The organism is Ruminococcus sp. AM42-11, assembly GCF_003480145.1.
Lineage (GTDB): Bacteria > Bacillota > Clostridia > Lachnospirales > Lachnospiraceae > Blautia_A > Blautia_A faecis.
In genome coordinates this window covers 1-57,671 of the sequence record NZ_QUIO01000023.1, presented here as the reverse complement: position 1 = coordinate 57,671, position 57,671 = coordinate 1, and the positions used below count along the sequence as shown (strand labels likewise).

The 57,671-nt window shown below is 42.9% G+C and carries 57 protein-coding genes, 1 tRNA gene and 3 pseudogenes (1 of these 61 running past the window's edge); 8 read left to right on the top strand and 53 right to left on the bottom strand.

From position 1 onward, the window contains the following. The 21 genes from DW904_RS14040 to DW904_RS22950 form a co-directional block, all read right to left on the bottom strand. Positions 1-1,257: the 5' portion of a terminase gene (locus DW904_RS14040; protein WP_118581665.1), read on the bottom strand. Its footprint begins 111 nt before the window's first position; 1,257 of the gene's 1,368 nt are visible here — the first part of the coding sequence; the start codon lies at positions 1,255-1,257; the stop codon falls past the left edge of the window. Beyond that, a complete protein-coding gene (locus tag DW904_RS14035; RefSeq protein ID WP_118581662.1) occupies positions 1,257-1,763 on the bottom strand; it encodes a terminase small subunit in 507 nt (168 codons plus the stop codon). The genes DW904_RS14040 and DW904_RS14035 overlap by 1 nt, the downstream gene beginning before the upstream one ends. 213 nt (positions 1,764-1,976) lie before the next feature. Next, positions 1,977-2,372, bottom strand: a complete 396-nt coding sequence (locus DW904_RS14030; RefSeq protein ID WP_118581659.1) for a hypothetical protein — start codon at positions 2,370-2,372, stop codon at positions 1,977-1,979. Positions 2,373-2,394: 22 nt separating this feature from the next. Next, on the bottom strand, positions 2,395-2,838 hold the full coding sequence (locus DW904_RS14025) for a DUF1515 family protein (protein WP_118581656.1): 444 nt from the start codon (positions 2,836-2,838) through the stop codon (positions 2,395-2,397). Then, positions 2,828-3,415: a hypothetical protein gene (locus DW904_RS14020; RefSeq protein WP_118581653.1), complete on the bottom strand. Its 588-nt coding sequence runs from the start codon at positions 3,413-3,415 to the stop codon at positions 2,828-2,830. The genes DW904_RS14025 and DW904_RS14020 overlap by 11 nt, the downstream gene beginning before the upstream one ends. A 385-nt stretch (positions 3,416-3,800) precedes the next feature. After that, a complete protein-coding gene (locus DW904_RS14015) occupies positions 3,801-4,274 on the bottom strand; it encodes a hypothetical protein (RefSeq protein WP_118581650.1) in 474 nt (157 codons plus the stop codon). After that, positions 4,213-4,566: a hypothetical protein gene (locus DW904_RS14010; protein ID WP_118581647.1), complete on the bottom strand. Its 354-nt coding sequence runs from the start codon at positions 4,564-4,566 to the stop codon at positions 4,213-4,215. The genes DW904_RS14015 and DW904_RS14010 overlap by 62 nt, the downstream gene beginning before the upstream one ends. Positions 4,567-4,582: 16 nt before the next feature. Next, positions 4,583-4,792, bottom strand: a complete 210-nt coding sequence (locus DW904_RS14005; RefSeq protein ID WP_118581644.1) for a hypothetical protein — start codon at positions 4,790-4,792, stop codon at positions 4,583-4,585. Positions 4,793-5,121: 329 nt separating this feature from the next. After that, positions 5,122-5,667 carry a hypothetical protein gene (locus tag DW904_RS13995; RefSeq protein WP_118581748.1) on the bottom strand — a complete coding sequence of 182 codons (546 nt, stop codon included), beginning with the start codon at positions 5,665-5,667 and terminating at the stop codon, positions 5,122-5,124. 196 nt (positions 5,668-5,863) lie between these two features. Next, the gene (locus DW904_RS13990) at positions 5,864-6,301 is read right to left on the bottom strand and encodes a hypothetical protein (RefSeq protein ID WP_118581638.1); all 438 of its coding nucleotides are present in this window, start codon (positions 6,299-6,301) and stop codon (positions 5,864-5,866) included. A gap of 37 nt (positions 6,302-6,338) precedes the next feature. Then, positions 6,339-6,587 carry a hypothetical protein gene (locus DW904_RS13985; RefSeq protein WP_118581635.1) on the bottom strand — a complete coding sequence of 83 codons (249 nt, stop codon included), beginning with the start codon at positions 6,585-6,587 and terminating at the stop codon, positions 6,339-6,341. Continuing rightward, complete coding sequence (locus tag DW904_RS13980; protein WP_118581632.1) at positions 6,584-6,922, bottom strand: hypothetical protein; 339 nt, start codon at positions 6,920-6,922, stop codon at positions 6,584-6,586. The genes DW904_RS13985 and DW904_RS13980 overlap by 4 nt, the downstream gene beginning before the upstream one ends. A 324-nt stretch (positions 6,923-7,246) precedes the next feature. Continuing rightward, positions 7,247-9,394, bottom strand: a complete 2,148-nt coding sequence (locus DW904_RS13975) for a hypothetical protein (RefSeq protein WP_118581629.1) — start codon at positions 9,392-9,394, stop codon at positions 7,247-7,249. Between the two features lie 5 nt (positions 9,395-9,399). Further along, positions 9,400-9,795 carry an RNase H family protein gene (locus DW904_RS13970; RefSeq protein WP_118581626.1) on the bottom strand — a complete coding sequence of 132 codons (396 nt, stop codon included), beginning with the start codon at positions 9,793-9,795 and terminating at the stop codon, positions 9,400-9,402. A gap of 4 nt (positions 9,796-9,799) precedes the next feature. Then, positions 9,800-10,561 carry a hypothetical protein gene (locus DW904_RS13965; protein WP_118581623.1) on the bottom strand — a complete coding sequence of 254 codons (762 nt, stop codon included), beginning with the start codon at positions 10,559-10,561 and terminating at the stop codon, positions 9,800-9,802. 258 nt (positions 10,562-10,819) lie between these two features. Further along, a complete protein-coding gene (locus tag DW904_RS13960) occupies positions 10,820-11,206 on the bottom strand; it encodes a hypothetical protein (RefSeq protein ID WP_118581620.1) in 387 nt (128 codons plus the stop codon). Then, positions 11,203-11,361 carry a hypothetical protein gene (locus DW904_RS22960; protein ID WP_202187726.1) on the bottom strand — a complete coding sequence of 53 codons (159 nt, stop codon included), beginning with the start codon at positions 11,359-11,361 and terminating at the stop codon, positions 11,203-11,205. The genes DW904_RS13960 and DW904_RS22960 overlap by 4 nt, the downstream gene beginning before the upstream one ends. A 22-nt stretch (positions 11,362-11,383) precedes the next feature. Continuing rightward, positions 11,384-11,554, bottom strand: a complete 171-nt coding sequence (locus tag DW904_RS22955; RefSeq protein ID WP_202187725.1) for a hypothetical protein — start codon at positions 11,552-11,554, stop codon at positions 11,384-11,386. A gap of 44 nt (positions 11,555-11,598) precedes the next feature. Continuing rightward, positions 11,599-11,982, bottom strand: coding sequence for a hypothetical protein (locus tag DW904_RS13955; protein ID WP_147422325.1), 384 nt, complete (start codon positions 11,980-11,982; stop codon positions 11,599-11,601). Further along, entirely contained in the window at positions 11,975-12,160 is a 186-nt protein-coding gene (locus DW904_RS13950) for a hypothetical protein (protein ID WP_118581614.1), read from the bottom strand. The genes DW904_RS13955 and DW904_RS13950 overlap by 8 nt, the downstream gene beginning before the upstream one ends. 156 nt (positions 12,161-12,316) lie before the next feature. Continuing rightward, a complete protein-coding gene (locus tag DW904_RS22950; RefSeq protein ID WP_202187724.1) occupies positions 12,317-12,463 on the bottom strand; it encodes a hypothetical protein in 147 nt (48 codons plus the stop codon). 125 nt (positions 12,464-12,588) lie between these two features. On the opposite strand from DW904_RS22950, the gene DW904_RS13945 reads away from it, so the two are divergent. After that, on the top strand, positions 12,589-13,047 hold the full coding sequence (locus DW904_RS13945) for a hypothetical protein (RefSeq protein WP_118581611.1): 459 nt from the start codon (positions 12,589-12,591) through the stop codon (positions 13,045-13,047). Between the two features lie 238 nt (positions 13,048-13,285). Continuing rightward, entirely contained in the window at positions 13,286-13,687 is a 402-nt protein-coding gene (locus DW904_RS13940) for a helix-turn-helix transcriptional regulator (RefSeq protein WP_118581608.1), read from the top strand. On the opposite strand, the gene DW904_RS22945 is transcribed toward DW904_RS13940, so the two are convergent. Both DW904_RS22945 and DW904_RS13935 read right to left on the bottom strand, forming a co-directional pair. Further along, complete coding sequence (locus DW904_RS22945; RefSeq protein ID WP_202187723.1) at positions 13,684-13,830, bottom strand: hypothetical protein; 147 nt, start codon at positions 13,828-13,830, stop codon at positions 13,684-13,686. The two genes, DW904_RS13940 and DW904_RS22945, sit on opposite strands and share 4 nt — an antisense overlap. 184 nt (positions 13,831-14,014) lie before the next feature. Beyond that, positions 14,015-14,212 (bottom strand): helix-turn-helix transcriptional regulator, encoded by a 198-nt coding sequence (locus DW904_RS13935; protein ID WP_118581605.1) that lies wholly within the window; start codon positions 14,210-14,212, stop codon positions 14,015-14,017. 59 nt (positions 14,213-14,271) lie between these two features. Here DW904_RS13935 and DW904_RS13930 point away from each other — a divergent pair, with 59 nt between their 5' ends. The 3 genes from DW904_RS13930 (at position 14,272) to DW904_RS13920 (ending at position 17,886) form a co-directional block, all read left to right on the top strand. Then, positions 14,272-15,627, top strand: a complete 1,356-nt coding sequence (locus tag DW904_RS13930) for a hypothetical protein (RefSeq protein WP_118581602.1) — start codon at positions 14,272-14,274, stop codon at positions 15,625-15,627. A gap of 180 nt (positions 15,628-15,807) precedes the next feature. Continuing rightward, positions 15,808-17,235, top strand: coding sequence for a recombinase family protein (locus DW904_RS13925; RefSeq protein ID WP_118581600.1), 1,428 nt, complete (start codon positions 15,808-15,810; stop codon positions 17,233-17,235). Positions 17,236-17,307: 72 nt separating this feature from the next. Next, positions 17,308-17,886 carry a manganese catalase family protein gene (locus DW904_RS13920; RefSeq protein WP_226815746.1) on the top strand — a complete coding sequence of 193 codons (579 nt, stop codon included), beginning with the start codon at positions 17,308-17,310 and terminating at the stop codon, positions 17,884-17,886. 222 nt (positions 17,887-18,108) lie between these two features. Here DW904_RS13920 and DW904_RS13915 read toward each other — a convergent pair whose 3' ends face one another. The 9 genes and pseudogenes from DW904_RS13915 to DW904_RS25715 form a co-directional block, all read right to left on the bottom strand. Beyond that, entirely contained in the window at positions 18,109-19,011 is a 903-nt protein-coding gene (locus DW904_RS13915) for a radical SAM protein (protein WP_118581597.1), read from the bottom strand. A 3-nt stretch (positions 19,012-19,014) separates the two neighbouring features. After that, entirely contained in the window at positions 19,015-20,862 is a 1,848-nt protein-coding gene (locus tag DW904_RS13910; protein ID WP_147422324.1) for a sugar ABC transporter substrate-binding protein, read from the bottom strand. Next, complete coding sequence (locus DW904_RS13905) at positions 20,846-22,747, bottom strand: sensor histidine kinase (RefSeq protein WP_226837566.1); 1,902 nt, start codon at positions 22,745-22,747, stop codon at positions 20,846-20,848. Before DW904_RS13905 ends, DW904_RS13910 begins: the two co-directional genes overlap by 17 nt. Beyond that, positions 22,638-24,239: a response regulator gene (locus DW904_RS13900; protein ID WP_226855044.1), complete on the bottom strand. Its 1,602-nt coding sequence runs from the start codon at positions 24,237-24,239 to the stop codon at positions 22,638-22,640. Before DW904_RS13900 ends, DW904_RS13905 begins: the two co-directional genes overlap by 110 nt. 215 nt (positions 24,240-24,454) lie before the next feature. Then, positions 24,455-25,291, bottom strand: a complete 837-nt coding sequence (locus DW904_RS13895) for a carbohydrate ABC transporter permease (RefSeq protein WP_118581591.1) — start codon at positions 25,289-25,291, stop codon at positions 24,455-24,457. After that, positions 25,291-26,145: a sugar ABC transporter permease gene (locus tag DW904_RS13890; protein WP_118581588.1), complete on the bottom strand. Its 855-nt coding sequence runs from the start codon at positions 26,143-26,145 to the stop codon at positions 25,291-25,293. Before DW904_RS13890 ends, DW904_RS13895 begins: the two co-directional genes overlap by 1 nt. 194 nt (positions 26,146-26,339) lie before the next feature. After that, positions 26,340-27,617 (bottom strand): ABC transporter substrate-binding protein, encoded by a 1,278-nt coding sequence (locus DW904_RS13885; RefSeq protein ID WP_118581585.1) that lies wholly within the window; start codon positions 27,615-27,617, stop codon positions 26,340-26,342. A gap of 312 nt (positions 27,618-27,929) precedes the next feature. Next, positions 27,930-28,799 (bottom strand): class II fructose-1,6-bisphosphate aldolase, encoded by an 870-nt coding sequence (fba, locus tag DW904_RS13880; RefSeq protein WP_118581582.1) that lies wholly within the window; start codon positions 28,797-28,799, stop codon positions 27,930-27,932. A gap of 120 nt (positions 28,800-28,919) precedes the next feature. After that, positions 28,920-29,018, bottom strand: a pseudogene (locus DW904_RS25715) (DUF6783 domain-containing protein); the annotation flags it as partial. Between DW904_RS25715 and DW904_RS25710 the strand changes: the two are divergent. Both DW904_RS25710 and DW904_RS13875 read left to right on the top strand, forming a co-directional pair. Beyond that, positions 28,995-29,150 (top strand): annotated as a pseudogene (locus DW904_RS25710) (DUF6783 domain-containing protein); the annotation flags it as partial. The pseudogenes DW904_RS25715 and DW904_RS25710 sit on opposite strands and share 24 nt — an antisense overlap. Positions 29,151-29,163: 13 nt before the next feature. Beyond that, positions 29,164-29,245: transfer RNA gene (locus tag DW904_RS13875), tRNA-Tyr, on the top strand. Between the two features lie 455 nt (positions 29,246-29,700). Here the strand turns inward: DW904_RS13875 and DW904_RS13865 are convergent. The 21 genes and pseudogenes from DW904_RS13865 to DW904_RS13765 form a co-directional block, all read right to left on the bottom strand. After that, entirely contained in the window at positions 29,701-31,833 is a 2,133-nt protein-coding gene (locus tag DW904_RS13865; protein ID WP_118581576.1) for a glycoside hydrolase family 13 protein, read from the bottom strand. Between the two features lie 342 nt (positions 31,834-32,175). Beyond that, positions 32,176-34,026: an ATP-dependent zinc metalloprotease FtsH gene (gene ftsH / locus DW904_RS13860; RefSeq protein ID WP_118581573.1), complete on the bottom strand. Its 1,851-nt coding sequence runs from the start codon at positions 34,024-34,026 to the stop codon at positions 32,176-32,178. Positions 34,027-34,042: 16 nt separating this feature from the next. Beyond that, positions 34,043-34,570, bottom strand: coding sequence for a hypoxanthine phosphoribosyltransferase (gene hpt / locus DW904_RS13855; RefSeq protein WP_118581570.1), 528 nt, complete (start codon positions 34,568-34,570; stop codon positions 34,043-34,045). Continuing rightward, on the bottom strand, positions 34,563-36,098 hold the full coding sequence (gene tilS, locus DW904_RS13850) for a tRNA lysidine(34) synthetase TilS (RefSeq protein ID WP_118581567.1): 1,536 nt from the start codon (positions 36,096-36,098) through the stop codon (positions 34,563-34,565). The genes hpt and tilS overlap by 8 nt, the downstream gene beginning before the upstream one ends. A 120-nt stretch (positions 36,099-36,218) precedes the next feature. Continuing rightward, the gene (locus tag DW904_RS13845) at positions 36,219-37,706 is read right to left on the bottom strand and encodes a SpoIIE family protein phosphatase (protein WP_118581564.1); all 1,488 of its coding nucleotides are present in this window, start codon (positions 37,704-37,706) and stop codon (positions 36,219-36,221) included. A gap of 254 nt (positions 37,707-37,960) precedes the next feature. After that, entirely contained in the window at positions 37,961-38,275 is a 315-nt protein-coding gene (locus DW904_RS13840; protein ID WP_226815895.1) for a septum formation initiator family protein, read from the bottom strand. 460 nt (positions 38,276-38,735) lie between these two features. Then, positions 38,736-39,017 carry a sporulation protein YabP gene (yabP, locus tag DW904_RS13830; RefSeq protein ID WP_118581555.1) on the bottom strand — a complete coding sequence of 94 codons (282 nt, stop codon included), beginning with the start codon at positions 39,015-39,017 and terminating at the stop codon, positions 38,736-38,738. A 101-nt stretch (positions 39,018-39,118) separates the two neighbouring features. Further along, a complete protein-coding gene (locus tag DW904_RS13825; RefSeq protein WP_118581552.1) occupies positions 39,119-39,358 on the bottom strand; it encodes an RNA-binding S4 domain-containing protein in 240 nt (79 codons plus the stop codon). Positions 39,359-39,430: 72 nt separating this feature from the next. After that, positions 39,431-39,705 (bottom strand): annotated as a pseudogene (locus DW904_RS13820) (HU family DNA-binding protein). A gap of 71 nt (positions 39,706-39,776) precedes the next feature. Next, positions 39,777-40,760 (bottom strand): CotS family spore coat protein, encoded by a 984-nt coding sequence (locus tag DW904_RS13815; protein WP_118581549.1) that lies wholly within the window; start codon positions 40,758-40,760, stop codon positions 39,777-39,779. Between the two features lie 78 nt (positions 40,761-40,838). Next, complete coding sequence (locus DW904_RS13810; protein ID WP_118581546.1) at positions 40,839-42,179, bottom strand: CCA tRNA nucleotidyltransferase; 1,341 nt, start codon at positions 42,177-42,179, stop codon at positions 40,839-40,841. Between the two features lie 134 nt (positions 42,180-42,313). Next, a complete protein-coding gene (proS, locus tag DW904_RS13805) occupies positions 42,314-43,753 on the bottom strand; it encodes a proline--tRNA ligase (protein ID WP_118581543.1) in 1,440 nt (479 codons plus the stop codon). A gap of 506 nt (positions 43,754-44,259) precedes the next feature. Next, positions 44,260-46,413: an LTA synthase family protein gene (locus tag DW904_RS13800; protein ID WP_118581540.1), complete on the bottom strand. Its 2,154-nt coding sequence runs from the start codon at positions 46,411-46,413 to the stop codon at positions 44,260-44,262. Positions 46,414-46,429: 16 nt separating this feature from the next. Next, positions 46,430-46,915 carry a dCMP deaminase family protein gene (locus DW904_RS13795; protein WP_118581740.1) on the bottom strand — a complete coding sequence of 162 codons (486 nt, stop codon included), beginning with the start codon at positions 46,913-46,915 and terminating at the stop codon, positions 46,430-46,432. Positions 46,916-46,997: 82 nt separating this feature from the next. Continuing rightward, positions 46,998-47,432 (bottom strand): ribose 5-phosphate isomerase B, encoded by a 435-nt coding sequence (rpiB, locus tag DW904_RS13790; protein WP_118581537.1) that lies wholly within the window; start codon positions 47,430-47,432, stop codon positions 46,998-47,000. Then, complete coding sequence (locus DW904_RS13785) at positions 47,429-48,472, bottom strand: L-threonylcarbamoyladenylate synthase (protein ID WP_347562151.1); 1,044 nt, start codon at positions 48,470-48,472, stop codon at positions 47,429-47,431. Before DW904_RS13785 ends, rpiB begins: the two co-directional genes overlap by 4 nt. An 84-nt stretch (positions 48,473-48,556) precedes the next feature. Further along, positions 48,557-50,830 (bottom strand): DUF2298 domain-containing protein, encoded by a 2,274-nt coding sequence (locus DW904_RS13780; RefSeq protein WP_118581531.1) that lies wholly within the window; start codon positions 50,828-50,830, stop codon positions 48,557-48,559. After that, entirely contained in the window at positions 50,814-51,443 is a 630-nt protein-coding gene (locus DW904_RS24055; RefSeq protein WP_243110424.1) for a hypothetical protein, read from the bottom strand. The genes DW904_RS13780 and DW904_RS24055 overlap by 17 nt, the downstream gene beginning before the upstream one ends. Before the next feature lie 23 nt (positions 51,444-51,466). Beyond that, entirely contained in the window at positions 51,467-52,795 is a 1,329-nt protein-coding gene (locus DW904_RS13775) for a hypothetical protein (RefSeq protein ID WP_243110423.1), read from the bottom strand. Between the two features lie 109 nt (positions 52,796-52,904). Continuing rightward, positions 52,905-53,591, bottom strand: a complete 687-nt coding sequence (locus tag DW904_RS13770; RefSeq protein WP_226815392.1) for an N-acetylmuramoyl-L-alanine amidase — start codon at positions 53,589-53,591, stop codon at positions 52,905-52,907. Between the two features lie 191 nt (positions 53,592-53,782). Continuing rightward, the gene (locus DW904_RS13765; protein ID WP_118581528.1) at positions 53,783-55,441 is read right to left on the bottom strand and encodes a glycosyl hydrolase family 18 protein; all 1,659 of its coding nucleotides are present in this window, start codon (positions 55,439-55,441) and stop codon (positions 53,783-53,785) included. A 1,291-nt stretch (positions 55,442-56,732) separates the two neighbouring features. Between DW904_RS13765 and DW904_RS13755 the strand changes: the two genes are divergently transcribed. Beyond that, positions 56,733-57,512: an adaptor protein MecA gene (locus tag DW904_RS13755; RefSeq protein ID WP_118581522.1), complete on the top strand. Its 780-nt coding sequence runs from the start codon at positions 56,733-56,735 to the stop codon at positions 57,510-57,512. Positions 57,513-57,671: the final 159 nt, after the last annotated feature.

The following is a 57,671-nucleotide window of genomic DNA, read 5'->3' as shown; positions in this document are numbered from 1 at the left end:
ATCCCAGGAATATTTCTCCATCTCTGAAATATGATTTGTACAGGTATCCACTACCAGATAGCAGCCCTGCTGGATCCAGCCAAGTTGAAGCTTGATTCTGTCCAGAATTTCTACTTTTTTGTAGGATTCCACAAAGTTGTACAGGCATCCGTTCAGGCGCTTGTATTTCCGCAGTTCTGTGATCGTAGCCGCATCTGCGCAGTCAATAAAGGTTTCCCTTGCAAAGCCCCAGCCCTTACGGCATTTTTCCAAGAACTCAACAAATTTTACTGCTGTATCGGATGGAGCAAGAGGCTGATCCAGATCTTTGTTACTGTAAACTTTCTCAGCCAGGGTGATCAGCCTTCTATCTGTCGTAATGCCCTGAAATATCATTGCAATTGTATCCGGGGATTTTGAAGAGTACGAAGTATCCAGACCGCAGGTAAATTTTTTGAATTTTATTTTGCCTGCTGCCATCTGGGCTTTTACCCATTTCTCAGATACTACATGTTTCTTTCGGCTGAAGTTCGGGAAGATCAGTCCGGTTGCTTTTCCTCTGAGGCCTAAGATCTTGTTCTTATAGATCTTTGTTCCTTTCGGGGTGTTCCGGATGATCTGGTCTTTCTTTTCTTCCGGAAGCCCTGCATTATCGTCAAAAGAAAAGAACCAGTGAACCCAGCCGGGCTTTGGTTCTTCTTTTAATTCGTCTTTGATCTCCTGTGGCGTGTCCTCTTCCCATTCAGGAAGCGGGCGGCTGCAGTTGATATACTCTTTATACACATCCAGGCTCGGATCATCCGGGTTTAAGGTTGCCATGAGGTAATCACAGCGCATGGAAGCCTCACGGACAAAGTCAATATCTGCTGTGTTGATCTCATCGATATACAGGCATCCATACTGACCGCCAAGGGCTTTCTTCCATTTCTTCTTGTTTCCATATCCCAAAACGTATATGGTTTTGTCCCCGGATGAAGTATGAAAAAGAATATGCGGGATCTTGTCATCCTTGGTGCCGGATCCGTTGTACTCTACCAGGCTTCCGAAATCGTCCAGGATTCCAAGGTCTTTGTTAATAATGTTTTTCTCTGCTGTTCCAGTGTCGTCTGCTGCCAGGATATGAAGTTTTTTCGGGCTCTGGGCTACCTTCAGCATAAACTTAAAAATTCCTACTGTAGTCTTTCCTGCTGCCGTGGTACCTTCCAGGAACTCCACCGGTGTCTGGCATTTCAAAAATGCTTTGTATTTTTCAGACAGCACAAGATCCATGCTGCTCATTATCCGCCTCCGCTGATCTGCTTGATCAAGCTGTCCAGTTTTGATTTTTCTTCTTCCATACCGCTGAGCTGAAGCTTGTCATTCCACATTGCCAGATGGCGTCCAAGCATATCCAGGGCTTTCAGTTTGTCTGCAAGCTTAATTTCTCTTTCCACGCCATCTTCTCCAAATGATTTTACTTTCACGGACTGTATAGCTGCCAGATCGTCCCTGGAGGCATCTTCTTTTAGCGTTGCGTCTTTTGCATTGATCACATCATCTGCATTTACAAATGCAATTCTGGCCAGTTCCAGAAGAACACGGTCAGCATTGATTCCGGTTCTTTTGGATCTTTCTGCGATTGCCTCTGAAATTGCTTCTGAAACTTGGGTTTTCTGGAGTAGCTCATGTCCGATTTCAGAGGCTCTCTGACCATTTTTCGCCTTGTATCCGGCTCTTATGGCGGCCTGAGTAGCATTCAGGTCAATCAGATACTCTTCCACAAATCTCTTCTGTTTTTTTGTCACTCAGGCTCACCTTCTTTCAAAAATATAATAAAATACAGTCCTGCCAGCACCATCCACGACAACCGATTGCCGCCGTCAATCATGAAAGGAGGTGACCGTATGCAAGAAATAACGGCTGGTGCTGTGCACGCTGTACGAAAATTGGCATAGAAAAAGCAGCCCCGGAGAGCTGCCCTGTTGGTAGTGTACAATATTAAATTAATAATTATTTAATTAATTCCATGTACACTTACCTCCCTTATAAACAATGATCTTAGACCCATATATTTCTACGTCATTATCACAATTCATATTTACATTATCGCCTAATTCTATTATAACATCCTCAAATGTAAGTGTTCCTGGAATTATTTCTTTCTCTTTCTCCCAGTATGCTTTAGCCTGCAAAACTTTGTAATTTCCCTGTTTCAAATTTTTAAATTGATCAAGGGACAATTTTATTTTTGTTATCGCAAGTTCTTTTTGACCTTTTAATGGTCCCTTATTCATTATTTCAGCAATACTGTTTAATGTCGCCGCAGTAAACTCTATACTTTTTATTTGTATAATATGCTTTTCTCTCATTAAAATACATTCAGTACACTCATTATTTTCCAAATTAAATCCCATTCTACATATCTCCAAATTTTCTTTAGTGAACAATCGAAGCTATTGTCGATACTGTTGCATAATAAATGCCAACCATAGCCGCTACCGTTGCAATCACTCCCAAAACAATAGCAATATTATTTGTATGTCTATACTTCCTATCTTCTTCAAGCTTAGTTGTTATCTTTTCTGACAAAGCATCAATTCTATTGTTCTGGTCATTAATCATCTGCTCGATACGATCTAGCCGCTTATCCATGCGCTGTTCCGAGTTTTCAACTACTCTGTTTACTCTATCTTCAGAATCTTTTATATCTTTCCTTAAATCAGATTGATCACGATCAACTTTTTCAATATATTTCTGCAACAAATCGTCCATAGAATCATCCTCCGGCTTTTTATATTCTCCGATTTTTCCGGATAAAATTTTGTCAGAACTATTTTCTCTTACACGATCACGAAAATTCGTCACTGTACTATTTCTCATCGCTTTGCTCTCCGTCACTGTAAATTTCAGATAATTGTCTTATCAAAAATTCTAATTCATCTTTACTCAATGACAGATCTAATGATTCATTGTCGTTACGTATCACTCGGATTTTTTTGTATTGATCATTAGTTCTATTATACGCTACAGATTTCAATCCTAGACCGCCATTTTCTGGTGGAAAAACATCCGCCGATAAATGCTGTATAGAAATAGTAAAACTCTTTATTGCATCCCGATATTCCTCAGCAATATTTTTAATTTCATCCTCACTTAATCCCTCTACAAGATTTACATTCTTTTCACTTTCCGGATCAAATACTTTGGTTGGATCATAATCATCCTCGTTTACCGCATTAATGTATACATATCCGCAAAAGAAAAAGGACTGAAAAGGAGCTCCTAAGATTAAGCTTATTGCTTGATCCATTTCATCAAAACAAAACGGATAATCTACTCTAGTCTGAAATATCTGAATAATCTGAAGTGCTTTCGCAAATATCATTTTGTCCTTCCGATATCTCAAAAATATTTCTGGACTGTAATTAAATATATTACTTCCATTCTCATAAGCCATAACACGTCAACCTCCCACATACATTTTCTTTCATCATACTACAAAACGCCCCGTATTTCTACAGGACGTTTGCAAAAAATGTATGTAGTTTGGATAGCTTCTCTCGAAGCCAATCGGAACACCAGGACTCGAACCTGCGACTCGGCTTAACGGCTCATGCTCCCTCCCGATCGGGAGGTGTTCCGGTAGTGAAGAGTGCGCCACCTTTTCACTGCGATATCATTTTAGGCTACTGTGGTGCCAGCAATCCCCTGGCTGATATCTGCCCGAATCAACTGCCAGGCTGTGACACCTGGCAATCACTTAATAAGGAGCTTATTGCAAAATCTTTTCGCCAATCCCAGTTTATATACTACCATAGAAAAAGCGAACATGACCGAACATTTTATAATTTTCCTAAATTATCTTTCAAATATCTGTCATGTCGGATACGGCAGTTATCCTCTGTGTACTTGATTCTCCGGTTTGGGAAGCGGTAGTTCATGTTTATGGCTACTGCTGCCCAGGTCATGTCGTCCAGATAATACAGGCGGAACATTTGCCGCAGGTCACTCTTTGGGATTTGCTCAATGAAATCATCTACAGCACTGACAGCTTCCTGCAGCTCATCTTCCATGATATGTAGCTTTGCCACCCTCTTTTTAATCATATTCTTCACCTGGTAAACTTCCGGGACTGGGTAGCCGGTGATCTTGATCGGGCCTATGGTTCCGTCTTTTCTGGTTCCCCTGACGGTATCTGATACTACTCCCTCATTCTCGATCTTGATCAATCTGCGCTTGTCCCGGTCTATCCGGTCATGTAAGTCCTTGATCTCTTCTCTCAGCTCCAGGTACTGTTCCAGCACATTCTTTTCCATCGGTACCACCTCCTGCTTTCAGTCGTTCCAGTTCCCAGTATGTAGTGGATCTGGTTATGCCATTTGGTAATTGTAATTGCACTACATGGGGATATAATGCTTTTATCCTGGCTTTCACCTTTTGGGTGATGATCTTCCCGTCACCAGAAGCATAACTGGTTTGTATGATCTGAATAATATCCCCTCTTTTGATTCCATGTTTCTCTTCCAGTCTTCTCTGCTGTCGCTCCCATTTCTCTGCTTCAGCTATCGCCCACTCAGCTGTTGGGTCTTTATATTTTTCATGGTTCATTACAAGCTTTCACCTCCTACAAGTCTGCCAGTTCCTTTTCATATATTTCTTTTTGCTGCCTTAACCATTCTGCAAGATCATTCTGGAATCGCTTTGACTGTCCATCATCAGTTTTTGGAGAAACAACTTGTACCCAATGATGTTTATCATGTTCTTCCAGAATCCGCGTAATACTTTTAACATCCCGCTCCAACTCTTTTGCCTTTTGTAATGTGTCCTTATCCATTCCGCAATTCCTCCAGTTCTGAAAAATCCCATTCACGCGGTAGTGTGGATCCGCAATGGCTAATCATGGCGCAGCGTACACAATGTGGGTGTTCCGCACAGTACCTGCTTACTGTCTTTATTGCACACAGCAGCTCTTGATTTGTGACTGCTGCCTGCTCTGTATTAATATTTTCCTTCGCTATTTTCTTTCCCCTACTCATATATCATCATTCCTCTGCTTTTTCTGTTTTTTTATCGCACATGACGCCCATAGTAATACACCAAATGCTCCAAGCACAGTTCCAATGCCAAATGCTATTAATAAATCAACCATTTTTGATTTCCTCCTCAATGTCCACTCCGCAGCATACAAAACAGCAACTCTGTCATGGATTTTATTCTTATACCCTGCCTGCATGGCAATACGATTTCCAGCTTCCAGTTTCTGTCCTCGCTTAATGGTGTGGGATCTTTAAATTCTTCCGCTGCTTCTCCCCAGAACGGAATAGGAACCATAACTCCGTAATAAATTGATGAATCTGGGTGTTTTTCGCGCATGTAATTAGCAAATTTACCACTTCTAAAATCTGGCTGAATTTCTTTGTAACACTCCATCGTAGTTACTATATAGTTCTTTTCTCCAAAGAAATTCAAACCATTACCGCTATAAACATCTTCCTTACAACTTTTGATCTCATAGCAAGTGAATATGCCTTTTTCTATTCCGGATACAGAGTATTGATTTGCCGGGCAAAACTCCATATAATCCACTCGTTTTGCCTTTGATGTCCATGGATCAATGCTAACCTCGCTGGCCCAGTGCGAACCAGCTCCACCAATACGAGTAGATACAAGTAGTTGTCCAAGGAATTTGGTTGTTTCTGCTCTTGTCATTTTCTCACCTCGTTTTAGGAATTTGGACATTATGCTTTTTTCCCACTGCTTCCACGGTTGCGCTTCCCATTTATTGCAACTATGGTCATCTCTGATCCAGATTCCTTTCTTGTCACATAGAAGATCGTCATTGTGCCTGCAGGTCTTACAGGTTCTATCTTCCATCTTGCTATTCATTTTCCATCACCCCTCGTACCTATTCCCTGTTAAATCCCATCTCTTCATAAATGTTATAATTTGCCAGATTCTCAAACTCTACATCAATGTCCATCTCCTTTTGTGCAAGCTCATAAGCTTTTGCAACTCCGATCCGGTCTACATAATCCATTGCTGCTTTCCAGTTCTTTAGGAATTTTTTGTTTGCTTTTGTAAATCCCCACGAAAGCTTAATCGCATACAGAGAAATAATTATATTGGTTACGGTAATATAGTCCTCTGCACGTTCCAGTTTTTCCTGGGCTTCTCTGATCACAGCGTCTGTTGTCTGCTGTTCCATCCTTTTCAGGTATGTTTGCAATATAGAAGCCTGCTGCCCGGTCATCCCTGATACCTGGGCCACTGTAAGATTAAGGTTTAATGGCACCTGACATTTTTCCTGCATCCTTGCCTGGCGCCTTCTTTCTGCTCTGGTCATACTCTTTCACCTCTTCGTTATTAGGCATTCATTTTGATTATCCTCTGCCCTTCTTCAGCAGCTTCTGCCGGACCAGATCGTATTCCAGGAGCAGGTTCCGGTCTTTGTTTCTGCTGAGTGTCCGGTCTGCGGCTCTTAGATAGTATCTGCCGTTTATCAGTCTTCCCTCAGCTGCGGCACCGTACAGACTCCCGACTGTCCGGTTCAGCCTTTTGGATGCTTCCTTTATGGTTACAGCCTCTTCTGGCTCTTCTGTTATGTTTTCTGTAATCTCATATAATGTCATAGCCAGTTTCTCCCGAATATCTTCCGGAACTGTTCCCTGCTGCCAATCTGGCTCTCAAAGGCTTCCTGTCCCAGTCTGTGAAGCTCATCCATTACCGCCTGGTCTTTATGTACCGCATGTGCTCCGAACTGGTGGCATTCCAGGCACAGGTCTACTTTTAATCCATATTGTTCGGATAATGTTCGGTTAGGTCCGCCAAAAATATGATGCTCTTCGGTCTGTGCGTACCGTCCGCACAGGTAACATCTTCCTTTCCGGCTTCCAAGGATGCTTGCCGGATGGGAGATTCTTTTTTTCTTTGTTTTCCCTTTCGGAAATTTCAGTCCTACATCCATACGCCCACCAGATTCCCGAAATCACCCGGCAATGGCGGAAAAAAGTCAGCCTGGTCCGGTCTCTAAAAATGGAATGAAGCTCCCTTACATTCTTTTTTATAAGCACAACATTTGTTGGCTTGTCTCCTTCAAATAACCTGGCTACGCTCTTCCCGGGGTAGTCTGTTGGATTTTTATATATAGCAAATGAGGGTAGTTCCAGCCCACTCATGTCTATCTGTTCGATGTCTTCTACGATCTTATCGTTCATACGGCTCCTTTCCCCTGCTCCTTACAGGACGGAGCAGGGATGTAAATTGTGATATATGTGATTTAGATTGCACCCTAATTTACTTCTTGCTGATAATCCTCTACCAGTTTTCTGATCAGTCTTAAGCCTCCGGTTATTAACTGGTGCTTAAGCAGTGTCCGCTTTGGTAATCCCTGGTCTGCAATTGAGAGAAAGTCATTCATTTCTTTTTCTGCTTCCTCCAAAATATCATCTATCATTACTTTTGATGGAATCGGGATATCTTTCAGACATTCCGGCCAGGCTTCGGACTGCTGCCTTTTGGCAGCATTTTGTGGCTGTTCTGCTGCCTTCTGGCAGCGTTCTTTCTCGCTGTCAAATCTAGGAGACCATGGGTCATATATTTTTTTCGCTTCAACAATGAGGCGGCCATACTTCATGTGAACTTTGGATCCGTTTATTTCAATTTCCACGCCGCCAGCAAATCCCCGAAAATCATAATCAATTCTTCCTCCACAACGGCCATGGCAGCCATATGGAGCTATTATTTTTTGTGCCTGCTTGGCAGCTTCTCCATTATTGTCTGTCATTCTGCAGGCTCTCATAATCTTTTCCAGTATGTCCGGATAGTCTTCGCAGAGTGCTTTTACTGCCTCTTCTTCCGTAAGCTCTGGCAGGTACTCAGGATGGTTCATAATATTGTCCTGTTCCGGGATCTGTGCCTCTTCTTCCTGTTGGTTTGATACCCGGTTGGCCGAAGCGTCGCATTCCAGCTTGCAGTTTCCGTGTTTCGTGCAGTTCCAGCAGCATTTTATACTGCAGTTCTCTCCATTTCCCGGAATGTGCTTCTGGGCTTCTGTCAAGGTGCAGGTTTTCCTGGAATCGTATGCACAACAGCCAACCTCTGGAAGTGTCTCGTTTTTCTGTTGCGCCGGCGCAAATTCCTCAGACTGTTTCTCTTGCTGGTCAGTGAAATCCAGGTATTCCTTTTCCATCCTCTCTTTTGAGATGTAACATAAGGTCCGTCCGAACTGATCGTAAAATACAAAATCGCCACGTCCTGGACGGAGTACTACGGCAAATTCCGCTCCCATAGCACGGAAGCGTTTTGTTCCATGGGGAAGAATGCTGGTATAACCGTTATCTAAGAAACTCCTTACCATCCTCGCCGTGGATGGGTCGAACACAGTGTTCGAGTCAAAATGAGGATAGATCTCTTTTCCTTTCTGGCGTTCCTCTTTCTTCTCTTTCAGCCAGTCTTTCTTTGTAGTGCATTCCTGGCAGTCAGAACCGGTGCACTCCTGTTCGGTCTTGTAAATGCAGTTCGGGAATCGTTTTTCGTGCAGGATTCCACTTTTTTGTGCTGTTTCTTGACTTTTTTCCACATTCTTGGGTTCGTTTCCCGCGTTATCAAACGTGTCTTTTGCACCGGCACTTTCCCTTTCGGAACCATTTTCTTCTTCGACTGTCATTTCTTGACATTCTTCCTCAAAAGCAGCTTCGTATGTATGTTTTCCAGACGCATACTGGTCAAAGAGTTCCCGCATGGTACGTAAAAAGTCTTCCCATGTGAGTTCTTCGGCTTCATTCTGACCAATTTTTGCAAATAAGGGAGTTGGATACCTGTGGAACATGATAAAAGCGTTTTCCGTCTTAAAAGTGCTTTTATCCTTGTATACAATATCCGCCATTTCCTTTATAGATCCGGAAGAATAGGCTTCGCTAGCGTACAGTTCGTTTAGGGTCTTTTTCTTATTCTGGAAATACTCCCGGATCGTGTCTTTTAAGATCTCCTCTTGCTTTTTGGCTTCCTGCTGCCAGTTCAGAAGTTTTGCCGGGCTATTCTCCTGCTCCCGGTTGTATTCCTTCAGATCCCGGATGTCTTCCCGGTATGTCTCCGGGTGCAGGTGGTTTCGGTCTTCCTCCGGAAGCTGACGCATCTCTACCAGCTTGGAAAACTCAAAACTCTGGTATCTTTCCTGTATCTCCGGCCGGTCTCCTGGCACGGAAAAGGTCTCGTATACTTTTTTGTACTTTGACACACTGTCCGCGGACATGTTGTATTCTGCTTTGGCAAATTCAGCTATGGAGCTGTAGCCGTCTTCCCGGTATCTTCCGGATTCTTCGATTCTTTTCAGCTGCCAGCCGATCATGACAAAGCTTTTTCCTATCCCATACAGGTTTTCTTTGATTGAGTTCTTTGCTTCCTCATAACCTTGTATGGTCAATTGATATTCCGCCATTTTTCCTAAACCTCCTCTTCTTTTGGCATTACCCGGTGGTACTGGTACCTCACCGTATGCATTGCTTCCAGCTTCAGGAGCTGTTCCCAAAGCTGTGCATTCCTTACTGGTTCTCCTTTTGCTTTCTTCCAGCCGTTCTGTTTCCACTGGCTGGCGTATTTATGGTAAGTGGCCAGATACCCGCAGTCTGTATGTACGGTCACGATTGCCGGACGTACCAGGCGCTGAAATGCTGCGATCGCAGTCCGCATCACCAGCTGGTGTTTCGTCTCGCCTTCCGGAAGTCTTCCCACTCCCCAGCGGTACTGCCCTTTGCAGGTTACTTTGTAGTAATACTTTGCCTCCTTTGGCTTTGGTGCCCTGGAGGACTCATATAAATAAATGTCTGTCTGTACTCCCATGTCTTTAAATCCTCCTGTTCAGCCGGATCATGGTGTAACGGCGGTATTTGTAACCGGTTACCGGATTGATTCCTTCAAATGATTCTGCTATGTAATAACCCTTCTTTGGTTTCAGGTCCTTTTGCCATCGTTTCAGCTTCTCTGGTTTCGGTTCCGGAAGAGGCATGTTCCGTGAATGGCTGTAATTTGCTTCCCGGAGTCTGGGCTTTGCCGGAGTACCATCTTTTTTCTCTTCCCTGGTATTCTCATCTTTTGTAAGATAGGCTGCCAGTCTTTTAAAATCTTCTTCCGGGCACATGCTCTTGCGGATCTGTGTCACAAATACGCCGCCATATTGCCAGACTCTTTCTATGAGGCTGGCAGTATCTCCGATATCGTTTATTACAAAATGAATGTGCCAGGCTCCCTTGGTTCCTCTTTCAATGTTCCGGATCCAGTAGAGCATCCGTCCTCTTTTCTTGTATATTCTCTTCAGCTTGTCCATTGCCTGGCGAAACTGTTTCATTGCTGTTGCCATGTCCGGCGGTCTGATCTCGGGCCGGTATGTGTATGTAGCCCAGAGATCGCCAGGGGAGAAGTACTCCATCAGAAGAAGCCTTGCACCCTTTTCCTTCTTCCAGGCATTTACCCTCTGGATATCCTCCGGGGTAGGTTTCCGCTTCGGCTTTCGTTTCTCTCCTGGAGCTCCGTACCTTCCGTCATGGTTTTCTTCTACATACAGGATATCCTTCTTACGCAGATACCAGGTTTTACGCTTGGTTCCCATTCCATTAAGCTCCTAACTTTAATATCTTTATCAAGTTCGAAACAGGGGATTTTTTCCCCTGTTTTCTTGACTTTCTGCCGCCTGGATGGTATAGTATTTATAGACGTTTTATCCAGGTGGCGGATAGTCATTGACCCATGTACTCGTAATACATGGGTCATTTTTTATGCAATTATGTAACCTCCGCCCCTCAGAACACACAGTTCTTTAGCTATTGCTTCAGCTTCACTTCTTGTCCCATAACAACTTCTGAGAGAATTATCTGAAAACCTTATAATCCACATCAGCTTTTTCTTCTTCTGGTCTTCCATTGACATTTCTCCATATTCCCTTTACAATAAGAGGGTGATAAACTATTTTTGTCCATTGGACACCGGATCCTGATGAGCTGCTACTCTCAGGATCCATTTCTTTTAACAACTGTGTAAGGTGTTCCTTAGCTGCTTCGTAGTTTTTAACGGATTCTTCCATCAATGCTTTGTCACGATAGATATCATAAGTAGTCATTTTGCTTTCTGGAGGTTCCTCCACCCAAACCCGACATGGATATCCAGCTAATCCTATTTCGAAACTTACATGGATTCCGCTTGCTATAGCTTTCTTCGAAAGCTCATATAACTCATCTATCATTTTTTCTAAACTCATGTTTTCTTCCCTTCTGGCTCTGTGCCCTGTATCAGCATCCACGCAAGTATTGATAATGCCAGTGCTCCTGCAACCTGCAGTCCGTCCCACTGCCAGAACGGCAGGTATGTAGCAAGGGTGCCTATGATGGCGGATAAGATAATGTTACGTTTCACAGCTTGCCTCCTTTCTGCTGCCTTACCCGGCAGCCTTCTTTCTTTCGAAATTATATATAGCCATTGCCAGATCAACTCGCTCCGTTTCAGTTTTCAGTGCCCGTTCCTTCGTTACCTGCGCTTTTGGAAGCTGATCTATCCTGTATGGCACGCCGTCTATGATAAATCTGCGAGTAAATTTGATTCCTATCACAATCACCTCCCCGTTACTATGGTATGGATCATGGTTGTACGGAGTTACTTCAGCTTTTTCATAACCCCTGTCCGGTTTGTGTACGACCGGTTCTGAGCTTGTTTCTCCTGTTTTCTTACATCTCCAAGCAGCCGTTCCAGATCACTGATCACCTTTCGGTTCTCTTTCATCCAGTTACAGATTGGGGCTGTTGCTTCTTTTATGTCTTTTGCTTTTCTCCGCTTCCGTCGTATATCCCGCAAGGTAAATCCCTGGCAGATATAGTCATACTGGCTGTTTTCGTTGAGCTCGATATTATGTAAAATATCCTGTGTCTGGCGATCCATATCATTTTCTGTGAGAATTGCCAGCCGATTAGACTCTTCACAAGTACGAAGAAAACTTAGGAATGCATTTAATTCAGTGCTACAGTTAACTATTTCAATCACCTCTTTCTGTCGAAATGTCTCGAACTGTGTTGCGTAAAATAGATAACGTATCCTTATTACTCTTAATTGTCATTTCACACATCTCTTTAACATAGCCATCTACCTTTTTGAAATAGTAAGTGGCTAATATTTTAGTAGTGATCACTGACGCTAAAATACTTGCTCCAATAATTTCCATCTTGCTTCATCTCCTTCCTGTTACTTCTCCAATCACAATATTCCTAGCAGCTTAGCGATCCCCATGCCGATAAAACTTCCTATGATTCCGCAGACAGTAGGGATTGCGTATTCTATCAGACTTTCTTTCGTGTGAACTGTCTCATCTCCCTTCCTATTATCCAGCCTTCTGGGTTTCCATTTCCATTGCATCTCTGGCTCTCAGGAGTTCTGAGTTATTCTCCATCAGCTTAATGCTTACAATGTCCATCTGTTTCAGATTCTGTACGATTGCTGTGATACGTTCTTTCTTTTCTTTGGTCATATTTCCCGCCTACCTTTCTGTTGAAAAATTTCGAACTATGTTTCTTGACTTTCTTTTTGTTCTCTCCTATCCTTGAGTTACAGGGTACTGGCATACCCGAGTATCAAAGAAAGGAGTTAAAACTTATGGACTTTTCTATTGTTAGCTCAATTATTGTTCCTTTAATATCAGTTATTGGTTCCTTTGTTGTTGTATATCTCAGTGCTATACGAGATGTTTTTAATGACAAGCAGAAAGTTAGGAAAGAGCAGCTTGAACATTTCTATATCCCGTTTTATCAAAGATATTGTGCAGGTTTTTTATCCAAAACACGACTAAGCGAAATGGACATAGAAGCAAGAAACAATTTCTTTGATTTGTTTACGCAAAATATTCATCTTATGGAACCGATATCTCAATCCAAATATAGTGATTTTTATGCCGCATATCTTGATCTTTTGGAAGCAGAAAGTAACAATAAAGACTATCCGCTTGTTGAATGCTCTGAGCGTTTTGATCAAGTATTTAATGACATGACAGCTTCCATATTGCTTGAGTACAAATGCATATTAAAGAAATGCCATCTCCCAGTGCCTTTAATATAAGGCCTGCTGTTCTGTGTGATTCAGCAAACAAAATGCATGCCCCAATATTAAGATTCAAAACCAGAGCAATTACAATTAGTGTCATATTCTCACCTCGCTTTCTGTTACCTTTGTTATCATTATAGTTACCTTTGCTCCTTTTGTCAACTATTTTTTGTTACCTCTGTTGACTTTTTATATTGACAATCTATGCTTTCGGTGCTATTCTTTGATTATAAAAATGAACGGAGGTGAAAACGTGACACAAGGTGAACGAGTCAATGAGGTTCGCAAAAAAGCCCAATTGACCATGGATCAGTTCGGAGAGCGTTTAGGCGTTACCAAAACTGCCATTTCTTATGTGGTAAATGGAAAAAGAAACTTAACCGAACAAATGCTGAAATCTATTTGCCGTGAATTTAGTGTAGATGAGGAATGGTTGCGAACTGGTGACGGTGATATGTCCCAGAAGCTTTCTGAGGAAGAAGAGGTTGCCTCGCTGGTCAGCAATCTACTGGAAGACGGGCGAGATAATCCATTTTTCGGAATTATCCTTGAGATTGTTCAGACATATAATGAGCTTTCTCCGGCCAGTCAGAAGGTACTCCAGGAAGCCGGTAAGAAGTTAGTGGAAAATTTAAGCAAAAAGAAAGAGGGCTAACGCCCCCTCTTCTCTCCGAGATGTTTACGGTCTAAGTGTTTTCGGATGATCACACATAATTGTTTTAAAAATATTTCATCTGATTCATCCAGCTTTGCCAGCATTTCATTGATATACTGCTTTGTTTCTTCCACTTTCCTCATATGTATAGCCCCTCCGTTCTCGTTTTGTCGAACGTTTGTTTGTTTTTAATATACACCATTTATATTTGAAGCGCAATATATTTCACAAACATTTGTTCGTTTAGCATTATCTTTTATATTTATTATACGATAAACAGAGGGATTAATTTTACTTGGCAACACAATCGTCCAGTGTACTGGACACTTATTTGTACGGTGAATCAAACAGATCTACCATCCCGACTTTCAGAGCCTTGGCAATCCTTTCTAAGTTGTCCAGGGTTGGTGAATACTTCTCGATCATAATATTATTGATCGTAGACTTCGGAATCCCGGTCATGTTCGACAGCTGCCGTACAGATACATTTTTCTCGTACATGATTTGTGTAAGTAATATTTTCATACTGTTATTATTTGCACGAAACCATGATTTATACATTTTCATTTTAAGGAGGTAGCGCTATGAAAAAGACCTTAAGAAAAAGTCTTACAACAGTAATTGTAACATTCTGCATGTTATTCTTACTTAGCATTCCGGTTCAAGCTTCTGCTTTCAAAGTTGTTTCCGGAAAAGAAATCACGCTATCATTTAGCAGTTCCCCAAACCAGTCAGTTCAATGGAATGTCAGTGATAGTTCTAAGTTATCATTAATAAGTACCGGAACTTCATCCGTTTCTATTGGTAGTTATTCCAGAACATCATATTCTGCAACGTTTAGAGGTGGTTCTGTTGGTAATGTAACAGTCTCTGCTGTTAATGGCGATACTGGCAATGTACTTAGCACCGCAACCGTTACTGTAATCGCAGACATAGGTTTTAAATTAAAATATGATACTGTGTTTGTTCCTTATGGTGAGTCTTTCCGGTTAGAACCAATAAATGTTCCTTCCGGTGAATCACTTACCTGGACAACAGATAACCCATATGCTACAGTAAGTTCTTCCGGTTTAGTCAGTGTTTCATTTCCATGGCATGTAACAACAGTAACCTGCAGTACTTCTGATGGTGTTTACCGCGCAACTTGTACTGTCATTGGAGAAACACCTAGTTATACTGCAAATCGATCCATGACAGTTGGTGACACTGATACCCTTGCATATTCACTTCGTACTTCATTAAGTGATATTTCTTTAACAGAAAAATGGACTAGCATTAATCCTAATATTGTACGTGTGGATTCAAAAGGAAATATTACGGCAAATGCTCAAGGTGTTGCAAAAATTCTTTGTGAAATCGGAAACTGTACCCTTACTTATAATATTACAGTATCTCCTGTTGCTACACCAGTTCCGACCGCTACGCCAATTCCAACCCGCATTTCAATTTCTAATGCTTCAGTTGGTAATATAAAAACGCAAGTTTATAATAAAAAGCTTAAAAAGCCAGCACTGGTTGTTGCATACAATGGCAATACATTAAAGAATTCTGTAGACTATACTGTACAATACAGTGCCAACAAAAAACCTGGCATTGCCAAATGTACAATTACAGGTATTGGAAAGTACGTTGGAACAAAAGAGGTTTATTTCAATATTTCTCCTAAGAAGCAAACTATTAAATCTCTTCAGTCAAAAAAGACTAAATCAGCAGTATTAAAATACAAAAAGGTAACAGGTCAAAGCGGTGTTCAGATTTGTTATTCAACCAGCAAATCATTTAAAAACGCTAAATATACTACTACGTCTGGTACCTCAAAAACGATCAGCAAGCTGAAAAGCAAAAAGACCTACTATTTCAAAATAAGAGCATATAAGACTGTAAATGGAAACAAAATCTATGGACCGTATAGTTCAGTTAAAAAAGTTAAGATAAAATAGAGCAAATAAAAACCGCCCCGGTGTTACCAGCACCAGAGCGGCGAGCACATCCGAAGATGCACACAATTTTTCAGCAAAAATATTGTATCATCTTCGGGGCAGCCATGCAAGCGGAACCTTTGTTCGCACTGGCTGTTATTTTTGTACTTATTTTTACATAATTATAATCGAGGTGATACCATGACCGAACAAAAATCTAATGATCTGCGCATGGGAGCACTGTATATCCGTGTCAGCACCCATGAGCAGGATGAGCTGTCTCCGGACGCGCAGAAGCGTCTGCTCCTGGACTATGCCAAGAGTAATGGGATCGTTGTCCAGAAGGACGCAGTCTTTGTGGAGAGTGTCTCTGGGCGTAATGTGAAGAAGCGAAAAGAATTCCAGCGAATGATTGCACAGGCCAAATCTCCGGAACATCCCTATGATGTGATCCTGGTGTGGAAATTCAGCCGATTTGCCCGCAACCAGGAGGAATCCATCGTTTATAAGAGTATGCTGAAAAAGGACCGTGTGGACGTGATCAGCGTGTCTGAGCCGGTTATAGATGGACCTTTCGGCAGTCTGATTGAGCGTATTATTGAATGGATGGATGAATACTACTCTATCCGCCTGTCTGGTGAAGTGCTCCGCGGCATGGGCGAAAAGGCATTAAAACAGGGGTACCAGATTTCTCCTCCCCTTGGGTATGATGCAGTCGGGGACGGAAAGCCATATAAGATCAATGAAAAGGAATTCAAAATTGTCTCTTACATCATGTCCCAGTATGATGATTACTGCCAGGACACCACTGCCATTGCCAGAAAATGTAATGATCTGGGCTACCGGACCAAGCGGGGAAATCTGTTTGAGCGGCGCAATATTGACTATATCCTGCGCAATCCCTTTTATGCCGGCATTGTAAACTGGAATGGACAGACTTTTGAGGGAACCCATGAAGCACGTTATACCACAGAGCAGCTTGACAAGCGCATCAAGCTTATGGATGCCAGACGAAGACCAGCAAAACACCGGAATGCCTCCACCTGTAAGCACTGGCTTTCCGGTCTGATCAAATGCTCCATCTGTGGCGCCACCCTCTCCTATACCGGATCCGGAGCCTGTCCTTACTTTCAGTGTTGGAAATACGCAAAGGGTTATCACAAAACCTCCGTGGCCATCTCAGTTAAGAAAATGGAGCAGCTTGTCATCGATTACCTGAAGCAGCTTCTGGATGGCGCGGATTTTCAGTATGTCCCCAAAACAACTGCGCCGGTGCAAAATGAGGAACTGGAACAGCTGAAGCAGGAACTGGCCAGACTTTCAACCAGGGAGCTGCGAATTAAACTTGCCTATGAAAATGAGATTGATACTTTGGAAGAATACAAAGAAAACAAGATAAGACTGCAGAAACAAAGGGAATCTCTTTTAGAGAATATCAAGGAACTGGAAGCACAAAAACCAGAAGATCCATCCAGGGATAATGTCCTTTCGCAGATTCGAAGTGTGTATGATGTTCTCCTGGATCCTGCTGCCGAAAGTAGTACAAAAGGGAACTTTATTCGAACTATAGTCGATCAGATTGTATTTGACAAAGAGGCTGAAATGGTGTATTTTGATATTATCATCTAAGACATATCAATTTTTCACAGGTTACGATTGTACTATTTCTTAATTCAGATTTAACTTTTTTCCAAAAAACAAGTGAATTTTATCTATTATAGGGTATCGGACTCCGGTGGCCCGGATGGAGAAATCGGTGCTTCTATGCGCTATCTCTCCCAGCGCTTTACCATGCCGAACCGAACCTCTGCAGCTGTGCTTAATGATATCGGTACTGAAGAACTGGCTCATCTGGAGATGGTTTCCACCATGGTTCACCAGCTTACCCGTGACCTCACTATGGAAGAAATTGAGAATTCCGGGCTGGGACCATATTATATTGACCACACAGTTGGCGTGTGGCCACAGGCAGCAGGGGGTGTTCCATTTAATGCCTGCGAATTCCAGAGTAAAGGTGATCCAATCACGGATCTATTTGAAGACCTTGCAGCAGAACAGAAAGCACGCTCCACTTATGACAATATTCTCCGTGTAGTACGAAATATCCCGGAAGTTGCTGATCCTATCCGTTTCCTGCGTGCAAGGGAAGTGGTACATTTCCAGCGATTTGGTGAAGCACTTCGCTCCATCCAGGAACAGTTGGATGCTAAAAACTTCTACGCTTTCAATCCAGGCTTTGACAATCCCTGCTCTGCAAGCTGTGCACCTGAAGCAAAATAGCATATGCTGCTGGTCATAAAGATAACCGTAACAGCAATACACATCTCACAGAAAACCTTTTTTAAACACGCTCTAATACTGCCCGGCAATTGCTGGGCAGCTTCAAAACAGTAGTCAGCAGGCTTTTTCTCCCCATACCAATTGTTCGTTTACTCAACTTCAAAGTCACCACAAATATCCTCTGGAACTATATCATCGGATTCGTGCATAATACTTTTTCTTTCATACCCCTTCATAATCAAACGCCGGTATAAAACTTTCCTCCGCAGTCTCCCCTTCCTGAAAATAGCCATTTTCGATTCCAAGCTCAATGGCAGCGTCCAACACCTTTTCATACTCTCGTCTGGTCACTTTCCGATTCAGTTCCGGAAATTTCTCATTCTTCCAGACAGGCGTATATTGGTTCATTACGCTGATAAAAATATCCTCCCCATAAGTCCGGTACAGATATTTCAATACTGCAATAGAATTTTTGGTATGCCCTGGCAAAATCAGATGACGAACAATTGTCCCGCGTTTTATATATCCATCCTCCGCAAACTGACAGGGACCGGTCTGACGCATCATTTCGGCAATTGCACTCTGCGCCGCCTGCGGATAATCCCTTGCGTTGGAAAAAGCAGCAGCCAATTCAGGCTCCATATATTTCATATCTGGCAGATATACATCCACATAACCATCCAGTCTCCGGATAGTTTCCACGCTCTCATACCCACTGGAATTGTACACGACTGGAAGATTCATTTCCTTTCCTCTGGCCAGCTCCAACGCCGAAATAATATGCGGCACATAATGCGCCCCAGTGACCAGATTCAGATTTGCCGCCCCTTTTTCCTGCAATTCCAGAAAAATTTCAGCAAGCCGCTCCACTGAAATTTCTTTTCCGGAATCCCCAATGGCAATATCCCGGTTCTGGCAGAAACAGCACTGCAAGCCGCAGCCAGAGAAAAAAACAGCCCCTGATCCTTTTTTTCCTGAAATACAAGGTTCCTCCCACATATGAAGAGCGGCACGGGCAGCCCTTATAGTACTGTCCATGCCACAATATCCTCTTTTGCCCTCCAGACGATTCACATTACACTTCCGGGGGCATAAGGTACAATTCTTAAATAATTCTTCTCGCATAAATTACGAATTCTCCTCTCTGATCTTCTCGGTCAGTTCCCTTCCCCCCTGGTCATACCACTCTTCCACAAAGGTATCAAAGTAATCCATGGGCTGCTCTCCCATGATCATCTGAATAAAGGCATTTTTCTCCAGGGAAGCAAGCATGTTGGGAATCTCTCCATCCGAATCAACCAGATATGTTCTGCGCACCGAACTATAATGGCCGTCAACCAGCACGCCCACTGCTGAAATTCTGGACTTGTACGCAGCCCAGTCCTCTACAGTTACATTTTTCCCGCTCAAATACTTCATACAGGCATCATAGTAAGACTTCTCCAGTGCGCTTAAATTACTTGCCTTCTGCTTGCCGGACATTACTCTCCTGATATCCTTCGTAACATTATAAATTGCCTCATTATAATCCACATTAATAACCAGCGGTCTGGCTGTAGGGTCCACATTCAAAGCAAAATAGCTGTTGATCTCATCCGCATTTTCCTCATCTTCGAACCGGCTGTAATCAAACAGAACACTGATAATTTTCATTACAATTTCCGGATGTTCGTAACCCTTTCTCACAACCACATATTTGTTGTCCCGAAAAGAAGCATAAACGTTATCTTTTTCCTGGTATTCAGCAGTAAGGTAATAAGGCTCCCAGTCTGCTTCCGGATCATTCTCAGCCACATCCATAAGCGGATTATTCGGTGCCCACCAAAGTCCAAAAAACGCACCGCATTTACCTTCCACTACCAGATCACGGAGATTATTCTGAGCACGCAGGGCAAAGTTCTGATCCAGTATTCCTCTTTCATATAGCTCACGCAAATAAGCAACGGCAGATCTGGTCTCCTCTGTCAAAGAACCATAGACAATTTCCCCGTCTTTGTCCTTGATCCATCTTCTTGGATAAGAATAAAATTTTTCAAAAACAGGTTCCACCGAATAATTCTGACTGGTAGTAGACACAAAATTTGTATCACACACAAGTCCCACAGGATCTTCCCCTTCCTCTGCTCCCATCCTGTTTTCCTGAAAAACCTGGATAATATCCATAGCCTCTTCCAGAGTCTCTGGCTCTGCAAGACCCAGCTGATCCATCCAGTCCTTTCTCATCCACAAAAGACAGGGACCGTGGTCGATTACTGCTTCCGGAAGCGCCATCAGCTTACCATCAAAGGTTCCTGCACCGAGAAGCTGGGGACCATAGCTGTTATACATGGCCTTGATTCTCGGGGAGGTACAGTTTGCATAAACCTCAGTCAGATCCTCCACCATGTCATTTTCCACAAGAACATTTAAAGTCTCCCTGTCTGAAACCACCAGTACATCCGGCAAAGTGTGATCATTTACCAGCACATTCACATACTCGTCGTAGCGATCCTCCCGCTCCATATAGGCATTTTCATTCTGCACGTTCAGAATCTCTTTCAGATATCTGGTATAAGCGCTGTCTTCGTAGGTATTTCCTGCTGGAAGATTGGAATTATTGGCACCGCTCATCTGTCCTAAAGTATAAGTCACAAGCTCCGGGTACTTTCCATACGGAGTTGTGGAAGCTTTTTTCCACAATCCGCTATCTGTAGAATTATCTGTCTGGGATTCTTCTGTTTCTGTACTTTTCTCTGCATCCGTTCTGTTTTCTGCTGTCTTTTCCGTCTCGTTGTCTACAGTGCCTGGGTCAGCTGCATCAATTCCGGAATCACTGCATGATTCCTCAGAAAGCTCATAATCTGCTTCTTCGTATTCCACACCCGTTGTCTCTTTTCCCATATTTCCAGCTGCGCTATCACAGCCTGTCAATGAACCAGACGAAATCAACATGGAAAAAGTCAGTCCCAATACCAGAATTCTATTTTTTTTCTTCACTTTTTCCACCTTTCTTTCCTGTTGTGTCCTCTGTGTCTTCTTCCGGTTCCTGCAAAAACTTTTTCGTAGAAAACTCTCCGGCTGCCACAGCCTCCTCATCCGCTTTTTCTCTTGGAATTCTCATTTCTACCCTGGTGCCTTGATCAATCTGGCTAAACACCTTGATTCCGTACTCCATCCCATAAAGAAGCTGCATTCTGTCATTGACATTTTTAAGACCATATCCGGAAGCCTTGTAAGTTACCAGCTTATCTGCCTCTTCCTGTTCCATTCCTGGTCCATTATCCTCCACAGCAAGAAGCACATCCTCACCGTCCTTTACAAAAAACAGTTTCAGAATCTTCTCTCCTTCTTCTTTCATGTCCAGCCCATGCTCCAATGCATTCTCCACAACAGGCTGCAGCAGCAATTTAGGCACAATATCTCCTTTCACCTCCGGGTCAATGTCCCAGATCACCTGAAAATCATTGTCATGCATCACCAGCTGGATATCCAGATACGCCTTAATATTCTGAATACAGTTATCCACAGTTACCATATCCTGCCCCTTACTCAAAGCAGTCCGGTAGAACATAGATAAGGACAAAGTAACCTTACTGATTTCCCTCTGATTGCTTCGAATAGCCATCCAGTTGATAACAGACAGGGAGTTATACAAAAAATGAGGGTTGATCTGGGCAGTCAGTGCCTTCAGTTCAAACTCTTTCAACGCAATCTTATTCTCATAAACCTCATGGATCAGACGATTGATCTCGTCCATCATGCTTCGGAAGCTGCGCACCAGAAGGCCAATTTCATCTCCAGCATTGCTGTCCACCGTAACCTCACGGCTCCCCTGGTTTACCCGGTTCATGTTATCGGTAAGCTCCTCGATCTTTCTGGTAAAAAGTCTGGAAAAAGAAAGTCCCAACACCAGAATTATGGCTACACAGGCCGCAATCAGGGGAATCTCGCTGACCAGGATTCCTGACACAGAGCTGTCCACTGCTGATTGCAGCTTATACAGATAAAAAATCCATCCGCAAGCCGCGTTCTTCCGGTTTACAAAAGCATAATCTCCCTGCCCGGACTCCAGAAACTCCCTGGAGACAGCCTCTCCCGAATCCTTTTCTTCCTTTTCACCCAGCATTTCCTTCTGAAACAGAACATTTCCCCCTTTATCCAGGATCATGCCCCCGGATTCTGCAGAAATAATCTTTTCAAAGGGCTGAAAAATCTTATTATAATCCAGTGTAACGCAAAGAACTGCTGTCTGCTCTCTGCCAGTATAAATCCGCCTTACAGCTGCAATCTCCGGTATCTGGCTGTCCACCACCCACTGCACAGACACATCCTCTTCCAGTTTGTCATACCACCACTCCTTATCCACCTCTGACAAAGGCACAAGTGTATACTCATGGCGCACTTTAATGCTTTCTGCAAACAACTGGATCTGTATAATGGCATCATGATAAGACTTTGGTACAGACAAAAGAGGATCTGCTACTTCTGTATATTTTATATACGCTTGATAATTATCCATATTTTTCTCAGTGATCAGATCCTCAATATCCGGGGAATAAGTGAGATAATTCAGAAGACTGGAAAAAACTTCTATCTGGCTGTCGATTCCCTCTCCGGTCTGTTCCAGAATGGAAGACATATCCTCCATTTCTTTTTCCCGGAGCAGACTGCTCATGCGGTCATGACTATACAATACAAGCAGGATCATGGGAACCAGGCTGGCTGTCACAAGAAGAATAGTCAGCTTATGACGATATTTCATATTCTCAAATTTATTCTTTATGACTGCCGGTATTTTCATCCTCTTCACCGGTTCCTTTCCGATAGGACTCCGGGCTGCTTCCATAATATTCCCTGAAACTTCTGCAGAAATAAGAAACATTGGGGATTCCTACCTGTTCACTGACCTGTGCCACCTTCATATTAGAATTACACAAAAGCTCCTTCGCCTTTTCCATCCGAACCACACGTATAAAGCGGTTCAGGTTCATACCAGTCTCTTTTTTAAAAATAAAGCTGAGATAGCCAGAAGACAAATACACCTTCTCCGCCAATGTCTCAAGACTTAAATCCTCCGCATAGTGCTGGTAAATATAATTCTTCACAGAAGCAACTTCATCTCTGGAATCACTCATGGAACGCTCCAGAAACTCCTCGTACTCCTTAATATTCTCCTGGGTGATTGCAAGGATCTGCTTCAGATTGGTACAACTGTACAGCCGCTCTACCTCATGATCCAGCTTCCGCTCCTCAGAGAATTGATTTTCCTGAAAAAGCTCCTGGATCACATTGGAAAAAACAAATTTCACATACATGGCAGAGAAACGGGTATCATTCTCATATTTCTTCACCAGACACTCAAAATGCTTCTTCAGCTGCTCCACATCTTTGCGGGAAATGTCTTCGGAAATCTTCTCCATCAGACGGGAATCCTGTGTCTCCGCATTCACCGGCTGGCTGTCAGAGGCCTCATTATTAAACACATGCACATCTGGATGATAAAATTTCTCCTCCATGGTCTGCTCCAACTGGGACATAATTTCAGGCAGCGCCTCATGCCCTTCAAACCGGCTGCTCACTGCAAGGTGAAAACTTGCAGAGTAATTCTGCTTCAAAATGTCATATAAATGCTTGGCAACCAGCTGATAATCGCAGTACACATCAGAAAAAAACAGCACAGACTGTCTGGTATTCAGATTCAGGTAAAAGAAATTCCGGTGCAATCCCTGCATCAGTTCCTCATCAATATTATCTGGAACATTATCAAAAAATGCCTTATCTGATTCGATAAGAATCGCACAGTGCCACTGCTCCCAGTTAGATTCATCTAAAATCTCCCCAGCTTTTTTCAACACTTCTTCATTTCCGGAATACAGGTAAGTCTGAAGAAAATACTGAAGAAGAAAATTCTTCCCTTTCTCTTCCTTCTGCTTCTTGGACCGGATACTTTGAAGCTCTGCTTTTACTTTCCCGATAGTTGTATGAAAGGTATCCGGATCAACCGGCTTCAGCACGTAATCCTTCACTCCGTAACGCATAGCTTCCTGGGCAAAAGCGAAATCACTGTATCCACTAAAAATTACAATTGGAAGATTGGGATACTCTTCTCTGACCTTGCTAGCCAGCTCCAGACCGTCCATATGAGGCATTTTTATGTCTGTTAAAAGAAAATCAATCTCTTCACTTCGCAATACATTCAGTGCCTGCCTGCCATTGGCAGCCTCATGGATCTCGTATTCTCCCTCTTCCTGTGCCAGAAGGAATTTAATTCCCTCCCGCTCAATTTTCTCATCGTCTGTTATCAAAACTCTGTACATATTGGTACTCCGATCTTTTATTATATTTAACACCGGGACAACTCTTCCAACTGTCATTTATGTCCGCCTGTCAGAAAAGCCAGAAATTTCATATCGCCTGTTGCTTCTGCCTCTTTTTTTCTGTCTGGCGCACATGAAATCTTATATAAAGATAAAGATAGCCCCTCGCATCTCTGCAAAGAACTATCTTTATTTTAACATTCTGGTATCATATTGAAAAGGGAATAATCTCCAAATTTCTCAGGTAAAAACCGTTCTTTTACCCAAAGAAATCAACCCTTAACTGCACCTGCAACAACTCCCTCGATAATATATTTCTGGCAAACCAGATATACAACAATAATCGGGATAATGTCGATCATAATACTTGCCATCATCGGTCCCATCTGCACATGACCATAACTTCCACGGAAATACTGGATTGCCATTGGAATTGTTTTATACTTCTTAATATCCAGAACCAGTGTTGGAAGAAGGTAATCGTTCCATACCCACATCAGCTCCAGAATTGCAGTAGAGATAATGGTTGGTTTCAAAATCGGAATCAAGATCTTAAAGAAAACCTGCAGAGGACTGCATCCATCAATCATGGCAGCTTCCTCAATTTCCAGCGGGCTTCCTTTTACAAAACCGGTAAACATAAATACTGCAAGTCCGGCACCAAATCCAAGGTAAACAATGCAAATGGTGTATGGATTATTCAGTTTCAAAGTATCTGCTGTTTTTGCCAGGGTAAACATAACCATCTGGAAAGGAACAACCATACTGAATACGCAAAGGTAATACAGAACCTTGGAAAGCAAGCCGTTTACACGTACAATGTACCATGCGCACATGGAACAGCAAAGCAGAATCAAAACAACAGACATAACTGAGATCACAAGGCTGTACCAGAAGGATTTCAGGAAATCCATCTGTGTGACGCTGGCTATAAAGTTCTGGATTCCGTTCCAGGTCTCAGATGTAGGAAACTGGAAAACACCAGATGTAGTAATTGCGGACTCCACTTTTAAGGAATTAAACAGGATCATAACAATCGGGTAGATCCAGATAATTGAAATTATAGAAAGAATTATAGTTGGGATAATACTTTTTTTCTTATCTGCCATTATGCCTGCACCTCCTTAGATGATGTTGCACGAAGCTGGATCAATGCGATCGCAACAACCAGTACAAAGAATACAACTGCTTTTGCCTGACCGATACCCTTCCATGCAGGACCACTTCGTCCGTAGAATGTATCGTAAATGTTCAGTGCCAGTAACTGTGACTGTTTTCCAGGATCTCCGCCTGTAAGGGAAAGGTTCTGGTCGAACATCTTGAATCCGTTTGTAAGAGTAAGGAATGTACAAATTGTAACAGATGGCATGATCATCGGAATCTTGATTTTAAACAGGATCTGTGTTGCGGTTGCGCCATCAATCTGTGCGGCCTCAATCAGATCCGGAGATACGTTATTAAGACCAGCCACATAAATGATCATCATATATCCAATCTGCTGCCATAACAACAGAATGATCATTCCAATAAAACCATTTGTTGCAGACAACTTCAGAAGAGGCTGTCCCCACATGGAAAGCAGACCGTTTAACAGTGTCTGCCAGATATAACCAAGTACAATACCACCGATCAGGTTCGGCATGAAGAATACAGTACGGAACACGTTTGTTCCTTTGAATCCTTTTGTCAAAGCCAGTGCAATGGAAAATGCCAGCACATTGATCAGAATACTGGAAACAAATGCGAATACAACGGTCAGCCAGAATGCATGACTGAAGTCACCGCCGATAAAAATTTTCTGGTAGTTGGAAAGTCCAACCCAGACTACATCTTTTACAGTTGAAAATTTACAAAATGAAAGATAAATACCCCAGATAAACGGCCATAAGAAACCGATAATAAATGCAGCCAATGTTGGCAGAACAAATACCGGCCACCATTTTTTCAGAGATTTTCCTACCATTTTTCACTCCTCCTTTTCCTGTTATGACACCTTTGCGGAAGGTTATCCGCCACCCCAAAACATTACATCATTTTCCCATTAAAATGGGGAGGCTGTATTTCGCCTCCCCACCCTGTTCACCATTCTATATTATGTCCTGAATTTCTTCCGGACATATTATATGTTGTTGGAAAGAAATTTATTACCTGTTACGATTATTCGGAAAGAGCTTTCTCAGTTGCCCAATTGTCAACGAATGCGGAAACTACATCATCCCAGGAACCGCTTCCTGCTGCATATAATGTAAGTGCTGTACCAAGACCGTTCTTCCACTCTTCAGATGGCATTGTTGTGAAGTTCCATGATACAGGTGTAAGACCAGCTGCTGTATACTCTGCATCCTGTTTTACAAATACGTTTGTGGATTCCTGTGCTGTTTTGAAAGGAATTGTGAAGCCCATATCTTCTGACATAGCCTTTGTTCCATCCTCAGAAGTTACACACCAGTTCATGAAATCAAGTGTTGCCTGGATATCTTCCTCGGAAGCTTCTTTGTTTACACACCAGAAGTTCTCTGTACCGGTTGCAAGGCCTTCATTCTCATCATCAACACCGAAGTAAATCGGGATCATAGCCAACTCGTCATCACTGTATGTCTTGGACAGTTCGCCATATTCCCAGGAACCATTCTGATAGAATACTGCATCTCCGTTGATGAACTCGTTACGGGAGTCATCTGCTGTCTTAGCAGAAAGCTCTGCTCCATCGCAGGTAGAATCTGTAATATAAAGATCAAATACGTTCTTATAGTTATCAAGGTATGTTCCCTTGATTGCATCTGTATCATCGATGCCATCTGCCTGATACTCATAGTAGATTGGAAGGTTTGCAAGGTGTGTTTTGAATCTCCAGTCAGAGGATCCGTCCATACCAGCGCTTGTGAAAGCACCTTTCACTCCAAGCTCATCTTTTCTTGCCTGGATGTCATCAGCAACCTTCTTCAGATCATCAAAGCTCTTGATGTCATCTACTGTGTAACCAGCTTTTTCCAGTAAGGTTTTGTTTACGATCAGTCCATAGGACTCGATTACGTATGCGATACCATCAACTGCATCACCGTCTTTTACAGTGTAAGCATCAGATGTAAGCTGTGAATAGATATCAGATCCGGACAGATCATAGCAATAATCCTTCCAGTTCTTAAGTCCTACTGGTCCATTTACCTGGAAAAGTGTAGGAGCATCGCTCTTAGCCATCTCAGACTGAAGTGTGGTCTCATACTGTCCGGAAGCTGCTGTAACAACTGTTACCGGAACGCCTGTCTCTTCTGTATATTTTGCTGCCAGGTTCTGCCATGCTTCATCCTGCTCTGGTTTGAAGTTTAAGTAGTAAACCTTTCCAGCTGCATCATCAGCCATAACCGGTAATGCCGGTACCATAGAAGCTGCCATAACTGCGCTAAGTCCCATTGCTGCGATTTTTCTCATCTTCATAATTTTACTCTCCTTTTCTTTGAGAACCGTTTCTTAAGATGTTTATATAATACTGATTTTTCTGTTAAAAAACCATGATAAAAAATCAAGAAACATGTTCATTTTTTTAGAGAGTGATATTTGAATATGGACATTTTGTCGCAACTTGTACAAAACATTACAATTTTTATCAGATCCAGACTTTGAATAATAATTCGGGTCACAAGCCAGAACCTATTGGAAAAAGCAGTCTGTGAAACATCTCATATATGCAAAAGAGGACTGCTTGCGCAGTCCCCTTTCTCTTTCCGCATGTGCGGAGAAAAATCATATTCAAGCTTTTCCAACGGATCCGAAGATTTCCATTTTCTCTTTAACAGTAGCCTTGATTGCATCGAAGCCAGGTGCAAGAAGCTTACGTGGGTCATATCCTTTACCCTGCTGATCTTTGCCTTCCTCGATGTATTTACGTGTAGCTTCTGCAAAAGAAAGCTGGCACTCTGTGTTAACATTGATCTTGGAAACTCCAAGGTCGATAGCTTTCTTGATCATGTCTGTAGGAATACCTGTACCACCGTGAAGTACTAACGGCATATCACCTGTAAGCTGCTGGATTGCATCCAGAGTCTCAAAGCTTAAGCCCTTCCAGTTAGCTGGATATTTACCATGAATGTTACCAATACCTGCTGCCAGGAAATCGATACCAAGATCAGCGATCATCTTGCATTCCTTAGGATCTGCGCACTCGCCCATACCGATAACGCCATCTTCCTCACCACCGATGGAGCCAACCTCTGCCTCTAAGGACATTCCATGCTCTCTTGTGATCTTAACCAGTTCTTTAGTCTTAGCAACGTTCTCTTCGATCGGGTAATGAGAACCGTCGAACATGATGGATGAGAATCCAGCCTCAACACATTTCAGGCATCCTTCATATGAACCGTGATCCAGGTGAAGTGCAACCGGAACAGTGATCTTCTGCTCTTCCATCATACCTTTAACCATTCCAACAACGGTCTTATAACCAGCCATGTACTTACCAGCGCCTTCGGAAACGCCCAGAATAACCGGGGAGTTCAGTTCCTGTGCTGTAAGCAGGATAGCCTTTGTCCACTCAAGGTTGTTGATATTGAACTGACCTACTGCATAATGTCCAGCTTTTGCTTTTTTCAGCATTTCTGTTGCATTAACTAACTCATACATGATAAAATTCCTCCTATCTTTGGAAACACCTTAACTATTTCCATTGTCTGTAGTTTAGCAGATTTTTCCCCATTCGTCTACCTCTTTGCAAAAAAAATGAGTTATTGATTCTTTTTTCATTCACCTGGAGCGTATTTGAAAAAAGCTTTCTGCAAGATGTGCGTCACAATTTGTGGAAGATTTTGTCCGGATGAAGGCGCCGTAGCGGGCTACGGCAACTGAATTCAGGCAAAATATACTGCAAAGTGGGGCGGGCAGATTGCGGGAATGCTTTTTCAAACACGCTCTGGCGCGCAAAACATCAAAAAAGCTGAAAAAATATCTTGCAAAAACTTTCTTCTTTGTATATAATAAATTCATTCACGGATGGATTCCCGAGTGGCCAAAGGGGACAGACTGTAAATCTGCTGGCGATGCCTTCGAAGGTTCGAATCCTTCTCCATCCACTACTACTCCAGAGCATATTCGCTCTGGAATTTTTCTGTCATACGCCAAAGCGGTTCGAATCCTTCTCCATCCACTACTACTCCAGAGCATATTCGCTCTGGAGTTTTTCTGTCATATGCCAAAGCGGTTCGAATCCTTCTCCATCCACTATATTCTAAACTCCCAGGTATTTTTGTCTGGGAGTTTTTTATCCCTCTTCTCTGTATCAGCAGCGCAGCGCCCTGATACCAAACGTTCTTTTTTCGCCTTGAATACTCAGCCGCGAGGAGGGGCCTATGGACTGGCGGCCATTGCGAGGATTCCAGGGATTTTCCATATACGCGCAGGAGGTGGAGCACTGTCTGAGGCCACCATGTGGCCGAGTTTGCTCCACCTCCTGCAAATAAGCGTATATGGAAAATCCCGGAACCGCAGCTCTGGCCGTCAGCCCATAGGTCCCTCCTCGCGGCGTCCCTTAATCTTCCACAAATATAGTCGGATTCTCACACTTATGATACAACACCATCGCCCCAAACGCTGGCATCGGCACCCTGATCACACCTGCCTTGGCTGTATATTCATATTCCTCCGTAGTATATCCATCACGGTAAGACAGCATGATCCGCTTCAACACAGAATCCTTCAGTCTGCTGATTCCCGTCTTCCAGACCTCAATCTCAACCTCCCGATCCTCATTCCGGTTATTCAGAATCACGATCATTCTTTCATCATGGGAAAATCTTCCGAAGCAAAGTCCCTGATAATCATTCCAGAGGAACACAAGGGAACCATTACTTAAGAAATCATATTCCTTATGGATCTTAATCATATCTCTGTGGAACGCAATCATCATCTGATCCTCATGTCCCCATGGATAAGTTCTTCTGTTATCCGGATCTGTAAAGCCACAGACACCTGCCTCATCACCATAATAAACAGTTGGTGCTCCCGGCCAGGTCATCTGCACCACAACACCTTCACGCATCACTGCAGGATTGATGTTCTGGGAAGCAGCTTCCGCACCGGCATAGGAAATCCTTCCCACACGGCGGTTTGTTCTGGTGAGAAATCTGGAATGATCATGATTGGACAGCTCATTCATGGACGTATAAAGTGCAGACATATGAAGTGCCCTCATATGAGTCTTCATAGCCCCAATAAAGGCATCACTGTTTCCATAAAGGTCATCCCTGCACTCATCACTGTGCTTCTCCATGCCCGTCAGGAACCAGGTCAGAGGTTCCATAAAGGCATCGTAGTTCATAACCGTATCCCACTCATCCCCTTGCAGCCAGCTCTCCGGATTTCCGTAATGCTCTGCCAGAATGATCGCATTGGGATTTGCCTCCTTTACAGCTTTCCGGAAATCCTTCCAGAACTGATGGTTAAATTCGTTGCTGTGCCCAAGATCTGCCGCCACATCCAATCTCCATCCATCTACATTATAAGGCGCAGAAACCCACTTCTTACCAATCTCCAGAATCTTATCATACAGATCCCTGGAGGCTTCATAATTCAGCTTCGGCAAAGTATCATGAGTCCACCATCCATCATAGGTAGGATTGTACGGCCAGCGGTTCTCGTCATAGAAATTAAAGTAATACCTATATGGACTGTCTGCAGAAATATACGCTCCCTTTGGATATCCCTCCTGGTTCTCATAGATCCGCTCTCTGTCCATCCATTTGTTAAAAGATCCACAATGGTTAAACACACCATCCAGGATTACTTTCATGCCTCTCTTATGGATTTCCTCCACAAGCTTTGCAAACAGTTCATTACTTGCCTCCAGATTCCGCTTATCGGTCACACGCTTAATAAATTTCCGGGCATGGGCATTCTCGCGGTCCCCCTCATTCAGAAGGCCATCATCCATATCCTCCACGATCTTGCCGTAATGGGGATCCACATACTCATAATCCTGAATATCGTACTTGTGATTACTTGGAGAAACAAAAATCGGGTTCAGATAAATAACATCCACTCCCAGATCCTGCAGATAATCCAGTTTATCCATAATTCCCTGCAGGTCACCGCCATAAAACTCCCGCACCCCCATTACTGCCGGAACTTTTCCCCAGTCTCTTACCCTGGAAGTCATATCGCCAATATAAAAATATTCACGATCCTCCACATCATTCGTCGGATCCCCATTGCAGAAGCGATCCACAAAAATCTGGTACATAACAGCACCCTTCGCCCACTGGGGTGTATCATAATCCGGATAAATCTCAAACTCCAGACGCTCCTCCGGGTTCATGGAAACACCCTGATAATTATAATAACAGGTCACCCATCCGTATGTGATCTCAAAATGGTAACGGACAATCTTCTCTCCCATAATAATAGAAGTCTCATAATAATCAAATCCATTGGATTTGGCCACACGCTCCATCTGTTGACGCTTGCCATCGTATACTAAATAAACCATATCTACGTTGTTCCGCTTGGTGCGGAAGCGGATACGGACCTTGTCTCCTGCTTTGGGATTTGACGGACAACGGTAATAATCAGAACCATCGCTGAACAATGCCTCTGTATTCAAAACCGGTCTCATATTCAATATATATTGCATTTTTTTCATTAAATCTGCATTATTACGATCCATAACATCCCTCTTTCAAAAAAATTACACCCTATATTTTAACTGAAAACATTTCTTCCCACAACTGTTAAAATTCGGCTTATTCTCCAAATTTCCGCCCAGCTTACCGACGTTTTCACCAAAGAACTCCCACCACATTTCAAACACACTCTAAAATACCTTATTCATTTAACGTAAAAAAGACAGCCGGTAAAAGCTGTCTTTTTTGGAGAAGGTATTTCTTCTTATGGGGTGTAGCAAAAACTATATAATGTATTGGGGGGTTTTTACGATGTATATAGTACCATGTGTCCACCAAAAAGTGTGCACAAACTTCACAAAAATCACTATTATTTTTTGTGCATGTTATATACTTTCATTTGATTCACCCGATTTTTCCATTGTAAAAAGTGCTTCAAATTCATCCCGATGAACTTTTTCCTTCTCGAGAAGGAGCTTGGCACAGCCATGAAGAACCTCCATATGCTCAGAAATAATCTTCTTCGCATTGTCATGACACTCCTCAATGATACTGTGAATCTCACTATCAATTGCCTTGGCAACATCCTCGCTGTAACCGCGGGTGTGCGCCAGATCCCGTCCAATAAATACCTCATCGTCATCATCTCCATAGGAGATCAGTCCGATCTTATCGGACATACCATACTTGGTCACCATAGCTCTTGCTTCGCTGGTAGCCCGCTTGATATCGTTGGATGCACCAGTTGTAATATCGCCGAAAATCAGTTCCTCTGCCACACGTCCTCCAAGAAGTGTGGTAATATCCTGAAGCATTTTACCCTTAGTATTAAATATTTCGTCATTCTCTGGAAGAGGCATGGTATAGCCGGCTGCTCCCATTCCGGTAGGGATAATGGAAATGGTGTAAACAGGCTCCATATCCGGCAGCACATGGAACAAGATTGCATGGCCTGCCTCATGATAAGCGGTGATCCTTTTCTCCTTCTCGGAGATCACCTTGCTCTTTTTCTCTGCACCGATGCCAACCTTGATAAAGGCATTCTTAATATCTTTCTGGCGAATAAATACATGACCTTTTCTGGCTGCAGCAATAGCCGCCTCATTCATCAGGTTCTCAAGATCTGCACCTGTAAATCCAGCTGTAGTCTGAGCGATCTGTTTCAAGTCTACATCCTCGCCAAGAGGTTTATCCTTGGCATGAACATGGAGGATTTCTTCTCTTCCTTTAATATCCGGACGACCTACGCCAACCTTGCGGTCAAAACGTCCCGGACGAAGAATTGCAGGATCCAGAATATCCACACGGTTGGTAGCGGCCATTACGATAATGCCTTCATTTACCCCGAATCCATCCATCTCTACAAGAAGCTGGTTCAGAGTCTGTTCCCTTTCATCATGACCGCCTCCCATGCCGGTTCCACGCTGTCTTGCAACAGCATCGATCTCATCAATAAAGATGATACAAGGTGCGTGACGCTTGCCCTCTTCGAAAAGATCTCTTACACGGGAAGCACCTACACCAACAAACATTTCCACAAAATCAGAACCGGAAATGGAGAAAAACGGAACGCCCGCTTCCCCGGCAACAGCCTTGGCCAGAAGCGTCTTACCAGTTCCTGGAGGTCCTACAAGGATAACTCCTTTCGGGATTCTGGCCCCCACCTTGGTATACTTCTGGGGATCCTTCAGGAAATCTACAACCTCCTTCAGTTCTTCTTTCTCTTCCTCCAGGCCCGCTACGTTCTGGAAAGTCACTTTCTTATCATCCGGCATGGACATTCTCGCCCTGCTTTTGCCGAAATTCATCATCTTGGCATTGGTGCCACCACCCCCACCTGACATCTGACGGTTCATCATCAGCATGAGGAAGATGATAAGACCACAGGTAAGAAGTACCGGGAAAACAGAGTTCATAAATACACTCTGCTTCGGCACATCCTCAACAGCAGGATCAAGCCCGCTCTCTCGAAGAAGCTGCTCTGCCTCATTTACATCTGCCACATAAATACGCTTCTGTCCCTCGCCGCTTATATTCACGATCACAGAACCTGTTGGAACCTCACTGTTCTGATGGATCGTGGCACTGGTCACCTTTCCGTCTGTCACTGCCTGCTCCAGCTGTCCATAAGTATAATCACTCTGGACAGCTACCTGATTGTTCAGATACAGGTAACCTGCGATCAAAGCTACGATCAGGACAAGATACAAGCCAATTCTGCCTGACTGCTTATTCACTTGTATAATTCTCCTTTCATTCGAACTCTACCACTCCGATGTATGGCAGATTTCTGTATTTCTGGGCATAGTCAAGACCATAGCCCACAACAAACTCATCTGGAATATTGAAGCAGCAATAATCCACATCAACCCCTTTTACCACTCTGCGGTCCGGTTTGTCCAACAAGGTGCAAAGTCTCACGCTGTTTGGATTACGTCTCTTCAGAACATCCAGCAGATAGCTTAAGGTTCTTCCGGAATCAATAATATCCTCCACAACAAGAACTTCTTTATCTTCAAGAGGCTGATCCAGATCCTTGACGATCTTTACAACTCCGCTTGATTTGGTGTCATCTCCATAACTGGAAACAGACATGAAATCAAGAGTTACCGGCACTGTGATTCTCTTGGCAAGCTCACACATGAAAAATACTCCGCCCTTAAGAACGCAGATCATGTGGATTTCTTTTCCCTTGTACTCTTCGCTGATCTGGGCTGCTACTTCGCAGATACGCTTCTCCACAGTCTCCTCATCCAGTAAAACTCTGATTTTTTCACTCATGATTATCTTTTCCTCCTTGGTATTGTATTTCCAATATTCTCCTGGTTCTGGGAGCTATTTTATAATTCTCATTTATTCTGCCTCCCACCACCCACAAAACCTCAGAGCCGGTACATAGAAGCAAGATGCTGTCTCTTTCCTCTGATGGGATCTTCTCATCTATAAAATAACGGTTCAGCTTCTTGCTGCTCCCTTTGTCATCTACAATGAGAAAATCTCCCGGCTGTCTGGTCCGGATGGACAGTTCCTGTTTTATTTTATCATAATCCAGCCATTTCGTATACTTTTTTTCTTCAATCTTCTGGCCTTCATTAGAAAATATTTTCAGATAAAAAACATTATCTGTAAAAAGTACCTGTTCACAAGCAGTTTCCAGCTCCTTTTTACTCAACTGGACACTTTTTTGCAGTGCATTCCTCTCCTGATTTTTTTCAGCTTTCACTGGATCGTACTCTTTTGGACTCAGATTTCTATCTGACATTCCCAGTAATTGTCTTTCTCCCAGTAAAATTCCTCCATAAGTTCGAAGCGCCGCCAGATCATAAGGCAGATTGATCCGTCGTCCCACCTGAAGCTTCAGAAGGCTCTCCACACTTTTTACATGAGCAGCTGTAAAATCCTTACGTTTCCCAGCCAGCTCTTCAAAAACCTGAAGCACTCCGTAAGAAGCTATGGCAGGCTCATCTCGCCAGAATGCTTCTGACAGGAAAATTCCCCGCTCCCTGTTTTCCCCATACTTTTTCACAAGGCGTTCTCCCTGACGGGACAAATACTCCTCTGCCTGACTAACAAGACTGGCCGTCTCCGCCATATGGCGGACAGCAGAAGCATTCACCTGTTCTTCCAGAATAGGTAATATCTGATGTCTGATCTTATTTCTTGTATAATCATCTGTAAGATTGGTACTGTCTGTTACATAGGGAATCTGTTCTTTTATTAAATAATTGACAATTTCCTGTTTATTTAAACACAAAATGGGCCGAATAATTTCATCTCGCACCGGCAAAATAGAAGCCAGACCTTTCAGCCCCGTTCCTCTGCAAAGATTGTGGAGCAAAGTTTCCGCCACATCATTTTCATTGTGGGCCAGAGCAATACGGATCCGTAATTTTCCTTCTCTGGCGGCAGAGACTCTTCCCCCACCCTGGAGGTCAGCCGTTTCTGATTTTCCAAAATAATCAGCTTCTGCCCTGGAAAACGCATCCTGTCTGACTTTTCTTCCTGTCTCTTCCAGTCCCATTTTCCATTTCTTTGCAAGCTCCGGTACCGGGTAATGATAGGATAAAAAAGGAATCGTCCATTTTTCGCAGGTCTCTCTTACTACTCTTTCATCCCGGTCAGCTTCCTCGCCGCGGATTCCATGATGCACATGTACCGCACACAGCGAAAAAGCTGCTTCAGCCTGATATCTTTTTAACATTTCCAGCATAGCCATGGAGTCTCCTCCTCCGGAAACTCCGGCAAGGACCACATCCCCATCCACTACCATGCCATGTTCTTTCATATATGCTTTCACTTTCTGATACATACTAGCTCTGCCTCTGATACGTTACTGATTCTTTCGTGAACCGTAACAATATTACTTCTTTCAAACATATTCATATGCTCATATGATTCCATATCTGTTTTTTACTCAAAAATAATCATTCTATTTCTTCCACATTCCAGCTACAAGAACCGTCATATCATCCCTGGCGCAGTAATCGCTGTATCCCAGCACCCGCTCCAGAATCCCCCGGCTCATCTCCTTGGGAGTCTCTTCATGGATATCCATAATGATTTCTTTCATGGTCTCCTCCTCCCGCATGGCAGGCAGCGCATCCAAGACGCCATCTGTCATCATGATCAGATAATCCCCGTGATACAGCTTCCTTGAAGATGTTTCAAAATCCACCTGCTGTATCAGCCCTGCCGCCAGACTCTCTGAAGAAATGGCCTCCACCCAGTGATCCCTTTTGATAAAAGTGGCGGAAGCCCCCGCTTTCAGGAAGTTACAGATTCCCGTATATAAATCCACTGCGCAGATGTCCACTGTTGAAAAAATCCCTTCCTGTCCCTTCATCACAAGAGCAGAGTTCACCATTTTCGCCGCCGTCTCCTGGGTAAAACCGGATTCCAGAAATTGTTCCAGAAGTTCTACCACTTCCTCGCTTTCCCGGCATGCCTCCACCCCGGAGCCCATTCCATCGGAAAGACACATTACAAAACGGCCTGCCTCTTCCTGTCTGCAAATATAATTGTCTCCGGAAACCTTCTCCATTTCCTTGGTCAGCTTTGCCACTCCGTAAAGTACCTGATAACTTACATCCTCCACAAAATGAACCGTATGGTATTCTCCATTTACAATTCTTCTTCCTCCTGCTGCCGCCATGGGAGTTCCGAATTCCTGAGACAAAAGCTGTGCCACCTCATTAACAGAAATGCACTGCCCGCTTCTGGCACGCATGGTAAGAAAAATCTCACGTCTTCCTTCCACCTTATCCATCACCCAGACCTGCTTCACCACAATATGACGCTTCCTGAGAATCTTCTGCAATTCCGTCATAAGCTGAGGATCCGCAATGGAAATGTCGTACAGGTCTTCTGCCACCATATCCATGATTCTGGACATCTCCTGGAGTTGCTGTGCCACGGCAAGGCGGCTTTCGATCATCCGGTTGTCCCATATCAGCTTCTGCCGCTCCCTCATATAAGAGTTACCAAGTGTCTCATAATACTGGGAAAAACGACTGCATACACTCATCCAGTCGCTTTTTGTCTCCTGTATTTTCTCCTGATTTCCCTCCTCCATGGAACGAATCATCCGCTCGCTTCCTCTGTACATTTCCTGCGACTGGGTGCCCCAGCAGATTTCCCGCTGATAACAGTGGCTGCATATCTCATCACAGGTCTCCCTTATAATTCCATCCACCTGGCCGTTGCTTAAATAGTCTTTTCGGTAGGGTAATCCATAAAAGCTGTCTGCAAGCTTCCGAAAAGAAGCAGCATACCGCTCCACCTTCTCCTTCTGGGGATTTTTCTCTTCGGCCGGCTGCTCTGCCTTAAGGAAACTTCTTCCCCTGAAAAAAACTTTTGCCATGTCCCGCAGCACCAGCAGCACACTGATCACGAGCATGGCAATTATCCATTCCTGCATATTCTCCCCTCCCCTTTACAGCCTTACAGTGCCAGAGCCTGTTTGAAAAAGCATTCCCGCAAGCTGCACGCCCCACTGTTCATGTAATCTTTAACTGCTGCCCTTGTTTTTGCAAAGGAATGCTGCATTTACATCACCTTCGGCAGCACCTTATGCCTATTATAGGGGACAGGTATGAAAATATATGTCAAACAAAGACGACCATATTGAAAAATATATCGTCAGAAACTTCCAACTTCGTTTTTCCCAGAACCTTATTTCTCCTCCTGAAAAATAATCTCATTCTCCTTCACAAGACCCAGCTTCTCTCTGGCGGCCTGCTCTGCGTACTCATCCGTGAGCATATACTGCTTCAGATCTTCAATCTCCTGAGTGCGCGCCTGCTCTTCCTCAATCTGCTGGCTTAATGCCTCTGCCCTGGTCTCATAGCCGGCAAGAGATTCCTTAAGGTCCCGGCTCTGTGCCATAAGCGTCAGAATCAGAATCAGAACGATCAGAGAAATACCGAACATCCCGAGATGATTATACCCTATTGTCTTTTTTCTTCGTTTTTTCCCTGATTTTCCCAAACTTCCTGCCTCTTCTCATCTGCAAACGATTTCTGGTACTATTTTTGTACTGATTTGCAGATTGCTTAACTAAAATTTTACAACGTTTACAAAAAAATAGCAACCAATTTATATATTTTTTTGAAGTTTTTTTTACGAATCTGACAGGAACCTCCAGGATTATATAACAAATTTTTTCAAATAAAGGTTTTATTGTCAGATATGTAAGAAATGCCCCTGATATAATTCCCAAAAACAGAAAACTACGCAGGATTCCCTGGTTGATCCGGTAAATTCCTGCAAATACCAGAAGTCCTGCGCACACCCAATAAAGAAGGTCCAAAATCCCTCCTGCTGCCGGACTGCAGAAAATGAGCCTTCTTATTTCCTGAAGCAGGCTGTAGCAAAGGATCAGCACCGCACCCCCTGCAAAAGCCCGGACGAAAAGCCAGATCTCATTGTAGATATATATGCTCATAGCTTAACGGAACAGCCTTGTAAATAATGGTTCTTCTTTTCGTGGGGAATCTTTAGACAAATAGACAAGAGAATCCACATGTCCGGCAAGAGCAGCTTCTCCTTTTTCCAGGTTTAGTCCTTTTACATGAAGCCCGCTGCCGCGAATCTGCAGCTTCCCGTCAGCAGTCTGAAGAAGGATTTCCTTTTCATCAAAAGAAATCACATCCTTCACACCTGTGACAGATGCTTCTTTCCTGTTATCCAGTATCAGCTTATGGGAAATGTTCACAACCTTTTCTTCCAAATCCCTCTCTCCCAAATATGTGGGTTCACAGATAATCTATGAAATTTTCTTTAAAATTAGAACCTGCTTAAGTAATACTGTTTCCTTCGTTCACAGAACTCTTAAACATACCTGTACAGATTCTCAACTTCTTCCTTCTTCACAGTCTCTTTCACATCCAGCACTTCCACCTTCACATTGCGGCTTCCAAACTGAATCTCAATAGTATCTCCTGTCTTCACCTGGGCAGAAGCCTTGGCCGGCTTATCATTTACAAGCACTCTTCCTGCATCACATGCCTCATTTGCCACAGTTCTTCTCTTAATAAGGCGGGATACTTTCAAAAATTTATCTAATCTCATAATACTCTCCTATATCAGAGCGTGTTTAAAAAAGGAGGAACTATAAAGTTCCTCCTGTAAAAGCTTACGCGATTATGCGTTTACCATATCTTTTAAAGCTTTACCAGCTTTAAATTTCGGAGCCTTGGAAGCTCGATCTTCATGGTCTCACCAGTCTGAGGATTTCTTCCCTCTCTGGCAGCTCTCTCGCTGACTTCAAATGTACCAAAGCCAACTAACTGAACTTTCTCACCTTTTTTCAGTTCTTCTGATACAACGTCGATGAATGATTTTAAAACAGCTTCAACGTCCTTCTTGGACAGATTGGTTTCTTTCGCCATAGCTGCTACTAATTCAGTCTTATTCATGGTGTTTCCTCCTCTAAAGATTCTTCTATCTATATATATACCTTTTACCCTGTATTGTCAAGGTTTTTGCGCTAGAAAGGGGATTTTCCAAAGCAGTTTTCAGGGAAATCCCCCCATATTTTCTTCTGGGCAATTACCTTTTCCAGCTTTTCTGTATTCTTGCCGGAAATCCATGCTTTGTTGTGAGAAAAGTAGTAATTTGCCAGTTTCCAGTATTTTTCCGGATATGTGAAACGGATTTGCAGGTTTTCCCATTCTTCCGAAGAAATAGGACGTATTTTGTCATATTGCTCCAGCATCCGTCTGGCCAGAAATACATCCCAGTTATATTTTTCCAGGATTTTTCGCATAAAACAATACAAGTCGCTGATCTGCACATCAAAGCTGAAGTGACCAAAATTTGTCACAGCAGCCTGATTTTTACAAAGAAGAACATTGTGCTGGTTATATTCGCCATGACATAGAAGCCCCTCTTCGCCCGCCTTGTCCCTTAGTTTTTCATAGTCCGACTTTACAAGCATTTCCAGTGCTTTTTCCCCTTTTTCCAGAAACCACTGTACACTGCCCAGAAATTCCTTTTCAAATCTGGCACTGGCACCTTTCTGGCGGATAAATTTACGGATCTTGCGGATTTCCTGATTATGCCTTGCATACTCATCTGCAAGGGAACGCGCCATGTAGGCTTTTTCCACAGGCATATTCATAAATTTATGTACCCTTGCCAGAATCTGCACACTTCTTATAATATCTTCCCTGGACTTGGTGTCACACTCTCTGCCTTCATACCAGTTCTGAAGGGTATAGGGAATATTATCCTTATCTCTGGTAACCAAAGAGCCTTCCTGATTTTCAATATAAGTATCAACCAGACAGCCTTCCTGGGAAAGTTTTTTTAACACTTCCTGCTGAAAAAGAAGTTTTTTTTCGGAGCCGTGAAACTCTCTGAGGAGCAGAATTCCCTGTTCTGTACGACATACCAATGCTCCCCGGGTCCTGGATGAAGATTTCACTTCAATTCCATACTGGGTCAGGGTGCTAAGACCATAATCATACAATAAAAATCCCCCCGTCACTCACATATGCCAAATGTCTTCAGATACCTTCTATCTTATGAGTGGGAGGGATATGTTATTCTAAAGAAGTTTTTTATCGGCTGCAAAAGCAAGGGAAAGAAGTGATTCTTTCTTGTTCAGTTCCGGATTCTCCAGAACAGCATCCAAAAGCTCATGGAGCACACTTCCCATTTCTTTTCCAGGCTTCATTCCGGCTGCGATCAGGTCACTGCCAGTAATTGCAAGACCTTTCATGGAAACACATTCGCCTTTTTCCATAATTTCTTCCCAGGTCATTCGAACTCCGGCCTGACGGGCAGCTTTTTCTTCCCCACGGTAATCACTTTTCGCTTTGTTATCCGCATACTGGACTTCCATCCACATGGGAAAAAGGTCTTCCCCAACTACATTGATGGCTTTCCGCACCTCAGCCGGTGCCGGAGTCGGGCGCAGATCATGCCAACGGATCAGACGGCTCACTCTGGAAATGGTGTCATTGTCAAACTTCAGGCGGCGCAGAATTTCCTTGGACATTTTTTCTCCCACAGAAGCATGTGTTTTGAAATGATCCCTGCCATTTTCGTCTGTTTTTCGTACAACAGGTTTGGCAATGTCGTGAAGGAGCATGGTCAGCCTTAGCACCTTATCCTCCCTCACATACAAAAGGCTGTGGAGAATGTGTTCTCCCACATTATAGCAGTGGTGTGGAGTGTTCTGAGGTGTCTCCATACAGCGGTCAAATTCCGGCAGAAATTCCCTGGTAACTCCCGCTTCATAGGCAATCCGCAGATAATCCGGATGAGGGGACACCAGAAGTTTTACAAGTTCCACCTGGATCCGCTCTGCGCTTACATGTTTTAAATTTGGTGCAAGCACAGAAAGAGCTTTTCTGGTCTCTTCTTCCAGGGAAAAGCCAAGCTGCGCAGAAAAACGTACAGCACGCATAATGCGAAGAGCGTCTTCTGTAAAACGCTCCAGAGGATCACCAACACAGCGGATCACCTTGTTTTCCAGGTCTTTCTGCCCTTCAAAAAGGTCCACCAGCCCTTTCCTTGGATTGTAGGCCATGGCGTTGATGGTAAAGTCCCGACGCTTCAAATCTTCCTCCAGGCAGGCCGTAAAGGTTACTTCTTTCGGGTGACGGCCATCTTCATACTCGCCATCCACCCGGTAGGTGGTAACCTCGAATCCCTCTTTTTCAAGCAGCACTGTTACGGTTCCGTGAGCGATTCCTGTATCTACGGTTCTGTGAAACAGGGCTTTGACCTGCTCCGGCTTGGCTGAGGTTGTGATATCCCAGTCATTTGGAGTTCTTCCAAGAAGGGCATCGCGGACACAGCCGCCTACTGCATAGGCCTCATAACCAGCTTTTTCCAGAATATTTATAATTATTTCAACTTTTTGTGGAATTTCAAATACCATCTTTATCACCTGCCTCTGATTTAAAACAAAACTTCTCCTCATACACTTCTCTGCCTTGAAAAACAAAGCGGGGCAAAATAATTTTGCCCCTTTTTGACTACTGATTGCAAAATAAACAGCAATCCCTTTTGTTATTAATAAGCACGTCCCCAGTATACCATTTTCTTGGCAGGTTTTCCACAGCATACACAGACATCGCTTAAATGTTCCTGCTCAAACGGCATACATCTGGATGTTGCCTGAACGTCTTCTTTGATCTTATCTTCGCACTCACGGTTGCCGCACCACATAGCTTTTACAAAACCAGGTTTTGTGTTGATGGTCTCCTTGAATTCTTCGTAATTTGTTGCTACATAGGTGTGAGCATCTCTGTGGGCTCTTGCACGCTCCAGCATTTCCTTCTGCATGGTGTCCAGAACTTCCTGAACCTTAGCAGCAAGTTCTTCGAACTTCACAATATATTTCTCTCTGGTATCTCTTCGGCAGATAACAGCCTGTCCGCTCTCGATATCCTTCGGACCGCACTCGATTCTTACCGGAATACCACGCATTTCCTGCTCTGCGAATTTGAATCCCGGGCTCTTGTCTGTAACGTCTGCTTTTACACGGATTCCAGCTGCTTTCAAAATCTGTGTCAGCTCCTCTGCTTTCTCCAGAACGCCCTCTTTTCTCTGCTGGATCGGGATTACAACAGCCTGGACCGGAGCAATTCTTGGTGGAAGAACAAGTCCGCTGTTGTCTCCATGAACCATGATCAGAGCACCGATCATACGAGTTGTCATTCCCCAGGATGTCTGGTGTACATACTGAAGCTGGTTGTTTTTATCTGTGTACTGGATGCCGAATGCTCTTGCAAATCCATCACCAAAGTTATGGCTGGTTCCAGACTGAAGTGCTTTTCCATCATGCATCAGAGACTCGATTGTGTAAGTAGCCTCTGCACCCGCAAATTTCTCTTTCTCTGTCTTCTGACCTTTAATAACCGGGATTGCAAGTACTTCCTCGCAGAAGTCTGCATACAGGTTCAGCATCTGGATGGTACGTTCTTTTGCTTCCTCAGCTGTAGCGTGGGCAGTATGTCCTTCCTGCCATAAGAACTCACGGGAACGAAGGAACGGACGGGTTGTTTTCTCCCAGCGAACTACTGAGCACCACTGATTATATACTTTCGGAAGATCTCTGTGGGACTGGATCTCTTTCTGATAGAAATCACAGAACAGAGTCTCGGATGTAGGACGTACGCAAAGGCGCTCCTGAAGAGGATCAAGTCCGCCGTGTGTTACCCATGCAACTTCCGGTGCAAATCCCTCTACGTGATCCTTCTCTTTGTCCAGAAGGGATTCCGGAATGAACATTGGCATGTATACATTCTCTACGCCTGTCTCTTTGAATCTGCGGTCAAGCTCTTTCTGGATATTCTCCCAGATTGCATATCCTGCCGGTTTGATTGCCATACATCCCTTTACACTTGTATAGCCGCAAAGTTCCGCTTTTTTTACAACATCGGTATACCACTGTGCAAAATCCACATCCATGGATGTGATAGCTTCTACCATTTTCTTTTCTTTTGCCATGATTTTTCTCCTTTTTGATTTTCTAATATTTAAACGCCAGGGAAATCTGGTAAATTCCATGTATTATTTGAAAAACACATAAAAAAAGACCTTCCATCCCTGCAAAAGGGACCGAAAGGCTTCGGCGGTACCACCCTGATTAACACTGGAAATGACTGCTCCACTGCTCACTCAATTATCCTGATAACGTAGGACAGACGCCGCACTTCAATTGTGCGGAGCTCTGAGGCCGGTTCCATGACTTGCGCACAAAATCCTCACACCATTGCCTGTCGGCCTGGATTTCTCTCTGAGATTGCTCCTCATGTACTATTCTCTTCATTGCCACTTCATTTATTTAATTTGCTCGTTAAGTCTTGTTTATTTTATGCGAAATTTTCCCATATGTCAAGTGGCGAAACAGAAAATACCCAGACAAAAAACAGCCAAAGGTTACTGTTCACTCCGTTCACAGTAACAGCCAGAGTTACCATCCACCGCATCTGTTTTGTCCGGGTACTTTTTTATTACTTCAATGTAAACAAGCTCTCTATTACATCTTTTTTCTCAAACTGGTTGTTATATTCCAGAATATTGTAATCCGTCATCAGTTTTTTGTAATCATCCGGAAGTGCATCATTTGCATACCAGTTTCCATCTTTGTCGCAAACAGCACCAACTCCGATGATTGGAAGCTGCTCTTTCAGATTCATAAGGAACTGGTTGTAGCCTGGCATTTCAAGACCAGCCAGCTGAAGCATATAGCTTCCCAGATAATTAGCACTGAAATCTTCCTCTACTGTCTCAGATGGATAATTTGTCCAGATCACATAGGGAGTTGTATAGGACTGCTGGCTTTCAACAAGTCCCAGGCTCTGCCTGTTGCCGCCTAAAAGTTTCGCCATAAATTCTTCTTCAATCTTAGGCCAGTGATCCCCAAACATAACAATCATGGTAGGCTCATCTACTTTTTCAAAGTACTCCAGCAATTCCTTAAATGCTGAATCAGACTCTCTTGCCAACGATAAATACGTTTCAGCCAGAGGATACTCTGTATCATATCCAAGCTTTACAGTAGGTTCAAATCCAGCTCTGTCTTCTACTGTATAACCGCCATGATTCTGCATGGTTACACAGAATGTAAATAATTTTTCATCCGCATCCTTCTCTTCATAAAGGCTGATGATCTTTTCAAATGTTGCTTTGTCACTTACATAATTTCGAAGAAGCTCTCTGTGTTCATCTCCCCAGTTCTCCAGGCTGATAAATTCATCAAATCCCATGCATGGATAAACAGAGGCCCGGTTCCAGTTATGAGCCTTGTTGGGATGCATGGCAATTGTGTAATATCCCTGGGATTTCAGGATATCTGCCAGACCATACTCCGGATCCCGCACATAAAGCTGATAAGGAACACTTCCGGATGGCAAAAAGCTCATACTGTTTCCTGTAAGAGCCTCGTATTCAGAACGGGCAGTTCCGGCTCCGAATGTAGGTACATGAAGCTGTCCATGTTTTACATTTTTGTTAAGGCTTCTTATGTATGGCAAAATTTCTACATTTGACTTTATTTTCCCTACACTTTCAAAATCTGTAAGACTTTCATTCATAATCAGGATAATATTTTTCGGTGTTACTGTTTCAGAAGTATCTGCAGCTGTATTATCAACACTTTCTTCAGACTCACCCTTGTCTGTCTCTGAAACAATATTTTCCCCATCTTCAATTTCCTGTGCCAGTTCTACGGTTTTTCCAACAGAATAGCCTTCTGGCTGCTCGATATAAAAATACTTGATTTCCTTAACAAGAGAGGAAATGTAGCCCTGTTCTTTATAAATACGGTTAATCTGCCATAAAGTAACAGCGTCAAGCTTCTGGAGGATAGGTCTTATAGTAAAACATAATGTAATCACGATCACAGCCAGTACACTAAACCGGGCAGCTGTATTCTTTCTGCTCTTTTTTCCAAGCTCCAGTTTCTGGAATTTCAGTACAAACTCACCAAATACCAGGGCATAGATCAGTGGAATTCCAAGCATCAGTTTGATTTTGAAGCTATATTCTCCAACAACTTCTGCTGCCGTTCCCATTCCTACAATGTCAAGAAGCTGGAATGGTTCTCCACGGAATTCCATTACATAATAGTTTACCATTGCAAGGATTATAAAAAGGTAACACAACGCAGAAGAAGCAATATTGATTTTCCTGAATAAAATAATAAGTATTATAAAAAATATTGCATAAATAATAAGATTCAGTGTCAAATAAGGCTGCTCCATCAGTAATGACATCTTAACCAGGCCTTTAAATGTTGACACTGCCTTATTCTTATATCCCGACACCCAGGTGACCATCTGGACAAGCATAAATACAATTCCAGGAGTTGCCAACAGCAATATGACATCTGCTATTTTCAAAAAAGTGGTATTTTTAATTGCACTGCAGATTTTCTCCCCCCAGAACAGAAGAACAAGAAACAAAATATTTCCTGTAACAATTAGTAATATTTTAATGATTGTTCCTTTATATATACGATTTCCTTCGTTAATAAAAGTATATACCAACAATCCATCTATAAGCAGAAGCAAAGCAATGTTCAAAATGATTCCCAGTATCTTTTTCCATCTGTCATTCTTCGCTCTGCCCATATTCAAATCTGTATTTTCTTTCGTATTTTCCACAACAAACCTCTTTAACTTACACCGTCAGCGAAATCTCGCGTCCGGTTCTCTTGTATTGATAATAGCGTACACCGGCGGAGTCCAGCATTCTCTTGGAAGCAAGGACTGACGGAGTGCTTGCATATTTGTCACAATCATAGACCAGAGTCTTGATTCCTGCCTGGATGATTGCCTTGGCACACTCATTGCATGGAAAAAGAGTTACATACATTTTCGCTCCCTCAAGGCTTCCTCCACGGTAGTTTAAAATTGCATTGAGCTCGCTATGGGTCACATACAGATATTTGGTATCCAGAGGCTCTCCCTCTCTTGCCCAGGGAAATTCATCATCGGAACAGCCTTTTGGGAAACCATTATATCCCATGGAAAGAATTTTATTATCATCGCTGACAATACACGCTCCTACCTGTGAATTGGGATCCTTGGAGCGCATGCCGGAAAGCATGGCAACTCCCATGAAATATTCGTCCCAGGTAAGGTAACCTTCTCTTTTGTGGTTCAGATCTGATGCAGCACTTACAGGCGCTATCTGTATATTCCCGGTGTTTTTCTGATTTGTGTTCTCCATAGAAGAGCTCTCCTTCCTATTCTGTCTCGATCTGAGCAATTCGGCGGATATGTCTCTCATCTCCTGAAAATGGTGTATTCAGGAAAGTATCCACAATCTTAACTGCAAGTCCAGGTCCAACTACACGACCTCCAAGCGCAAGGATATTTGCGTCATTGTGAAGTCTGGTTGCTTCAGCAGTAAAACAGTCTGTACATACTGCTGCACGAATTCCCTTAATTTTGTTTGCAGTGATAGAAATACCAATACCTGTTCCGCATACAAGGATTCCAAGCTCACACTCTCCGTCCAGAATCCCATGTGCAACTTTCTTTGCATAGATCGGATAGTCTGTGGATTCTGTGCTGTAGCAGCCGTAATCCTTATACTCAATATTCTTTTCTTCCAGATATTTGATAATCTCCTGTTTCAGTTCAAATCCGCCATGATCACTACCTAATGCTACTCTCATTGTTCTTCTCTCCTTATATTGATTATTTTGTGACCGGCTGCTTTTAGAAGCCGGTTCATAATTGCCTGTCCCATTTTGGGGGTATAAAAAGCTTCGGAATAAATTTTGCTTACCTGGCACTGATCGAATTCACGCAGCACCTCATAAAGGTTATGAGCAATGGTTTCCTCTGCCTCTCTGCTTCCAATACACTTCACAGTTCCACAGGGATATCTGGAAATAGTCTCTTCTGTGGCAATAATCCCCGCCTGAAGTCCATTTGCCTGATCTTCCTTTACAAACTGATTAATGGCATTTATTACTTCTTCTGTGGGGCCCTCCACAATTGCAAGATCTGCTTTCGGTGCATAATGCCGATATTTCATTCCCGGCGCCTTGGGATGAACTTTACTATCAGGCTTTATAAGACCTTTGTCCATTCTCACATCGCCAAGAACCTCCTGGAGCATTTCCAGTGAAATATAACCGGGTCTTAAAACCACCGGTACGTCCTCGGTAAAATCTACAATCGTTGACTCCAGGCCAATTCCCACAGGACCTCCATCAATAATCATCTCAATGGCATCCCCTAAGTCCTCCTCAACATGCTGTGCTGTAGTCGGGCTTGGCCGTCCGGAAGTATTTGCACTTGGCGCTGCCACGTATCCCCCTGCCTGCAAAATAAGCTCCGCTGCAATGGGATCACTTGGAAAACGCACAGCTACACTGTTGAGACCACCAGTTGTCTCCAATGGAACCAGGTCTGATTTCTCAAAAATCATAGTCAGGGGACCAGGCCAGAATTTCTCTGCCAGTATCTTTGCCTTCTCCGGTACTTTCTTTACAATTGGAGCCAGCGCATTTAAATCTGCAATATGAACGATCAACGGGTTATCCGAAGGACGTCCCTTGGCTGCATATATCTTCTTCGAAGCCATAGGATCCAGTGCATTTCCTCCAAGACCGTAAACAGTTTCTGTAGGGAATGCCACCAGTCCTCCCTGTTTCAATATCTCTCCGCCTCTGGCAAGTGCCGCATGGTCGATAGCATCTGCCGTCATGGCTACAATTTCTGCTTTCATTTTAGTCCAGCTTTCTATTAATTTTTCAGTATTCTTTAATATAACACCAGTTTAAAAACCTTGTCAATCCACCTTAACAATATAAGTGCCGGAATCTTCATCCATAAATACAATTTCTCCAAGTGACTGAAGAAGTGCATTATTCAGGCTGTCCTCATATTTCTCTCTTTCTTTAGAGCCCACAAAGATATAGGAAACACCATATTCCGTAAGAAGAGCTCTTACCTGGGTCTCATCCTGTGAAGTATAAATACTCATAATATCTGCCTGTTTCCGGTTCAGATCATCTGTATCATTCCTCCAGAGCCATTCGTGTACATACCAGCCAAGAATTGTTGGAAGACCTGTAGCTGCAGAAACACGCTCATAACCGCTGTAGCTGTCACCGTTTGCCTCCAGCACTACCGGAGCCCCTTTAATATTCTCCTTTAGCCATTGGATTGCAGACACATCCTCTGAAAAATCCGTATCCAGATAGCCCAGAGCATAAAGCCCCTGATAGCCTGACGGATTCAAAACCTTTCCAAACCAGGAATCCACACTTTTTCCAAAATATCCTACTGTCCAGATCAGGAAGAACAGGCAGATTCCAGAAATGATCTTAAACACTTTCTGTCTGGTAACAGCCAGAAGTCTGTAAACTCCATATCCCATAGTCAGTGCAAACATAATATATGCCTGATAAGTAAGCTTGAACATAGTGTTTGCCCTGGCATTTCCATTTTCATAAATATCACGCACATAAACAAATTCCGGGATTACCACCAGGCCAATAGCGCAAAGTCCCATAATAATGGCAAAAAGATCTGCCGTGCGGATAGCTTTCATAAGACGGTACAGGCTCTTGTGCTCCATCCCCTGCAGTTTTTCCCAGAGAATAGAAATTACAAATGTAATGGTAAGAACTGCCGGAAGTCCCCAGAGAACCAGCAGCTGGTAGAAATAGGAATGGTACTTGGCAATTCCTATTCCATCCACCATAGTGTCAAACTGTAAGGTAAATGGCAGAATCACAAGATAGGCAAGCAGATAGATTTCTGCCATTTGTGCAAAAGTTACAACAATGATTTTCTTTATTTTTCCCTGGAAACGGATAATATTGGCAAAAAGCACCGTTCCAAGAGTTACTACATAATAAATTACAAAATCCCAGAAATTTGTCCACTGAAACATTCCGAGAAGCACACTGATTACCAGAAGATGAGGCATAAGAAGCTGCTCTTTCCAGAATTTTCCATCTTTCATGGAAATCTCAACCGGTACTGTTTTCTTGCGTACACCCCTTAGCCATACATAAAGAAGTGCTATTACAAGAAGTACAAACATAATATTTACCACATGAGCATGAAGATCTCCCAGTACAAAAGAATAGCAGGGAAATTCATGTATCGTCCGGTCTTCCTCACGATATGGATTATATCCTATATAGCGGGTAGCATCCGGAAACCAGTAGCTGCTCACTTCCTTACCTGTCAGCTTCTCAATCAGGGGAATGATCTGCGCATAAATTACGTAATGCATATTTCCTGCAATGGAAACAGCTGTACCAGCTGTAAATCCAGCTGCAAAAGGAAGTCCTTTTATTACTTTTTCGCTTTTTTGCTGTCCCTTCATACGGTCTGACATCATCTGGTAAACAAGGGAAAATGGCATTGCAAAAGCCAGTCCGGCTACAAAGGTACGCATAAGATTGTAAGTCAGTTCCACCTTTGTATGGGAAAGTTTGGTAAGAAAAACAGCAAAATACTGACCGCCATAATAATAATTAATATGTCCTTCTGAATACCACAGATCTCTTGCCGGAAGTGTGGTGCTTCTCATCATAGCTTCCATAAAACCATAATCCATGAACTTCTCGGTTCCATATGCAGCAGGGCGGAATCCTGCCAGATATGTCCACATAAGAAATGCAAGGAAAAACAATAATTCTTCCCAGTAAATCAGAGAAATCCTGTCAACTGGAAAACATTCTGTCTTTTCTTTTGATTCCTTTCGAAGAAGGAAAAAACAGATAACTGCGCATAGGATTGTTACAGCAGCACAAGTCAGGGCATTAAAAGGGATTAGTCTGATAGCTGTCAGAAACCAGGTAAGAAAACCTGTTGCAGCAATCGCCAGTACCTTAGAAAAAATCCATCCTTTGTCCTCAAAACGCCAGAACAGTCTTCCTGTAACAGGCATCGCAGCAAATCCCATCACTCCCGCCAGAAGCCACCAAGTCCAGAAAGTCCACACATCACCTTTCAGTAAAAATGCAGATAGGCTAAGCAGCACCACCGCCAGCAGAAGTTTAATTATTGTTTGTGTACTGATTTTTTTCTTATTCTTTTGTTCCATAAATTCTTATTCTCCCGTCATCTGACTGATACACCAGAGGATATGTATCCGCAATCACATCTTCGCGGCATTCCTTCTCCTCAAATTTCATACCTTCCTCAAAAAGGATATATGTAATTTGTTCTTCCTCAACTGTTTCCTTTAGTACCTGTGCGCTGGCTGTTGTATAGATCTCTACCGCCCTGGCAGCCCTGTAATAAGTATCATAGCCTGCAGACCATGCATAATAAGGCCATCCCAGATACATCATAACCCCTGACATAGTGACTTCATTTATACTGTATTCCGGTGTCAAAATCAGATCGTCTTTTTTCAGATTTTCTGCAAGCCAGCTGGTCAGTCCACTGTTCAGGTTCACAGAAACCCGATGTCCCGAATCATTATCTTTTATGATTACTGCAAAATCATAAATTCCTGTTATGGTCAGACTAAGTGCCAGAATCAAACTCAAAATTTTCCCAACAGCACCTTTCCAATGGAACAATCTGCTTACAGCTCCACCCCAGAAAACAGCAAGGAATGCATAAGATATTATAATATATTTATGATTCACGTTTATATCTGGTGTAAGAGACGCCACAAATGCAAAGATTGTTGGGAAAAGTATACTCACTGCAACTGCTCTTTCCATTTTTTTCAGAAAAACAGCAGTACTAAAACGCCAAGGAAAACAATGCCGCTTATTTCAAATAAATATACAGCTATGCCTGGAAGTGATTTCTTTTCTGCCAGAAATCCAAAATATACAGAAGGTGATACAACACTTCCCCATACAAACATTTTAGATTGAATTTCCGAGAACACAACTGTCACGATTGCCAGAATCAGATAGTCAAGTTTTCCATCAGAAAAAAAGGCAAATCCCATAAGAATCAGAAGACATGCAATTACAGCAGCTCCATTCCAAAATGAACACAGACCCAATAGCATTCCGGCAAAAAGAGCTGTATCAGGTTTCTTAAACATCCATGCTTTTTTTGTAAGAAATCTGTTCTTCAGCCACAATATTCCCTTATCTTTCTCTGCACAGCTTTCTTCCACCCAGTCCAGGAAAATCCATAATACCAGCGCAGCCATCAAAAGACCAAATCCCAAGTGCCGCTGATTCAAATATACATTAAAATTCCAAAGTCCCCAGTTCTCATTGGGGGTATATCCAATAAAAGCAGTATTCCCGGCCAGAGTCTCCCACAAATCACCAGCCTGTAAATGTTCATATGCAAATCTGAAAAAAGCAGTTCCACTTCGAAATACAACAAACAAAACAGAAAGCACTCCGGCACTCATACTGCCAAAGAACCTTTTCGCCATAGAATACAGCATGATAAAGAAGCACCAGAGTGACAGACTGCTTACGGCATTGTACGCTATATCAATTCTCATTCCAAGATATTCCAGGTTTCCTGTCAGAAACTGAAACATAAAATGGTATTTTACATCTTCACCACCAAAATGAGGATACTGCGTGGGGAAATTATTTCCCAGCGAAAATGATCTCATCATCGCTGTATGAGGGGCATAATCTCCAAATACAGTAAATCCGGAATACAAATATCCGTCACTAACATGAAATACAAATACCATGATCCAGGTAATTCCCGCCAGTAAAATCAATAAGAACACGATTTCTTTCGCTGGAGGAACCTCGCCGGAAAGTCTTTTAATAAATTTCCCAAAAGAACCTTTTCTTCTATAACAGCACAAGAGCAAAAATATCCCCACAGCTGCCATCACCATCAGATTTGCTCCAAAGAGGGGGTTCTCCGCTTCAGAGTACACGCTTAGCAGCCATGCTGCTATATAGACAGCCCAGGTCATAAGCAGCACACCACTTCCAAATGACGCTGCAAAAGTCACCCACAAGGGCGTGATTCCTTTTTCTCTCATTCTTTGTTCCGGCAAAAAATTATGGGTAATTTCCCTACCCAATAATGCTGCCAGAATCAGATAAACACATCCTAACATGGTATTTTCCCTCGCTTATTTTTTCCAGTCCAGTATAGCAGAATCCACAGCTTCTGAAAAGTGTATAGTTTTTGATAAACTGAAATGTTTTTTCATTAACAGAGGATTCTCATTGTTCATTATTTTTTATGTATTCTTCCACACCGTCAGCCACTGCTGCCGCTACTTTTTCCTGATAATCATCCTGTAACAGTTTTCCGGCTTCTTCCGGGTTCGTAAGGAATCCACACTCCACAATATTCAATATCCCCGGGCTTCGTTTCAAAAGATAATAAGTAGTATTTCCTTTCGCCTGCCTTGGCCGCTCCACCTCAAGATAATCATTCAGTTTCTCCTGAATTATTTCCGCCAGTTCTTCTCCCTTAACAGAGTCCCGATAATAGAAAACCTGAGGCCCCTTCACCCCAGAATCTTCGTAACTGTTCTGATGGATACTTACTGCAAGTACAGGCTTTACTTCCTGAATAAGAAAAATCCTTTTTTGCATATCCTGTACTTTCTTATTATTAGAGTCTTCATCGTATAATCCCACGTCTGTTTCCCTGGTCATAACCACCTGAAAATCTTTCTTTTCCAATGCACTTTTCACTTTCAGGCCAATGGCAAGATTTACATCCTTCTCCTTCAGACCGTCTATCCCGATCATACCTGGATCCATTCCTCCATGACCACAATCCACCACAATTACCTGCTTCTGATTCATCTCTACCGATACTGCTGCCGCCTCGCGGGAAAGATAATAAAAGCATATCAGCAAAAGACATCCCATAATCAGCTCCACTATATGCTTTTTCAATATAAAACACCCCCTGGCATATAATATATAATGTTATCGTTAAACTTTCGTCTTTTGTCGCTGTTCACGACCTTCACATTATTTATATGTCTCAGAGAGTGTTTTTATCATTCGTGTATTAGAGCATGTTTGAAAAAGGCGTAACTGTTCAGTACCCTCACAGCAATATGCTTCGTAAAATAGTACCTGTTTTAATTAGACGCAGACAGATTATCTATGATCACCTGCCAGATACTGCTATTCTCAAATCCCAATTTCCATGCTGCCACACCGGCAAGATTATATTTCTGTATCAGCTGTACCTTCGCTGCAATAGACTGAGAATCCTCAATCCAGATCTGGTAAGTGCATCCATCCTTCTCAAAGCTTCCATAATTCTGACTTACATCGCTGTCCCAGTATACCTGGGCATTATTTGTATTTACTACTTCCTGGGCAGTATCCATGCCAATTGCCTCACTAGATAAGCTGCCAGCTTCTGTTTTCCATAATCTTGTGTAAAATGGAACTGCATTAATCACACGCTGCGCCGGAACTTCAGCGATAGTATCCTGAATTCCCTTCTCCACCCATGGAAGAGACGCTACTGAGCCCGCTTCCTCGGATCCAACGTAGTGCTCGTCATATCCCATAATAATGACATAATCTACTACCTTGCCCTGTTCAGCCCTGTCATAATGACTGGTGAAATCCTCTGGAACCGGATTGTCTACGGAAAGAACAAGATTGTTCTTATGGCATTCTATAGAAAGCTCCCGGAGGAACTCCAGGAAATGAACGCCCACGTCCTCACTAAGCTGCTCGAAATCCACATTAATTCCATCAATTCCAGCTCCAACAGCTGCATTCACCAGCTGTGAAATCAGATTCTGTCTGGAACTTGTTCTGGACAATACCTCATAAGTACTGATGTCCTGCGTAAAATTGTCCACAAGTCCCCATACCTTCAGCCCTTTTTCATGGGCAAGAGATACATAATCAGCTGTAGCATTGTTGATAATATTACCATTGTTGTCAGTTACATAGAACCAGGTTGGTGAAATCACATTTACACCGGTCATGTTCTGAATAGCCTCCGAAAGTCCTGCATTGGCATCTGTGGACATTACCTGATGCCATACCAGATTCACTGGCTGGTCCATGGTAAGATAAGTATAAGATTCCCCAACTGCTTTTCTGTCCATATTCAGATTCTGAACATCACTTACACTGCTCTTCTCTATATATCCGATATAACCGTCCCATGTGGCTACCTGATCCCAGTTCTCCAGTTCTTCCATAAGGATCAGATTATCTCCTTTGTTTACCTTGGATAGTACTTCTGATTTGATTCCTCCACGGTAGCGCACATATGTATCCTTAGTTGCTGTGACAACTGATACGCCTGAAAAATCCTTCTGAATCGCTATACGGTTTGGCTGCTGGTACACATAAGTATCCAGATCTGTATATCTCTTTATAAAATCAAGGCTCAGATAAGCGGTTCCGTCCTTCAGCCATACATCACCGCCCGCCTCAGCGGAAGCAGGTGTATAAATCAGCTCCGACGGAGTAGCGTACAGAATCTGCTGACCTTCTTCATCCCAGTAATATCTCTGGTTCAGATAACTATCCACCACATCTACAGGAAGATATGGCTGTTCGCCAGACATAACTGCCTTCTGCTCCAGAATCTGGGTACCTACTATAATTACGGCTTCTGAATCGTCTGTCTGTCCATAATATTCAGTCAAATCCATCTGTTTCCTGGTAGGAATGCGGCGCATGATCAGGGTTGTAACAATTCCGATCAGGGTAACTGCTGCGATCAGCATGCACACCACTACTACAGGATTAATTCTTCTCTTCATAAAATATTTATCCTCTCAGTGAACGTCTAATTGATATCTGCTGCGGACTTTTCCACAGTCGATTATCATTATAACATATTTTTTTTCAGGATTGTATTACATAATTCGACTTTTTACAATTTGTTTACATTATTGAATGTTGGTATCTAGTACATCGAAAATTAAGTATCTGCTATATTGACGTAGGATGATTTTCTCATATACAAGGCGGAGGAAGGAGGCGTAGCGGTAGCTACGGCGACTGACGACAACGCAGCAGATGAAAAATCAGACAAGTCAATATGGCAGTTACTTAATATTCGATGTACTAGAATCATTCCTGCAATCAGCAGCACCGGAAATTTCTTCCTGCCAAAGCATGAGTAGGGGGAAACTGCTGGTCTTGAAGAAATTCCGGTATGTACTGAATATTCATGGCTTACAACTGCTGATCATCGATTACAAAATCGAAATCCACACGGGCTATATGCCCATTCTCGTCCTCTGTATAATCCCGCATATATCCTCCGCCATCTGCAATCTGACAGGCTTTTGCAATGGCTCTGGCATCACTGGGCAGCCCTTCCAGATAAAGAGCAATTCCCAGTTCTTCATACTGATTCAGCTCACCCTCCAGCGATCTGCAGGATTCTTCCTTTCCTGATCGTGATATACGCTTCGTGTCCTAACCTCCTTTCCTCCTTTATGGATTCAGAAAACACCTGAATCATTTTGCAGAAAAAAGAGACGGAATGTGAGCTCATTTCATCTTCAGGGAATGCAAACACCGCCCCAGCTGATACGCTGCATGATAAATCGACGCTGTTTTTAGAAAAAATAGATGTTAATGTTAATATTTAATACGAATCTGTGTTATCTCTGTTCTCAATTACTTGTGAGTCACAGATCCATTTCTTTTTTCTTGTTCCCCATTATACGGATTCATTTTCCATTATGCAATAGATTTTGACCAGTTTATTCTTTTTTTCCATTCTGTTTCGAAAAATTTAATAAGTTGCAACTGAAATTTACAAACTGAAATTACCTGTTTTTTTCCTATTGCACTTTTGAAACATATATTATACAATGAGGAATCAAGATAGCTGATTGTTATTGTTCACTGGTAATGTTCTGCGAGGTATTTTTTGTGAATATAGTTCACAGAAAACCTGGGGAACCCGGTGCGAAATCATGCGAATGTATGATTTCTGTGCATCGCGAAGTGTGTTGTTATTCGCGAAGTGAGCATTAACAACTGATTATGGTAATCTTTTAATAATAAACACTATTTCCAAGAACAGGATGTGATCATATGAAAATAGAAAAAATCAGTGACAATCAAATCCGCTGTACTCTTACAAAGGAAGATCTGGACAGCCACCAGATCCGTATCAGCGAACTTGCCTACGGCACAGATAAAGCCAAGAAGCTTTTCCGTGAAATGATGCAGCAGGCTCAGATTGAATTTGGCTTTGAAGCTGATAACATCCCGCTGATGATCGAGGCAATTCCCGTAAACGGTGAAAGTGTCATTCTGATTGTCACCAAGGTAGAGGATCCCGAAGAACTTGACACTCGTTTCTCCAAATTTTCACCATATAAGAAAACCAAGCAGGATACCCTTCATTTCGATGGTGCTGATAATATCATCGATATCTTCCAGAAATTATATGAGGAGACACAGAAAGCAGCCTCTCAGGGAGCTTCTTCCAGTAACAAGGAGGTCAAAGAATCTGGAGCTTCCAGGACTTCCAGAAGTACGGAAGCTTCTGAATCTGTTTCCAATACCCGGAAAGTTTCGGTAAACCTGATACGGCTCTATACTTTCCATACTCTGGATGATGTCATTGCTGCCGCACATGGACTGGATGGATTCTATAAAGGCGTCAATACTCTTTACAAGGATGAAAATTCCCTTTACCAGCTGATTGTACATCAATCCTCCTGCACAGCAGAAGAATTCAATAAAGTATGCAATATTCTTTCTGAATACGGCAGCGGACGCGCTTTTAATGCTGCCGGAGAAGCTCATTTAAAGGAACATGGTGAGCTTATTTCTCGCAAAGCCTTGCAGCAGCTTGCAAAAATCTGAAATAAAAAGAATCCTGCCTGCAGTATTCTCCGCCTGACAATTCCAAAATGCCTGCACGCTGCGCAGACATTTTGAACAGGCTAGAGCGTGTTTGAAAAATCATTCCCGCAAATTGTGACGCACATCTTGCAGAAAGCCTTTTTCAAACACTCTCTAGCG

What these genes read in the sequence shown, in the direction of transcription:
- DW904_RS13995 (WP_118581748.1), bottom strand. Translation starts at nt 5,667, where the DNA reads ATGACAAGAGCAGAAACAACCAAATTCCTTGGACAACTACTTGTATCT.
- DW904_RS13965 (WP_118581623.1), bottom strand. Translation starts at nt 10,561, where the DNA reads ATGGGAACCAAGCGTAAAACCTGGTATCTGCGTAAGAAGGATATCCTG.
- DW904_RS14030 (WP_118581659.1), bottom strand. Translation starts at nt 2,372, where the DNA reads ATGGGATTTAATTTGGAAAATAATGAGTGTACTGAATGTATTTTAATG.
- DW904_RS13775 (WP_243110423.1), bottom strand. Translation starts at nt 52,795, where the DNA reads ATGTTAGGATGTGTTTATCTGATTCTGGCAGCATTATTGGGTAGGGAA.
- DW904_RS13975 (WP_118581629.1), bottom strand. Translation starts at nt 9,394, where the DNA reads ATGGCGGAATATCAATTGACCATACAAGGTTATGAGGAAGCAAAGAAC.
- DW904_RS13905 (WP_226837566.1), bottom strand. Translation starts at nt 22,747, where the DNA reads ATGTTTCTTATTTCTGCAGAAGTTTCAGGGAATATTATGGAAGCAGCC.
- DW904_RS13925 (WP_118581600.1), top strand. Translation starts at nt 15,808, where the DNA reads ATGACCGAACAAAAATCTAATGATCTGCGCATGGGAGCACTGTATATC.
- DW904_RS14020 (WP_118581653.1), bottom strand. Translation starts at nt 3,415, where the DNA reads ATGGCTTATGAGAATGGAAGTAATATATTTAATTACAGTCCAGAAATA.
- DW904_RS13765 (WP_118581528.1), bottom strand. Translation starts at nt 55,441, where the DNA reads ATGAAGAGAAGAATTAATCCTGTAGTAGTGGTGTGCATGCTGATCGCA.
- DW904_RS13915 (WP_118581597.1), bottom strand. Translation starts at nt 19,011, where the DNA reads ATGCGAGAAGAATTATTTAAGAATTGTACCTTATGCCCCCGGAAGTGT.
- DW904_RS13930 (WP_118581602.1), top strand. Translation starts at nt 14,272, where the DNA reads ATGAAAAAGACCTTAAGAAAAAGTCTTACAACAGTAATTGTAACATTC.
- DW904_RS13980 (WP_118581632.1), bottom strand. Translation starts at nt 6,922, where the DNA reads ATGGATGTAGGACTGAAATTTCCGAAAGGGAAAACAAAGAAAAAAAGA.
- DW904_RS13935 (WP_118581605.1), bottom strand. Translation starts at nt 14,212, where the DNA reads ATGAAAATATTACTTACACAAATCATGTACGAGAAAAATGTATCTGTA.
- fba (WP_118581582.1), bottom strand. Translation starts at nt 28,799, where the DNA reads ATGTATGAGTTAGTTAATGCAACAGAAATGCTGAAAAAAGCAAAAGCT.
- proS (WP_118581543.1), bottom strand. Translation starts at nt 43,753, where the DNA reads ATGGCAAAAGAAAAGAAAATGGTAGAAGCTATCACATCCATGGATGTG.
- DW904_RS13900 (WP_226855044.1), bottom strand. Translation starts at nt 24,239, where the DNA reads ATGACAGTTGGAAGAGTTGTCCCGGTGTTAAATATAATAAAAGATCGG.
- DW904_RS14005 (WP_118581644.1), bottom strand. Translation starts at nt 4,792, where the DNA reads ATGGATAAGGACACATTACAAAAGGCAAAAGAGTTGGAGCGGGATGTT.
- DW904_RS13845 (WP_118581564.1), bottom strand. Translation starts at nt 37,706, where the DNA reads ATGCAGGAATGGATAATTGCCATGCTCGTGATCAGTGTGCTGCTGGTG.
- DW904_RS22950 (WP_202187724.1), bottom strand. Translation starts at nt 12,463, where the DNA reads ATGACCAAAGAAAAGAAAGAACGTATCACAGCAATCGTACAGAATCTG.
- DW904_RS14025 (WP_118581656.1), bottom strand. Translation starts at nt 2,838, where the DNA reads ATGAGAAATAGTACAGTGACGAATTTTCGTGATCGTGTAAGAGAAAAT.
- DW904_RS13895 (WP_118581591.1), bottom strand. Translation starts at nt 25,291, where the DNA reads ATGGCAGATAAGAAAAAAAGTATTATCCCAACTATAATTCTTTCTATA.
- DW904_RS13970 (WP_118581626.1), bottom strand. Translation starts at nt 9,795, where the DNA reads ATGGGAGTACAGACAGACATTTATTTATATGAGTCCTCCAGGGCACCA.
- rpiB (WP_118581537.1), bottom strand. Translation starts at nt 47,432, where the DNA reads ATGAGAGTAGCATTAGGTAGTGATCATGGCGGATTTGAACTGAAACAG.
- DW904_RS13810 (WP_118581546.1), bottom strand. Translation starts at nt 42,179, where the DNA reads ATGGTATTTGAAATTCCACAAAAAGTTGAAATAATTATAAATATTCTG.
- tilS (WP_118581567.1), bottom strand. Translation starts at nt 36,098, where the DNA reads ATGTATCAGAAAGTGAAAGCATATATGAAAGAACATGGCATGGTAGTG.
- DW904_RS13825 (WP_118581552.1), bottom strand. Translation starts at nt 39,358, where the DNA reads ATGAGATTAGATAAATTTTTGAAAGTATCCCGCCTTATTAAGAGAAGA.
- DW904_RS13960 (WP_118581620.1), bottom strand. Translation starts at nt 11,206, where the DNA reads ATGAGTTTAGAAAAAATGATAGATGAGTTATATGAGCTTTCGAAGAAA.
- hpt (WP_118581570.1), bottom strand. Translation starts at nt 34,570, where the DNA reads ATGAGTGAAAAAATCAGAGTTTTACTGGATGAGGAGACTGTGGAGAAG.
- DW904_RS13865 (WP_118581576.1), bottom strand. Translation starts at nt 31,833, where the DNA reads ATGGATCGTAATAATGCAGATTTAATGAAAAAAATGCAATATATATTG.
- DW904_RS13990 (WP_118581638.1), bottom strand. Translation starts at nt 6,301, where the DNA reads ATGACCAGAGCAGAAAGAAGGCGCCAGGCAAGGATGCAGGAAAAATGT.
- DW904_RS13785 (WP_347562151.1), bottom strand. Translation starts at nt 48,472, where the DNA reads ATGACGGCAGATGCTATCGACCATGCGGCACTTGCCAGAGGCGGAGAG.
- DW904_RS22945 (WP_202187723.1), bottom strand. Translation starts at nt 13,830, where the DNA reads ATGAGGAAAGTGGAAGAAACAAAGCAGTATATCAATGAAATGCTGGCA.
- DW904_RS14015 (WP_118581650.1), bottom strand. Translation starts at nt 4,274, where the DNA reads ATGGAAAAGAATGTGCTGGAACAGTACCTGGAGCTGAGAGAAGAGATC.
- DW904_RS13950 (WP_118581614.1), bottom strand. Translation starts at nt 12,160, where the DNA reads ATGGAAATTATTGGAGCAAGTATTTTAGCGTCAGTGATCACTACTAAA.
- DW904_RS13890 (WP_118581588.1), bottom strand. Translation starts at nt 26,145, where the DNA reads ATGGTAGGAAAATCTCTGAAAAAATGGTGGCCGGTATTTGTTCTGCCA.
- DW904_RS13780 (WP_118581531.1), bottom strand. Translation starts at nt 50,830, where the DNA reads ATGGAACAAAAGAATAAGAAAAAAATCAGTACACAAACAATAATTAAA.
- DW904_RS14010 (WP_118581647.1), bottom strand. Translation starts at nt 4,566, where the DNA reads ATGAACCATGAAAAATATAAAGACCCAACAGCTGAGTGGGCGATAGCT.
- DW904_RS13885 (WP_118581585.1), bottom strand. Translation starts at nt 27,617, where the DNA reads ATGAAGATGAGAAAAATCGCAGCAATGGGACTTAGCGCAGTTATGGCA.
- DW904_RS13985 (WP_118581635.1), bottom strand. Translation starts at nt 6,587, where the DNA reads ATGACATTATATGAGATTACAGAAAACATAACAGAAGAGCCAGAAGAG.
- DW904_RS13755 (WP_118581522.1), top strand. Translation starts at nt 56,733, where the DNA reads ATGAAAATAGAAAAAATCAGTGACAATCAAATCCGCTGTACTCTTACA.
- DW904_RS13945 (WP_118581611.1), top strand. Translation starts at nt 12,589, where the DNA reads ATGGACTTTTCTATTGTTAGCTCAATTATTGTTCCTTTAATATCAGTT.